General features: G+C 68.7%; 55 protein-coding genes, 4 tRNA genes and 1 riboswitch (1 of these 60 running past the window's edge). Of the genes, 29 read left to right on the forward strand and 30 right to left on the reverse strand.

Going from position 1 to position 55,121, the window contains the following annotated elements:
* Positions 1–129: 129 nt before the first annotated feature.
* On the reverse strand, positions 130–723 hold the full coding sequence (locus V3W47_RS00005) for a TetR/AcrR family transcriptional regulator (protein ID WP_331823095.1): 594 nt from the start codon (positions 721–723) through the stop codon (positions 130–132).
* Positions 724–832: 109 nt separating this feature from the next.
* Positions 833–1,852 carry a D-alanine--D-alanine ligase family protein gene (locus V3W47_RS00010; protein WP_331823096.1) on the reverse strand — a complete coding sequence of 340 codons (1,020 nt, stop codon included), beginning with the start codon at positions 1,850–1,852 and terminating at the stop codon, positions 833–835.
* A 232-nt stretch (positions 1,853–2,084) separates the two neighbouring features.
* Between V3W47_RS00010 and V3W47_RS00015 the strand changes: the two genes are divergently transcribed.
* From V3W47_RS00015 to V3W47_RS00025, 3 genes are all read left to right on the forward strand, one after another.
* The gene (locus V3W47_RS00015) at positions 2,085–3,803 is read left to right on the forward strand and encodes an ABC transporter substrate-binding protein (RefSeq protein WP_331823097.1); all 1,719 of its coding nucleotides are present in this window, start codon (positions 2,085–2,087) and stop codon (positions 3,801–3,803) included.
* Between the two features lie 238 nt (positions 3,804–4,041).
* Positions 4,042–5,064: an ABC transporter permease gene (locus tag V3W47_RS00020; protein ID WP_331823098.1), complete on the forward strand. Its 1,023-nt coding sequence runs from the start codon at positions 4,042–4,044 to the stop codon at positions 5,062–5,064.
* Positions 5,065–5,104: 40 nt separating this feature from the next.
* Positions 5,105–6,136 carry an ABC transporter permease gene (locus V3W47_RS00025; protein ID WP_331823099.1) on the forward strand — a complete coding sequence of 344 codons (1,032 nt, stop codon included), beginning with the start codon at positions 5,105–5,107 and terminating at the stop codon, positions 6,134–6,136.
* 104 nt (positions 6,137–6,240) lie between these two features.
* On the opposite strand, the gene V3W47_RS00030 is transcribed toward V3W47_RS00025, so the two are convergent.
* From V3W47_RS00030 to V3W47_RS00055, 6 genes are all read right to left on the reverse strand, one after another.
* Positions 6,241–6,684 (reverse strand): hypothetical protein, encoded by a 444-nt coding sequence (locus V3W47_RS00030; RefSeq protein ID WP_331823100.1) that lies wholly within the window; start codon positions 6,682–6,684, stop codon positions 6,241–6,243.
* On the reverse strand, positions 6,677–7,555 hold the full coding sequence (ygfZ, locus tag V3W47_RS00035; RefSeq protein WP_331823101.1) for a CAF17-like 4Fe-4S cluster assembly/insertion protein YgfZ: 879 nt from the start codon (positions 7,553–7,555) through the stop codon (positions 6,677–6,679). Before ygfZ ends, V3W47_RS00030 begins: the two co-directional genes overlap by 8 nt.
* Positions 7,556–7,638: 83 nt before the next feature.
* The gene (gene hemA, locus V3W47_RS00040; RefSeq protein WP_331823102.1) at positions 7,639–8,742 is read right to left on the reverse strand and encodes a glutamyl-tRNA reductase; all 1,104 of its coding nucleotides are present in this window, start codon (positions 8,740–8,742) and stop codon (positions 7,639–7,641) included.
* Positions 8,739–9,308, reverse strand: a complete 570-nt coding sequence (locus tag V3W47_RS00045) for a precorrin-2 dehydrogenase/sirohydrochlorin ferrochelatase family protein (protein WP_331823103.1) — start codon at positions 9,306–9,308, stop codon at positions 8,739–8,741. The genes hemA and V3W47_RS00045 overlap by 4 nt, the downstream gene beginning before the upstream one ends.
* 192 nt (positions 9,309–9,500) lie before the next feature.
* Positions 9,501–11,036, reverse strand: coding sequence for a uroporphyrinogen-III C-methyltransferase (gene cobA / locus V3W47_RS00050; RefSeq protein WP_331823104.1), 1,536 nt, complete (start codon positions 11,034–11,036; stop codon positions 9,501–9,503).
* A 557-nt stretch (positions 11,037–11,593) separates the two neighbouring features.
* Positions 11,594–11,947 (reverse strand): hypothetical protein, encoded by a 354-nt coding sequence (locus V3W47_RS00055; protein ID WP_331823105.1) that lies wholly within the window; start codon positions 11,945–11,947, stop codon positions 11,594–11,596.
* A 45-nt stretch (positions 11,948–11,992) separates the two neighbouring features.
* On the opposite strand from V3W47_RS00055, the gene V3W47_RS00060 reads away from it, so the two are divergent.
* Entirely contained in the window at positions 11,993–12,739 is a 747-nt protein-coding gene (locus tag V3W47_RS00060) for a GNAT family N-acetyltransferase (protein WP_331823106.1), read from the forward strand.
* Positions 12,740–12,790: 51 nt separating this feature from the next.
* On the opposite strand, the gene V3W47_RS00065 is transcribed toward V3W47_RS00060, so the two are convergent.
* The 4 genes from V3W47_RS00065 to V3W47_RS00080 form a co-directional block, all read right to left on the reverse strand.
* A complete protein-coding gene (locus tag V3W47_RS00065) occupies positions 12,791–13,018 on the reverse strand; it encodes a DUF4287 domain-containing protein (RefSeq protein WP_331823107.1) in 228 nt (75 codons plus the stop codon).
* A 74-nt stretch (positions 13,019–13,092) separates the two neighbouring features.
* A complete protein-coding gene (locus V3W47_RS00070) occupies positions 13,093–13,986 on the reverse strand; it encodes a P1 family peptidase (protein WP_331823108.1) in 894 nt (297 codons plus the stop codon).
* 50 nt (positions 13,987–14,036) lie between these two features.
* Positions 14,037–14,627 (reverse strand): hypothetical protein, encoded by a 591-nt coding sequence (locus V3W47_RS00075; RefSeq protein ID WP_331823109.1) that lies wholly within the window; start codon positions 14,625–14,627, stop codon positions 14,037–14,039.
* A gap of 102 nt (positions 14,628–14,729) precedes the next feature.
* Positions 14,730–16,811 (reverse strand): zinc metalloprotease, encoded by a 2,082-nt coding sequence (locus tag V3W47_RS00080; RefSeq protein WP_331823110.1) that lies wholly within the window; start codon positions 16,809–16,811, stop codon positions 14,730–14,732.
* 214 nt (positions 16,812–17,025) lie between these two features.
* A riboswitch (SAM riboswitch) is annotated at positions 17,026–17,132 on the forward strand.
* 191 nt (positions 17,133–17,323) lie between these two features.
* Here V3W47_RS00080 and V3W47_RS00085 point away from each other — a divergent pair.
* The 3 genes from V3W47_RS00085 to V3W47_RS00095 all read left to right on the forward strand — a co-directional run bounded on the left by V3W47_RS00085 (position 17,324) and on the right by V3W47_RS00095 (position 20,360).
* Positions 17,324–18,331, forward strand: a complete 1,008-nt coding sequence (locus V3W47_RS00085) for a homoserine O-acetyltransferase family protein (RefSeq protein WP_442877191.1) — start codon at positions 17,324–17,326, stop codon at positions 18,329–18,331.
* 114 nt (positions 18,332–18,445) lie between these two features.
* The gene (locus tag V3W47_RS00090; protein ID WP_331823111.1) at positions 18,446–19,774 is read left to right on the forward strand and encodes a glycosyltransferase family 2 protein; all 1,329 of its coding nucleotides are present in this window, start codon (positions 18,446–18,448) and stop codon (positions 19,772–19,774) included.
* 37 nt (positions 19,775–19,811) lie between these two features.
* Complete coding sequence (locus V3W47_RS00095; protein ID WP_331823112.1) at positions 19,812–20,360, forward strand: nucleotidyltransferase family protein; 549 nt, start codon at positions 19,812–19,814, stop codon at positions 20,358–20,360.
* A gap of 375 nt (positions 20,361–20,735) precedes the next feature.
* On the opposite strand, the gene V3W47_RS00100 is transcribed toward V3W47_RS00095, so the two are convergent.
* Together V3W47_RS00100 and V3W47_RS00105 are read right to left on the reverse strand one after the other, a co-directional pair.
* The gene (locus tag V3W47_RS00100; RefSeq protein ID WP_331823113.1) at positions 20,736–21,122 is read right to left on the reverse strand and encodes a hypothetical protein; all 387 of its coding nucleotides are present in this window, start codon (positions 21,120–21,122) and stop codon (positions 20,736–20,738) included.
* Positions 21,123–21,127: 5 nt separating this feature from the next.
* Positions 21,128–21,628, reverse strand: a complete 501-nt coding sequence (locus V3W47_RS00105) for a hypothetical protein (RefSeq protein WP_331823114.1) — start codon at positions 21,626–21,628, stop codon at positions 21,128–21,130.
* Positions 21,629–21,770: 142 nt separating this feature from the next.
* Between V3W47_RS00105 and V3W47_RS00110 the strand changes: the two genes are divergently transcribed.
* From V3W47_RS00110 to glmU, 5 genes are all read left to right on the forward strand, one after another.
* Complete coding sequence (locus tag V3W47_RS00110) at positions 21,771–22,508, forward strand: SDR family oxidoreductase (protein WP_331823115.1); 738 nt, start codon at positions 21,771–21,773, stop codon at positions 22,506–22,508.
* A gap of 235 nt (positions 22,509–22,743) precedes the next feature.
* Entirely contained in the window at positions 22,744–23,004 is a 261-nt protein-coding gene (locus tag V3W47_RS00115) for a twin-arginine translocase TatA/TatE family subunit (protein WP_331823116.1), read from the forward strand.
* Positions 23,005–23,022: 18 nt separating this feature from the next.
* Entirely contained in the window at positions 23,023–23,811 is a 789-nt protein-coding gene (gene tatC, locus V3W47_RS00120) for a twin-arginine translocase subunit TatC (RefSeq protein ID WP_331823117.1), read from the forward strand.
* 206 nt (positions 23,812–24,017) lie between these two features.
* Positions 24,018–24,911, forward strand: a complete 894-nt coding sequence (gene lgt, locus V3W47_RS00125) for a prolipoprotein diacylglyceryl transferase (protein WP_331823118.1) — start codon at positions 24,018–24,020, stop codon at positions 24,909–24,911.
* Between the two features lie 170 nt (positions 24,912–25,081).
* The gene (glmU, locus tag V3W47_RS00130) at positions 25,082–26,536 is read left to right on the forward strand and encodes a bifunctional UDP-N-acetylglucosamine diphosphorylase/glucosamine-1-phosphate N-acetyltransferase GlmU (RefSeq protein ID WP_331823119.1); all 1,455 of its coding nucleotides are present in this window, start codon (positions 25,082–25,084) and stop codon (positions 26,534–26,536) included.
* 53 nt (positions 26,537–26,589) lie between these two features.
* On the opposite strand, the gene V3W47_RS00135 is transcribed toward glmU, so the two are convergent.
* From V3W47_RS00135 to rnhA, 3 genes are all read right to left on the reverse strand, one after another.
* Entirely contained in the window at positions 26,590–27,051 is a 462-nt protein-coding gene (locus V3W47_RS00135) for a hypothetical protein (RefSeq protein WP_331823120.1), read from the reverse strand.
* A gap of 75 nt (positions 27,052–27,126) precedes the next feature.
* Positions 27,127–28,500 carry an MFS transporter gene (locus tag V3W47_RS00140; protein ID WP_331823121.1) on the reverse strand — a complete coding sequence of 458 codons (1,374 nt, stop codon included), beginning with the start codon at positions 28,498–28,500 and terminating at the stop codon, positions 27,127–27,129.
* A 258-nt stretch (positions 28,501–28,758) separates the two neighbouring features.
* Positions 28,759–29,319 (reverse strand): ribonuclease HI, encoded by a 561-nt coding sequence (rnhA, locus tag V3W47_RS00145; protein WP_331823122.1) that lies wholly within the window; start codon positions 29,317–29,319, stop codon positions 28,759–28,761.
* A 297-nt stretch (positions 29,320–29,616) separates the two neighbouring features.
* On the opposite strand from rnhA, the gene V3W47_RS00150 reads away from it, so the two are divergent.
* The 12 genes from V3W47_RS00150 (at position 29,617) to V3W47_RS00205 (ending at position 42,701) form a co-directional block, all read left to right on the forward strand.
* Positions 29,617–30,072, forward strand: a complete 456-nt coding sequence (locus tag V3W47_RS00150; RefSeq protein WP_331823123.1) for a DUF4870 domain-containing protein — start codon at positions 29,617–29,619, stop codon at positions 30,070–30,072.
* 97 nt (positions 30,073–30,169) lie between these two features.
* The gene (locus V3W47_RS00155) at positions 30,170–30,925 is read left to right on the forward strand and encodes a PIG-L deacetylase family protein (protein ID WP_331823124.1); all 756 of its coding nucleotides are present in this window, start codon (positions 30,170–30,172) and stop codon (positions 30,923–30,925) included.
* Positions 30,926–31,013: 88 nt separating this feature from the next.
* Positions 31,014–31,565: an SRPBCC family protein gene (locus tag V3W47_RS00160; protein WP_331823125.1), complete on the forward strand. Its 552-nt coding sequence runs from the start codon at positions 31,014–31,016 to the stop codon at positions 31,563–31,565.
* A 13-nt stretch (positions 31,566–31,578) separates the two neighbouring features.
* Complete coding sequence (locus tag V3W47_RS00165) at positions 31,579–31,824, forward strand: hypothetical protein (RefSeq protein ID WP_331823126.1); 246 nt, start codon at positions 31,579–31,581, stop codon at positions 31,822–31,824.
* Between the two features lie 128 nt (positions 31,825–31,952).
* A complete protein-coding gene (gene gnd / locus V3W47_RS00170; protein ID WP_331823127.1) occupies positions 31,953–33,029 on the forward strand; it encodes a phosphogluconate dehydrogenase (NAD(+)-dependent, decarboxylating) in 1,077 nt (358 codons plus the stop codon).
* Entirely contained in the window at positions 33,026–34,699 is a 1,674-nt protein-coding gene (gene zwf / locus V3W47_RS00175) for a glucose-6-phosphate dehydrogenase (protein ID WP_331823128.1), read from the forward strand. Before gnd ends, zwf begins: the two co-directional genes overlap by 4 nt.
* A 94-nt stretch (positions 34,700–34,793) precedes the next feature.
* Positions 34,794–35,741, forward strand: coding sequence for a glucose-6-phosphate dehydrogenase assembly protein OpcA (locus tag V3W47_RS00180; RefSeq protein ID WP_331823129.1), 948 nt, complete (start codon positions 34,794–34,796; stop codon positions 35,739–35,741).
* 94 nt (positions 35,742–35,835) lie between these two features.
* Complete coding sequence (gene pgl / locus V3W47_RS00185; protein ID WP_331823130.1) at positions 35,836–36,510, forward strand: 6-phosphogluconolactonase; 675 nt, start codon at positions 35,836–35,838, stop codon at positions 36,508–36,510.
* Between the two features lie 588 nt (positions 36,511–37,098).
* The gene (locus V3W47_RS00190) at positions 37,099–39,885 is read left to right on the forward strand and encodes a M16 family metallopeptidase (RefSeq protein WP_331823131.1); all 2,787 of its coding nucleotides are present in this window, start codon (positions 37,099–37,101) and stop codon (positions 39,883–39,885) included.
* A gap of 196 nt (positions 39,886–40,081) precedes the next feature.
* Positions 40,082–41,185 carry a tRNA epoxyqueuosine(34) reductase QueG gene (gene queG / locus V3W47_RS00195; RefSeq protein WP_331823132.1) on the forward strand — a complete coding sequence of 368 codons (1,104 nt, stop codon included), beginning with the start codon at positions 40,082–40,084 and terminating at the stop codon, positions 41,183–41,185.
* 60 nt (positions 41,186–41,245) lie between these two features.
* A complete protein-coding gene (locus V3W47_RS00200) occupies positions 41,246–41,623 on the forward strand; it encodes a nuclear transport factor 2 family protein (protein ID WP_331823133.1) in 378 nt (125 codons plus the stop codon).
* 193 nt (positions 41,624–41,816) lie between these two features.
* Entirely contained in the window at positions 41,817–42,701 is an 885-nt protein-coding gene (locus V3W47_RS00205) for a glutaminyl-peptide cyclotransferase (RefSeq protein ID WP_331823570.1), read from the forward strand.
* Between the two features lie 9 nt (positions 42,702–42,710).
* On the opposite strand, the gene tmk is transcribed toward V3W47_RS00205, so the two are convergent.
* From tmk to V3W47_RS00235, 6 genes are all read right to left on the reverse strand, one after another.
* On the reverse strand, positions 42,711–43,346 hold the full coding sequence (tmk, locus tag V3W47_RS00210) for a dTMP kinase (RefSeq protein ID WP_331823134.1): 636 nt from the start codon (positions 43,344–43,346) through the stop codon (positions 42,711–42,713).
* Between the two features lie 61 nt (positions 43,347–43,407).
* Positions 43,408–44,190: a Nif3-like dinuclear metal center hexameric protein gene (locus V3W47_RS00215; RefSeq protein WP_331823135.1), complete on the reverse strand. Its 783-nt coding sequence runs from the start codon at positions 44,188–44,190 to the stop codon at positions 43,408–43,410.
* A 22-nt stretch (positions 44,191–44,212) separates the two neighbouring features.
* The gene (locus V3W47_RS00220) at positions 44,213–44,611 is read right to left on the reverse strand and encodes a VOC family protein (protein ID WP_331823136.1); all 399 of its coding nucleotides are present in this window, start codon (positions 44,609–44,611) and stop codon (positions 44,213–44,215) included.
* Positions 44,612–44,698: 87 nt separating this feature from the next.
* Positions 44,699–44,775, reverse strand: a tRNA-Met gene (locus V3W47_RS00225).
* 36 nt (positions 44,776–44,811) lie between these two features.
* Positions 44,812–44,887: transfer RNA gene (locus V3W47_RS00230), tRNA-Ala, on the reverse strand.
* Positions 44,888–44,936: 49 nt separating this feature from the next.
* Positions 44,937–45,611 (reverse strand): TrmB family transcriptional regulator, encoded by a 675-nt coding sequence (locus V3W47_RS00235; protein ID WP_331823137.1) that lies wholly within the window; start codon positions 45,609–45,611, stop codon positions 44,937–44,939.
* Positions 45,612–46,280: 669 nt separating this feature from the next.
* On the opposite strand from V3W47_RS00235, the gene V3W47_RS00240 reads away from it, so the two are divergent.
* Entirely contained in the window at positions 46,281–47,546 is a 1,266-nt protein-coding gene (locus V3W47_RS00240; protein ID WP_331823138.1) for a hypothetical protein, read from the forward strand.
* A 230-nt stretch (positions 47,547–47,776) separates the two neighbouring features.
* On the opposite strand, the gene V3W47_RS00245 is transcribed toward V3W47_RS00240, so the two are convergent.
* Together V3W47_RS00245 and V3W47_RS00250 are read right to left on the reverse strand one after the other, a co-directional pair.
* A tRNA-Val gene (locus tag V3W47_RS00245) sits at positions 47,777–47,851 on the reverse strand.
* A gap of 17 nt (positions 47,852–47,868) precedes the next feature.
* A tRNA-Ile gene (locus tag V3W47_RS00250) sits at positions 47,869–47,944 on the reverse strand.
* 163 nt (positions 47,945–48,107) lie between these two features.
* On the opposite strand from V3W47_RS00250, the gene V3W47_RS00255 reads away from it, so the two are divergent.
* Entirely contained in the window at positions 48,108–49,496 is a 1,389-nt protein-coding gene (locus tag V3W47_RS00255; protein ID WP_331823140.1) for a glycogen synthase, read from the forward strand.
* A 9-nt stretch (positions 49,497–49,505) separates the two neighbouring features.
* Here V3W47_RS00255 and V3W47_RS00260 read toward each other — a convergent pair whose 3' ends face one another.
* Positions 49,506–50,213, reverse strand: coding sequence for an alpha/beta fold hydrolase (locus V3W47_RS00260; protein WP_331823141.1), 708 nt, complete (start codon positions 50,211–50,213; stop codon positions 49,506–49,508).
* A 74-nt stretch (positions 50,214–50,287) separates the two neighbouring features.
* Here V3W47_RS00260 and V3W47_RS00265 point away from each other — a divergent pair, with 74 nt between their 5' ends.
* Positions 50,288–51,106 carry a hypothetical protein gene (locus tag V3W47_RS00265; RefSeq protein WP_331823142.1) on the forward strand — a complete coding sequence of 273 codons (819 nt, stop codon included), beginning with the start codon at positions 50,288–50,290 and terminating at the stop codon, positions 51,104–51,106.
* Here the strand turns inward: V3W47_RS00265 and V3W47_RS00270 are convergent.
* Positions 51,103–51,441: a DinB family protein gene (locus tag V3W47_RS00270; RefSeq protein WP_331823143.1), complete on the reverse strand. Its 339-nt coding sequence runs from the start codon at positions 51,439–51,441 to the stop codon at positions 51,103–51,105. The genes V3W47_RS00265 and V3W47_RS00270 overlap by 4 nt on opposite strands.
* 211 nt (positions 51,442–51,652) lie before the next feature.
* On the opposite strand from V3W47_RS00270, the gene V3W47_RS00275 reads away from it, so the two are divergent.
* Positions 51,653–52,435: an RNA methyltransferase gene (locus tag V3W47_RS00275; RefSeq protein ID WP_331823144.1), complete on the forward strand. Its 783-nt coding sequence runs from the start codon at positions 51,653–51,655 to the stop codon at positions 52,433–52,435.
* 21 nt (positions 52,436–52,456) lie between these two features.
* On the opposite strand, the gene V3W47_RS00280 is transcribed toward V3W47_RS00275, so the two are convergent.
* Positions 52,457–52,795 (reverse strand): cupin domain-containing protein, encoded by a 339-nt coding sequence (locus tag V3W47_RS00280; RefSeq protein ID WP_331823145.1) that lies wholly within the window; start codon positions 52,793–52,795, stop codon positions 52,457–52,459.
* Positions 52,796–52,947: 152 nt separating this feature from the next.
* Here V3W47_RS00280 and V3W47_RS00285 point away from each other — a divergent pair, with 152 nt between their 5' ends.
* Positions 52,948–54,681 carry a sensor histidine kinase gene (locus V3W47_RS00285; RefSeq protein ID WP_331823146.1) on the forward strand — a complete coding sequence of 578 codons (1,734 nt, stop codon included), beginning with the start codon at positions 52,948–52,950 and terminating at the stop codon, positions 54,679–54,681.
* A 24-nt stretch (positions 54,682–54,705) separates the two neighbouring features.
* Here V3W47_RS00285 and V3W47_RS00290 read toward each other — a convergent pair whose 3' ends face one another.
* Positions 54,706–55,023 (reverse strand): hypothetical protein, encoded by a 318-nt coding sequence (locus V3W47_RS00290; RefSeq protein ID WP_331823147.1) that lies wholly within the window; start codon positions 55,021–55,023, stop codon positions 54,706–54,708.
* A gap of 58 nt (positions 55,024–55,081) precedes the next feature.
* Positions 55,082–55,121, reverse strand: partial view of a Co2+/Mg2+ efflux facilitator ApaG/CorD gene (gene apaG, locus V3W47_RS00295; RefSeq protein WP_331823148.1) — the final stretch only. It continues 347 nt past the right edge of the window; 40 of the gene's 387 nt are visible here — the last part of the coding sequence; its start codon lies beyond the right edge, outside the window; its stop codon occupies positions 55,082–55,084.

The following is a 55,121-nucleotide window of genomic DNA, read 5'->3' on the forward strand; positions in this document are numbered from 1 at the left end:
ATCTGGGTGGGTGGGGAACGCATGGTGGGACCTCTGGAATCGGGCGGGGAATGAGTGAGTGAGAACTTGCTTACGGGCAGGGCAGCTTACGAGGAGTGCATACGCCCCCAGGCGGGCTGGGGTTCCGGTTCAGGGTTCCAGCCCCGGCCACAGCAGGTCGAGGAGACCGCGCACGTAGCGTCCGGCGTCCAGCGTCTCCGGGTTGCCCCGGTGGGTCATCAGCCAGAAGTGGACGAAGTGCAGCAGGGCACCCAGCAGCGCGAGGGCCGTCATCTCGGCGTCCACGGGGCGGATGCGGCCCCGCGCCACCTCCGCGCGCAGGTAGGAGGCGAGGGCCTGGGTGTCCTCACGCATGGGGTTGTCGAGGCGTTCGAGCAGGGGATTGTGGGCCGGGGCATAGCCCCGTGAGAAGACGAGAAGCAGGTTGGGCACAATCTGCCGTGCCGAGTCGAGATACAGCAGGAAGGCCCGTTCCAGGTTGCGGCGCACGTCGCCCTCTCCCACCCGCGCACTCAGCTCCGCGTGCCAGGCGGGTGACTCGCGCAGCCCCATGACCTCCTCGAACAGGTCCTCCTTCGTGGCGAAGCGTTTGAACAGCGTCCCCTCGGACACTCCCGCCCGCCGCGCGATTTCGGCGGTCGTCGCGGAAAAGCCCTGCTCCAGAAAGGCCGCACGCGCCGCCACCACAATCTGCTCGTCGGTGATCGTTCGGGGGCGGGGCATTGGGTGAGTATCCACTCACTAACCGTCGGCGGAGGGTGAGGTGGGACACAAGGGGCGGTCAGCCGTCAGCTTTCAGCGGTCAGACTTGAGGCTTTTGCTCCCGCGTCCCCTACCGCTTCTCCAGTGCCAGGTCCACCAAGCGCGTCACGAGGTCGCTGTAGCTCAGACCCGCCGCCTCAAAGAGTTTGGGATACATGCTCGTGGTGGTGAAGCCGGGCATGGTGTTCAGCTCGTTGAGGAAGAGGTCGCCCGTCTCCTCCACGTAGAAGAAGTCCACGCGGGCGAGGCCAGCACAGTCGAGCGCGCGGAAGGCCGTCAGCGCCAGCGTGCGGACGCGCTCGGCGACCTCGGCGGGCAGCGGCGCGGGAATGTGCATCGTCGCGCGGCCCTCGGTGTACTTCGTCTCGTAGTCGTAGAAGTCGGCGTCGAAACGCAACTCACCGACCGGGCTGGCGATGGGCGCGTCGTTGCCGAGGATGCCGACCTCCACCTCACGCGGCTTGTGGCCCGTCATTGCCTCCAGAATCACCCGACGGTCGAGGCTGAAGGCGAGGTCGAGGGCGGCATCCAATTCCTCCGGGCGGCTCACCTTGCTGATGCCGACGCTCGACCCCAGGTTGGCGGGCTTCACGAACACAGGGAGGCCGAGTTCGGCGGCCCTGGCCCTCACTTCCTCCGGACGGTCCTGCCACTCGCGGCGCACGGCGAGCCTCCACGCGACCTGCGGCACGCCCACCGAGGCGAGCACCTGCTTCGTCATCACCTTGTCCATGCCCACCGCCGACCCCAGCACGCCCGACCCGACGAAGGGAATTCCGGCGAGCGTCAGCAGCCCCTGAATCGTGCCGTCCTCGCCCATCGGGCCGTGGAGGAGGGGAAACACGGCGTCGTAGCCCTCGGCGCTCGCCGCGCGGTGCAGCACGAGGTCGCCGCCGCGCACCGCCTGGCCCGTCTCCAGCGCCCGCTGGGTGTCGGTGGGCGGGAGCCAGCGGCCCTGGGGGCTGATGACCACGGGCGTCACGTCGAAGCGGTCGCGGGGCAGGGCCGCGAGGACGCTGCGGGCGCTCATCAGGCTGACCTCGTGTTCGCCGGACTGACCGCCCGCCAGCAGCAGGATGCGTTTCTTCACGCGCGGCAGTATCGCACTCCCGGTGTGCAGGCGACTCAAGACGCTCAGACTGAGTACAGAACGGTGGAAAAACTGTGACTCAATCCGCGTTTTCGACCTTCCAACGTTCTTTGAAAACTCTCACATCTCCTGCTCAGGCTACGCTATATTGCTGAGCGAAGAACCACGACAAGGCACCGGACCCCAACATCCCAGGCTGTAGGCGGACGGTGCCCCTTTCACGGGAGGCTCAATGAAGAAATTTGCCTTGCTCAGCTCCTTGCTCCTCGTCGGCTCGGCCCTTGCGGCGGCCCCCAGGGACACCCTCGTCGAGCAGACGGCGGCGGACATCCCCACGATGGACCCCGGCGTGACGTATGACACGGCCTCGGGCGCGGTCGTGGAGAACATGTACGAGACGCTGCTGACCTACCGGGGCGCGAGCCTCACCCAGCTTGAGCCGCTGCTCTCGACCAAGTGGACGATCAGCAACGGCGGGCGCACCTACACCTTCGACCTGCGCCGCAACGTCAAGTTCCACTCGGGCAACACCATGGCCTGCGCCGACGCCGAGTACACCTTCGAGCGCAACCTCGTGACGAACTCCGCCGAGAGCGGCAACTGGTTCATCAGCGAGTCGCTGCTGGGCACCGGCAGCAACGCCAACGACGACAAGACGATCACCTGGGCCAGGATCGACCGCGCGGTGGAGTGCAACAACGCCGGGCAGCTCGTCTTCACGCTGCCGAAGGTGGACCCCGCGTTCCTCGCCAAGCTCGCCTACACGGGCCAGAGCATCGTGGACCGCCGCCACGCCATCGCCATCGGTGAGTGGAAGGGCACCCAGGCCGACATGATGAACTGGGTCGGCAAGGACCTGACGAATTCCAAGCTCAGCCAGCAGCCGAGCGGCACGGGTGCGTACCGCTTCGTTCGCAAGGACGCCAACGCCTTCCTGGCGACCGCGTTCGACGGCTACTGGGGCAAGAAGCCCGCGATCAAGAACGTGATCATCCAGAAGGTGCCCGAGCTGGCGGCGCGTCAGCAGGCCTTCTTGCGCGGTGACGCGGACATCATCGAGGGCGGCGGGCGCGCGGTGGACGAGGAGCAGATCAAGGGCAAGCCCGGCGTGACCTGGATCGACGACCTGCCCAACACCACGGCCACGGCCATCTTCATGAACCAGAACATCAAGGCGACCGGGCTGCTGGGCAGCGGCAAGCTCGACGGGCGCGGCATTCCCGCCAACTTCTTCACGGACGTGAACGTGCGCCGGGGCTTCAGCAACGCCTTCAACTACGGCCAGTACATTCAGGACGTGCAGAACGGCAAGGGCAAGCAGCGCACCGTGCTGCTCCCCGACTCCTTCCCCGGCTACGACGCGGAGGTCAAGACCTACCGCTTCAACGCCGCGCAGGCCCGCACGTACTTCCAGCGCGCGTGGGGCGGCAACGTCTGGAAGAACGGCTTCGTGCTGACGGCGAACTACCGCCAGGGCAGCGTGGCCTCGCAGACGGCGATGGAGATCTTGAAGCGCAACATCGAGTCGCTGAACCCCAAGTTCAAGGTGAACATCCAGGCCAAGCAGTGGAGCGAGATGCTGGAGTCCTCCAAGAAGGGCGAGGAGGCGATGATCGTCATCGGCTGGGCACCCGACTACGCGGACCCGGACAACTTCATGTACACCTTCTACTCCAGTAACGGCTACTACTTCCCGCGCAGCAACTTCAAGGACGCGCAGGTGGACAAGTGGCTGGATCAGGCCCGTCAGACGGTCAACGCCCAGCAGCGCAACCGCCTGTACAGCCTGGTGGGCAACCGCGCCTACGAGCAGGCCCCGTACATCCTGGTGCCCGCCGGCATCGGCTACAGCTTCGTGCGCGACAACCTCGTGGGCGCGGGCAAGACCAACTTCAACCCCATGATCTCGTTCGCCACCGGCACCTTCTGGAAGGAACTCAGCAAGCGATAAGCGCCTGAGCCGGTCGAAGAAGCGCAGCAGGGCGGGGCAGTTCCCACGGTGGGCTGCCCCGCCCTTCCTTCGTTCCCCCGACCTCGCTCCGGGCTGGCGGCGCGCGCCCCTTTGATTTACCCTGACTTGTTCACCCTACCCGGACGCCCGGCGTCCTTCGTTCGACCCCCCGGCCCCCGCCTCTTTCCTTCAAGGTCCGTGTGTCGGTGTCTCTTGAAGCGCCCCTCCCGAGGCCCCCATGCTCAACTTCATCGTGCGGCGGCTGATCCAGATTCCGCTGGTGATGCTCGTCCTCTCCCTGCTGATCGTCGGCCTGACGCAGCTTCTGACGCCCGAACAGCGCGCCGCGCCCTACATCCGCAGCGAGCAACAGGCGGCCCGCCTCGAGCAGATCATCGAGGAACGCGGACTGCGGGACCCCTTCATCGCGCAGTACGGCAACTGGGCGACCAAGACCTTGCAGGGCGACCTGGGCTACTCGCGCGCCAGCGGCAAGGACGTGTGGCCTACCATCCGGGAGCGGCTGCCCGCCACCGTCGAGCTGACGATCCTGACGGCCATCCCCATCCTGCTGCTGGGGGTGTGGCTGGGCACGCTGAGCGCCCTGCACAAGGACAAGCTCATCGACCAGATTCTGCGTGTGCTGGTGGTGCTGGGCTACAGCCTGCCGAGCTTCGTGGTGGGCATCGTGCTGCTGGCGACCTTCTACGAGCGGCTCCAGATTCTGCCCGGCGCGGGGCAGGTCAGCGTGATCAACCAGTTCACCATCGGCGACCTGCGGCGTCCCACCGGGATGCTCTCCATCGACGCCATGCTCAACGGGCGCTGGGACGTGGCGTGGGACGTGATCCAGCACATGATCCTGCCCGCGCTGACGCTGGTGATCGTGCTGTCGGCGAACATCATCAAGGTGATGCGGAACAACATGCTGGAGGCCCTCACGAGCGACTACGTGCGGACCGCCCGCGCGAAGGGCCTGTCGAGCCGCGTGGTGAACAACAAGCACGCCCGGCGCAACGCCCTGCTGAGCATCGTGACGCTGGCGGGCTTCCTGATCATCGGGCTGCTGGGCGGCTCGCTCATCACTGAGACGATCTTCGCGTACCCCGGCGTGGGGCAGTGGGTGGTGCTGGCGGCGCAGCAGACCGACCTCGCCGCCGTGCTGGGCTTCGCGCTGATGTCCGCCGTGATCGTGGTGGTGGTGAGCACCATCGTGGACATCCTGTACGGCGTGATCGACCCGCGCGTGAGGTTCGACTGATGCCCGCCCAACGCCCGCTCTCCCATTTCAAGGAGGCCCGATGACCACCGTCTCGACCGCCCCGCAGCCGAAGGCGCAGGCCCGCAGCCGCTGGCAGCTCTTCTGGACGAGTCCCGCCGTCCGCAAGCTGCGGCGCAATCCGCTCGCCATCACCGGGCTGGTAATCACGCTGCTGTTCTGTCTGCTGGCCCTGTTCGCCCCCCTGATCGCCAAACCCAGCGGCAACTGCCTGCGCGACCTCAACCTCACGAGTCCCAATCAGGTGTACAACCCGCTGGGCGCGGGCTTCTGGCGGGCGACCCTCGCGCCCCCCGCGAGCTGCTACGCGACCGAGCGCCTGAGCTTCGAGCAGCGCCCCCGCAAACCCAGCGCGCAGGCCCCCTTCGGCACGGTGAACGGCTACAACATCTTCTACGGCCTCGTGTGGGGCACCCGCACCGCGCTGAAGATGTCGTTCATCATCGTGGCGATCACGCTGGTGATCGGGGTCATCGTCGGGGCCGTCAGCGGGTACTACGGCGGCTGGATCGACAACCTGATCCAGCGGTTCATCGACGTGCTGCTCGCGCTGCCGCCCCTGATCCTGACGGTCGTGATCCTGACCATCCTGCGCGCCCGGTTCCAGAGCGGCGCGGGCAGTTACGACCCGACCATCCCGATCATCGTGGCGTCGTGTATCGCCGGCTGGGCGGGGTACGCGCGCATCATTCGCGGCGAGGTGCTGAGGACCCGGCGGCTGGAGTACGTGGACGCCGCCCGCAGCCTCGGGGCGCGCGACTGGCGGCTGATCATGAAGCACGTCGTCCCCAACAGTGTGGCCGCCGTCTTCACCATCGCGGTGCTGGACCTCGCCACCGTGCCGCTGAGCGTGGCGGGGCTGTCGTTCCTCGGCCTGGGCTTCGAGTCGGGCTACTCGGAGTGGGGACAGATGGTGGACTTCGCCCGCGCGTGGCTCAAGCCCGAATACTGGTACGTGCTGGTCTACCCGGCGGTGTTCATCGTGCTGTTCAGCCTCGCCTTCAACCTGTTCGGTGACGGCCTGCGCGACGCGCTCGATCCCAAGAGCCGTTGAGCGTCGGAGAGTCGGAGAGAAAAGAGAAAACCGCCCCCTGGTGTGGAAGCCGGGGGGCGGTTTCGGTTGTGGGCTGTGGTTGTGGGTTATGGAAAAGGTGGGGATTAACGGGAACGTTCGCTCGCCGCGCGGAGGAGGGCGGGAAGGCTCATCCACGCGGCGAGGAAGGCCAGCGCCGACACGAGCCACAGCGCGAGGAAGGCGGCGGGCTGGTGGAGACACGCGCAGCCGAGCAGGAAGGGCACGGCGGGCGCGGTCCCGGACTGGAAGGCGGCGGTGAGGGCGGCCCCGGCGGGCGGTCCCTTCGGGTCGCGGGCGGCGAGGCGGGCGAGGGACAGGGCGGCGGCGGCGAGGACGGCGGCGAGCAGGGCGAGGGCCGCCACCCACCCGGCGGGCAGGGGCGCGGGCCGGGTCAGGAGGTACAGCCCACCGAGCGGTAGCCCCGGCAGCGCGAGCAGGAGGAAGGCGGCGACGAACGCCCGGCGCGCGGCGCGGTTCAGGTCGGCGGGCGTTCCGGCGCGCAGGTCGCGGGCGAGGGCCTCAAACATCGGCGGGCGTGGGCGTCAGGCTCCCCACGGTCGCGGGCACGCCGCCCACCTCCACCCGGTCGCCGGGGGCGAGTTCCTTCCGCAGCCGCGCGAGGCTCAGGCCCCCCGCGTGTGCCCCCGCCTGCCCAACCGTTTTGCCCTCACGGATGACTTCGGCGTGGGCGGGCAGCCCGTCCCCCTCCAGCCCCGCGAGGTGGTAGCGGGCATTTCCCCGTGCCTCCAGCCGCGCCATGATCTCCTGCCCGACGTAACAGCCCTTGCGGTAGCTCATGACCGGGAGGAGACCGCCCACGTCCAGCCCCACCTCCTGCGGCAGCGTGCCCACGAAGCCGTCGCGCACCACGTCGGGGATGCCCGCCCGGACGCGCAACTCTTCCAACTCGTCCAGGGGCGTTTCCCCTCCCCCGAGTGCCTCCCGTACCCCCTCCCCATACCGGGTGAGGAAGTGGAGGTCCACGCCGGGCGTTCCCGTGCGGTTTATACGACCGGCGAGGACCGTCCCCCCGCTCAGCTCGAAGGTCTGCGCGTCGGGGCCGTCCGGGTTCCAGCCGGATACATCCTGCCCCCAGACGTGAACTGTGCCCAGCTCCTCGGTCACATCACCAATCTCGACCTGATCGAAGATAATATAGCGCCGAAGCCGAGCGGCGAGGCCTACCGACTGCCCGGCGTCGAGGTGAAGGTACACGTCGTCCTTCCGTTTGTACGCCCGCGCGAAGAACTCGATCTGGCCGCGCACGTTGAGGAAACAGCAGGCAACCATGCCGGGAGTCGGGGCACCGCGCAGGTCGTTCGTCATCTGCCCCTGCACGAAGTCCACCCGGTCGGTGCCCGTCAGGCGCAGGGCGCTGGAGGGGAGGAGGGTCCACATGGGGGCAGGGTACGGGAAATGGGGGAGGCGGTTCGTGGTGCGCGGTACGCGGGAAAGACTCAGGAACCGCGTCCCGCGTCCCCTCAGGCGCTCGCCACCGCCAGCTCCCGCCGCTGCCGCCCAAGCTGCGCCTCTCGCGTCAGATGCCAGCGGCTGAGGTCGGCGACGGCCTCTCGGATAATGGCCTCGGCGTGGGGGAGGGCGGCGCGGCGGCTTTGCAGGTTGCGGCTCACGATGGCGGTGAGATCGTCGAGGTTGTAGAGGTGCGCGCCCGCCACGTCCGCGATATTCGGGTCGAGGATGCGCGGCACGCTGATGTCGATGAGGAACATGTCCCGCTCGGGCCGCCGCCCCAGCGCCGCACGCACGCCCTCGCCGTGCAGGACGTAGTGGGGGGCCGCACTCGATGCGATCACCACGTCGGCCTCTGGCAGGACCTCGTGCAGATACTCGGCGGCGCAGACCCGGCCCCCCACCTTCTCGGCGAGCTGGCGGGCACGGGCCTCGGTTCGGTTGACCACCACCACGTCGCGCACGCCCGCCGCCCGCAGGTGGGTGAGGGTGAGTTCGGCGGTCTCGCCCGCACCGAGGATGAGCGCCGTGCGGCTGGCGAGGTCGCCCAGCGCCGCCTGCGCGAGTTCGACGGCGGCCCCCGACACGCTGACCACCCTGTCGCTCAGGCCCGTCTCCGAGCGCACGCGCTTCCCGGCGGCCAGCGCCCCCTGCGCGACCTTGTTCAACAGCCGCCCACCGGGGTTGTGCTCGTGGGCCGCCTGCCACGCCCGCTTGACCTGCCCCTGAATCTGCGTCTCGCCCACCACGAGGCTGTCGAGGCCCGCCGCCACCCGGTACAGGTGCGTGACGGCGGCGTCCCCCCGGTAGACGTACAGGTAGTCGTCGAGGGCGTCGCCCCACGCGTCCTCGAAGGCGCGCACCGGGTCGCCCCGCAGCCCCGCAAGGTAGACCTCCGTGCGGTTGCAGGTGGAGAGCAGCATGACCTCGGCGGCGTGGCGCGAGAGGTGGGCGAGGATCGCGGCCTCGTCGCTCGCGCGGACGGCGGCCCGCTCCCGCACCTCCACGGGGGCGGTCTGGTGGTTGAGGCCCACCACGGCGAAGTCGAGGGGCGCGGGGTGCGCCGAGCAGGGCCGGGCGAGAAAGGCGCGGGCGGTCGGGCAGGCGAGCGTCACGCGGCTCCCCCGGCGGAGAGGCCCATCGCCGCGCGGATGTCGGCGCGCAATCCGGCGAGGGCACGCTCACGGGCGGGACCGGACAGCCCCAGCGCCTGTTCCCGCCGTGCTACCCAAACGTCCACCTCTTCGGACGAGGGCAGCAATCCCATAATGCGCTCGCGCACCGCCTGGGCCAGCATGGGCAACTCCCGCCCGGTGCTCACGGCCACACGAACGCCGCCGCGCTCCGCCACGGCGGGAAAACGCAGGGTGCCCCGCGCCGCGTCGCCCGCGTGGTTGACAGGTAGACCCGCCGCCCGCGCGTCCCCGGCCACGGCGTCGTTCACGTCCTCGCGGTTCGTGGCGGCCACGACCACGCGCTGCCCCTCCACGTCGGCGGGGCGGTAGGCGCGGCGCTCCACCCGCACGGGCAGGGTGCCGAACTCCGGCAGGAGGTCCGGCGCGACGACTGTGACCCGCAACCCGGCGTCCAGCAGCGTCCGCGCACGGCGCAGGGCCACCGGGCCACCCCCGACCACCAGGGCCGGTTCGCCACGCCATTCGAGGAAGACGGCCAGACTCACGAGGCGCAGCATAGCGTCTGAGGCCGGGGCGCGCGTCCCCGACCGAACGGTAAGAAATGCGGTAGGGACGGCATTCTTGAGCTTGCTTCGTGCTTGGCTGGGGGGACAGCAGGAGGGATCAGGAATGAGAGATGAGGGGATGGAAGCGAGGGCGAAAATGAGAGGCTTTCCCTCCCGGCGAGCCTCCGACGGTCAGCCTTCCCTCTCCCCCAACCCCTCTCCCCTTCCGGCAACGGCCCACGCGGCGGCGTCCGCCAGGGCCTCCAGGGTGGCGGTCTCGGCGACGGTGACGCGGGTGAATCCGGCACGGCGGGCGGCGTCGGCGGTCTGGGGACCCATCGCGGCGACAGTGAGATCGATTCCGGCGAGGGCGGCGAGGTGGCGGGCCGCGCTTCCCGAGGCGAGCGTCACCACGTCGGCGGCCCGCAGGCGATTCAGGGCGTGTTCGCCGGGCCGGGCGGGTTCGGTGCGGTACAGCTCCGCGCGCTCGTAGCGCAGGCCGCGCGCCTCCAGCTCACGCGCGAGGTCGTCCTCGGCCACCTGACTCGTGAGGTGCAGGGCCACGTCGCCGGGCCGGGCGGGAAGTTCTGCGCCGAGGTGAACGGCACCTGGGGTGGACGGCACGAAGTCGGCGCGGAGGCCACGCTCCGCCAGAGACCGGGCCGTGCTCGGCCCGACGGCGGCGATCTTCATACGGGCGAGCGCGCGGGCGTCCAGACCACGGCGCTCCAGAAAGGAGAACAGCGATTTGACCGCCTGATTGCTCGTCAACAGCAGCCAGCCGCCAAAGTCGTGCAGGGCGTCTTCCACGGGTGAATCGTCGGGAACCTCCGCGAACCGGATGAGGGGCACCTCCAGCACGTTCGCGCCGCGTGCCCGCAGCACCTCCGAGAGCGCACTCGCCCCGTCCCGCGTGCGGGTGACGGCGACGCTGCGGCCCGCGAGGGGTCCGCCGAAGCCCGACCCCGCGTCGAACCAGCGTAGGGTGTCGCGCAACCGGGCGACCTCGCCCACCACGGTCACGGCGGGGGCCTCCAGCCCGGCCTCACGCACGGCCCGCGCGATGGTTGCCAGCGTGCCCGTCGCCACCCGCTGCTGCGGCGTGGTGCCCCATTGCACGGTGGCGGCGGGGGTATCGGGCGAGCGGCCCGAGGCGATGAGGTCGGCGGCGATCCCGTCGAGGTTCCGCACCCCCATCAGCAGCACGAGGGTGTCCACGCCGGACAGCCGCTCGTAGTGCGCGCCCCCCTCCTTCGTGTTGCCGGTCAGGACGGCGAAGGAGCGGGCCGACTCGCGGTGGGTGACGGGAATCCCGGCGTAGGCGGGCGCGGCGATGGCGCTCGTCACCCCCGGCACGACCTCGAAGGGCACCCCGGCGGCCACACACGCCTCGGCCTCCTCGCCGCCGCGCCCGAACACGAACACGTCCCCGCCCTTGAGCCGCGCCACCCGCCGCCCACCGCCCTCCCGCGCCTTCGCCACGATCAGGGCGTTGATCTGCTCCTGCGAGATGTACTCGGAAAAGCCCTTCTTGCCCACATAGATCGTCTCGGCGTCCGGGCAGTGGCGCAGCAGCTCGGGGTTGGCGAGGTAGTCGAACAGCACCACGTCCGCCCGCGAGAGCGCCTCCACGCCGCGCACGGTGATCAGCCCCGGATCGCCCGGCCCCGCCCCGATCAGGGACACGAACGCGCGGGAGGCCGGGGCAGAGGGGTCGGGAAAGCTCATGCCGACAGGCTAGCGGCCCATGCGGGGGACAAATGCGGGGAAGGGGCAATAAAAAAGCCGCCTCTTCGGCGGTGATAGGAAAAAGATAGCGTGATATGCATGGGAAGTCAACTCGTGCAGCCGGGAGGAGGGGGGAGCGTACTAGGATGCGTCTGGAACGGCGTTTTCTTCTGCCCTTCCAGGGAGGGCAAGAGTGAGGCGGGTGAATAGGGTGGCGCTCGCAGAGGCGGCGGATGATTCGTTGACCTTCCAGGGACGCCAGGCCCGCCCCCCCCACCTTCCCCCTCAAGACGCCTGATATGAATTGCAGATTGGGCAATGAAGGCGTTTTCGTCGTCCAGCAAGAGGAGGAGCGTCGCTCGTCACCCCTCTCCCCGACCCTCTCCCGCAGGGGGAGGGGGAGCAGAAAGCACATCCGGTACGCCTATTTTCTCATTCACATCAGGCGTTCAAGGGGGAGGAGCAAAAGAGAAAGTCCCGCGCCTCCCTGTGGTCATCCGTTTAGGGCCGCTTTCCAATGCGGTGCTGGCGGCTGGAAGCTGGCCGCTGGCAACTCCTTATCCCGTCTGCACGCACCCGCTCAGCGCGAGCCTGCCGCTGACGTTCTCGCGCATGGCAGCACCCGCGCCCTGCTTGACCCAGGCGAAATCGGTATTGCGGTACAGCACGTCTCCCGCGTTCTGCGCGAGGTTGAGAATGTGCGTGCGGCCCGCGAACTCCACGCGCGCCCGGCCCGGATACAGGGTCACGTTGACGCGGATACCCCCCTGACAGCGGAAGACGGCCCGTCCGACGACCCCATCGCTCGCCGCTCCAGCAGTGGCGGGGCCTCCGTCGGCGAGGGCCGGGGTGCCCGCCAGCAGCACCACCGGGAAGAGGGCGACACGGAAGGAGGCAGCGGGTCGTCTCATGTGGCGAGTATTTCACATTCCGGGGAGGGTGGGTACGCTGAGACCGTGGCCGACCCCTTCTCGCCCGACCCTCTGCCCCGCCTCGCCCGCGTGGAGGCGGTGGGGCACCTCGCTTATGGAGTGTTCGGGGCGGCGGCGCGCTTCGGCCCCCTGACCGCCGTCCATACCGGACCGGGGGTACCCGTGAACACGGGATGGCACGACGGCGGCGACCCACCGACCGAGACCGACCTCGCGGCCTTCGAGGGCTTCTGCGCGGGGCACGGGCAGCCCGCCATCCTCCATCTCCTCTCGCACGCAGCGCCGCCCCTACTTGCGCTCCTCTCTTCTCGCGGCTACGGGTTGACGGGGGTGCTGCACGCCTACACTCGTCCTCTGACGGACCTGCCCACCCCGCCCACGTTGGACGTGCGGGAGGAGGCGGGCGCGGAGACGTGGGCCGACCTCGCCTCACTCGCCTTCGGGCCGGGAAGTGGGGCGATCATGGGCTTGAACGCGCGCCTGCCCGGCACCCACCGCCTCGTGGCGCGGGTGGACGGGACGCCCGCCGGAGTCGCGGCCCTGAGCGTGCGGGAGGGGGTCGCCGCCCTCTACAGCGCCGCCACCCTGCCCGAGTTCCGGGGCCGGGGCGTCCAGACGGCCCTCCTCGCCGCCCGGTTGCACCTCGCCGCCGAACTGGGGGCCGACCTCGCCAGCGTGGTCGTGACGCCGGGAAGCGGCAGTGAACGCAACGTGCGCCGGGCCGGGTTCGGGGTGGCGGGGGCGCGGCTGACGTTCACGCGGGAGAGGTGAGGTCGGGAAGTTCACCCGGCCCGGTCGCCGCAACGTCCCCGTGGGGCCGGGTCAGTTCTCCTGCCGTGCGCCCTCTCTGAGCTTGAGTGCGTCGTGCGCCAGCAGGCTCGCGTGCCCGTGCCCGAAGCCGTGTTCGGCCTTGAGCCAGTTCACGATCTCCATGAATCTTGTGAAGTCACGCTCCCTAATCCGGCCCATCCACTCGTCGATAGGCACCCCCGTCTTCTGCTCGATGTTGCGGTAGTAACTCTGCTTCACCTTGTCGGGCGTCTCACTCATAGGTCTTTCCTTCCGTGAGGTGGTCGCCGGGGCGTCTCCACGTCCGTTCCGTCTCTGGAGGATGTTGACCCATTTTACCTTCCCGCCATCCGCACCCCGTCCCGCACCGCCGCGCATACGGCCTCCTGCACGAGCGCCCCCAGGAGGAGGGGGTCGGCGGGGGGCAGGGCACACGAACTCAGCACGAAGGCGCTGTCGCCGTCCCAGAACGTGTGGCTGGGGTGGATGACCCGGCCCAGCGCGGCCTGAGCGGCGTCGGCGAGGCGGCGGGCGTCGTTCTTCGTCAGCGTGTGTTCGGTGACGACGGCGAGAAGGGTCGTGCTCTCCACGTCCCCCGGCGTGAAGGCCACCGCCCCCGGTCCCACCCCCGGCCCGGCCAGCACGCCGCCGCGCTCATCCAACACGTCCCCGATGGGATTGACGACGGCGAGCGCCCCGACCCGGACCCCGTGCCGCTCCACGCACACGCTCCCGAGGCCGCCCGGCACCGCGCCCACCCCCAGATACTTGCCCGCCGTCGTGCCCGTGCCCGCGCCGACGCGCCCGCGCTTCACCGGGTCCGCCGAGGCCGCCCGCGCCGTCAGCTCGCCCTCCCGCTCACCGGGCCTGGCCCCCGGATCGCCCACACCGAGGTCGTACACCACCGCCGCCGGGACGATGGGCACACGCGCCCACGGCGTCTCGTGGCCGACCCCGCGTTCCTCTAGCACGCGCACCACGCCCGCCGCCGCCGCCAGCCCGAAGGCGCTCCCGCCCGTCAGGAGCAGGGCGTGGACGCGCTCGACCTTCTTGTCCGGGGCGAGCAAAATCCCCTCGCGCGTGCCGGGACTCGGCCCCAGGAAGGACGCCGAGGCCACCGCGCCCGCATCCGGGCACAGGATCACCGTGCAGCCCGTGAGACCCACGGGGTCGGTCCAGTGGCCGACGCGGAAGCCGGGCACGGCGGTCAGGGTGGGGTTGGGGGACATGGCCGCTAGTCTGGCAGGTCACCCGCTGGCACAGGGCCAACGACCGCCGCTTATGCCCCCAGCAGCGCCAGCACCCGCCGCAACGCCTCCGCGCTCGGGCCGCCTTCCGCGTAGGGGTTGCGTTCGGGGTCCGCCGCGACCGCGCGGGCGAGGGCGAGGCCGCCGGGCAGCATGAAGCCGTAGCGGGCCAGGGGCACACTCGCCGGGCCGTCCTGCATGGCGAGGCGCACGCGGCTGAGGTTCAGGTTGGCGCGGCGTTCGAGGTCGGCGCGGGCGGCGTCCAGCGTGCCCCGCTCCGTGTCCGTCAGCGCCCCGCGTACCCGCTCCAGCGTGCGTTCGGCGGCGAGCGGGCCGAGGGTGGGCTGGTCGGGCAACCCCTCCAACGCGGCCCTGAGTTCGGCGCGGGCCTGTGCCCCCGGCGCTAGCGTGCCGCGCTCCAGCAGCCCGGCGAGGAGCCGCACGGTCACGAGCAGGTCGAGGGTGGGCCTCGCCTGCCTCAACTGCGCGACCGCCGTGAAGGATGAGGGGGGCTGTTCACTCTTGCGGCTGGGATCACTCATACGGGCGGGGTCACTCGTGCGCGGGGGGGCCGCCAGCGCCGGGCCGAGGCACAGGGCGGCGAGGAGCAGGGCACGCTTCATGCCCCCAGCCTAGCCGCGCCGGGTGATAGGCGGCTGACGGGGGGACATGGGAAGGGGCGGCTTTCCTGCCCGCCGCCCCCTTCCGCCTCTCCCCCGTTCCGCTCAGGGCGCGAGGCGCTTGCGCCGCTGCTCCGCCGTCTCCTCGGGGAAGATGACGGCACCGTTCTGCGGCAGGAACGTCTTGCTCACGCGCGGCTTCCTGCCGGAGGTCGAGAGGCCGTTCAGGTTCTCGTACCACTTGTACGCCTGCACGTCCACGCCAGCCGTCAGCGCGGCGTTCAGCACGGCGCGGTAGCCGCTGTGGGCGAGCTGCGCGGCCTCGAAGTAGGACATGCCGGCGTAGCGTGCTTTGGCCTGCACGAACTGGCTGTCCGCGCTCACGGCGGCGCTCGACACCGCGCTCGCCTTCCCGGCGCGGCGGGTGAGTTCGAGGATGGCGTTGGTGTTGTTCAGGTACGCGGCGGTCAGGTAGCGGTACTGGGCGTCGAGGTTGAACTGCCCGAAGGTGACGGCGAGGCTGTTGTACGTCATCACCGTCTCGCTCTGGTCGCCCGTGAAGACGTAGTAGAACTCGCCGTCCGGCCCGTAGGAGAGGTCCTGCTCGCTGTCGTAGCCGTCGTGCGGGTGCGAGAGGCTGAGGTGGTGCCCGATCTCGTGGACGGTCGTGTCCGTGAAGCCGAAGCCCGCGTCGATCAGGTCGGGCGTCAGGAACGAATACACGAAGGCCTGGGTGCCCGTCTCGTTGTCGTCGTAGGCGACGCCGAGCAGGCCATCTTGCCCGTTCGCCGCGTCGTTGAAGACCCGCACGGGCAGCAGGTAGCGGTTGTCGGGCACCGACTGGTACAGCCCGCGCAGCTCGTTCACGCCGTACTGGAACAGCAACTCGCCGCTGTAGTCCGCGTACTGGGGCGTGCAACTGTCCTCCGGCTCCACGAAAAAGCAGCGGTACGCCTCGGCGAGGTCGCCGCTCAGGGGCGTCTGGCGCACCACGTTGGAGAAGGTGGCGAAGGGCTGGAGCGTGGAGATGCGCTGCTGCGTGAGGGGCACGTTGAACAGCGTGGCGGGATCGGCGGCCCCGGCCCCCTGCGCCACGGTCACGTCGAGCTGAATCTCCTCCGGCTGGCGCGGCGGCGTCAGGGCCACCCGGTAGATCGGGCTGGGCGTGAACAGCAGGTTGACGCCGATGTAGCGCACCACCCGCGCGAGGTCGGGGCTGACCTTGCGCCCGTAGCCGACGCTGTACTTGCGGGTGCCGTACTCCCAGATCGGCGGCATCCGGTAGTCGGTCACTTCGTCGTTCGTCAGGTCGAGGTTGGTCACGTCGTAGGCGTCCGTCCAGTAGTCGGGGTTGGCCGACAGGTCGTAGAACCACACCCGCTGCGCCGCCCCCGCCGTCTCCCGCACGTTCCCGCCCCACGCGATCAGGCGGCGGCTGCCGCGCTTGCCGAACTGCCCCGCCGTCGTTCCCGCCCGGTCGGTGTCCACCCCGTCCGCCCGCGTGTACGAGTGGAACTCGAAGTCCGGGCGGTCGTACCAGTTCACGAGGAAGATGGTGTACTCGCTCCGGTTCACGCCGAGGCGGCCCGCGTTGTCGGCCAGCCAGTTCTCGGTGGACCGCCCGTCGATCTCCAGGTTCGAGGTAATTTCCTGATTGATGTTCGCGGCGGGCGTGGGGCAGACGTACCCCGCCGTCAGCGTCGTGGGGTCGGCGGGGGCCACGGCCTCCACCTCGTCACTCTGGCAGTTGTACAGCGCCGCCGGGAGGGTGAGGGACTGCTGCTTGCCGCTCCCCTTCAGGTACGCGAAGAAGTCGTCCTCGAACGTCTGGTCCGCGAAGACGTAGTTGTACGAGTAGTCGAAGGCGTTGCCCGTGCGCTCGGTCGTGCCGTAGGCGCTGGGAATGCGGGCAATGGTGTCATACGTCTTCGGCAAAATCCCGGCGAAGTCGGCGGTGTTCACGTCCCGCGCCGTCGCCACCTGGCCCGGTGCAGTTTGGCGGTAGCCCACGAAGACGACGTTCACCTTCAGCGTGGTGCGGATCGTGGCCTCCTGGCCGGGAGTGAGGGCCGACAGGTTTCCAAAGTCCGTCTGGGTGCCGCCCGACGTTTGCCCGCCGCACGCCGCGAGGAGCGAGAGGCTGAGGAGGGACAGGGCGGCGACGCGCAGGGTGTGGCGACGGTTCATAAGCCTCCTGTGGAAAGAAAGAGGTGTGAGGGGGAGGTGACGGAACGATGACGTGACGCTGTGGAGTTTACGACTTTCCCAAAGCCTTCCCATGAGCCGGTCGAGGGCAAAGAAACGCTCAAGGAAGTGGGACGCGGCTGGGACGCGGCCCCCTGCCCGCCTTGACCCCCCAGGGCGGCCCCTGCTACCTTGGGCGCAGCTCCCGCGTGGAGCGACCCTATCCAGAGCGCCCGAGAGACCTGGCTCGCAGACGGCGCGGCAACCGGACCCCATAGCGTCACGGTGCCAAGGCCAGCCCGATTGCGGCGTCAACGATGACGCGGCACGGGACCGATCAGGGAAGGTCACGCGGAGGAAGTTTCCACCCCGTCCCTTCTCCTCCCCGAGAGGGGGCTTGCCGTCACGGCGTCCCCCATGTTCTCCCCGCCCCCCGGCCCCCGAGGAGGCCCGCCGCACATGGCCGACCCCGATTCCTGTTGTCCCTGTTCTTCGTCCCCCACCCGGAGAGGCGCGTGACGGCCCTGACACGTCCTGCCGCCGTCCTCCCGCTCGCCGCGCCTGCGGACCCGACCCCGGTTCGGCGGACCGTGCGCCTGTTTCGTCACGAGCCGTTGCTGTTGGACTGCGGGCGACCGGTGAACGATGTGCGGCTGACGTACCACACCTACGGAACGCCGGGGGACCACGCCATTCTCGTGCTGCACGCGCTGACAGGCACGAGCGCCGTGCATGAGTGGTGGCCGGACTTTCTGGGCGAGGGCCGTCCGCTCGACCCCACCCGCGACTACGTGGTGTGCGCGAACGTCATCGGCGGCTGCGCGGGGAGCAGTGGGCCGGGGGAGCTGGGCGACGGCGCGGACGTGCCCCTCAGCCTGCGCGACATGGCGCGGGCGGGCCGGGCGCTGCTGGAGCATCTGGGCGTGCGGCGGGTGACGGTGGTGGGGGCCAGCATGGGCGGGATGCTCGCCTACGCGTGGCTGCTGGAGTGCCCCGACCTCGTGGAGCGGGCGGTGATCGTCGGGGCACCCGCCCGCCACTCGCCGTGGGCAGTCGGGCTGAACACCGCCGCCCGGAGCGCCATCCGCGCCGCGCCGGGGGGCGAGGGCCTCAAGGTCGCGCGCCAGATCGCCATGTTGAGCTACCGCAGCCCGCAGAGTCTCGCGCTGACGCAATCGGGGCCGAGTGCGCGGCGGCCCGGCACGCCCGCGATCACGACCTACCTGGAGCATCAGGGCGAGAAGCTGTGTGCCCGCTTCTGCGAGCGCACCTACCTCACGCTGACGGAGGCGATGGACCGCTTCCAGCCCACCGACGCGGAATTACGGGCCATCCGCACGCCCACGCTCGTGGTCGGCATCTCCAGCGACGTGCTTTACCCACCCGCCGAGGTGCAAGCCCACGCCGCCCTCCTGCGAACCTCGGAGTACTGGGAGCTGGAGAGCGTCCACGGGCACGACGCCTTCCTGATGGACCCCGGCGAGTTGCCCCGGCGGGTGCGGGCCTTCCTGCATTCGGAGTGACCCCGGCGGCGACAGGGTGAGCGCGGGAAGTGGCGAACTCGGACAGTCTTGCGGGGGCGGGCCGTGCATGGTGGGGGGAATGCTCCCGACCCCGCGCGCGGCCCGAGGCACCCCTTGAAGACCCTGCTCACCGCACTGGATGTGGTAGGGCTGGTGCTGCTCAGCCTGTACCTCGTGCAGTCGCTGTTCGCCGCGCTGCTGCCGCGCCCACGCCGACGGACCCCACCCGACGCCAGCCTGCGCTTCACCGTGCTCATTCCCGCGCTCAACGAGGCGCAGGTCATCGAGGCGACGGTGCGGAGTGTCCTGACGCTGGCCCCCGAGGTCCGGGTCGCCGTCATCGACGACGGGAGCGAGGACGCGACCGCCGCCCTCGTGGAGGGGCTGGCCGACGACGACGGGCGGGTGAGCCTGCTGCGCCGCGCCCGGCCCCACGCGCGGGAGGGCAAGGGCCGGGCGCTGAACTGGGCGGCCCAGCACCTTGTCACGGGCCTGCGCGCCGAGGGCCGGAACCTGACGCGCGAGGTGGTCGTGGTGCTCGACGCGGACGGGCGGCTCACCCCCGACCTGATCCCCGAGGCGCGGGCGGCCTTTGCGGACCCGGACGTGATGGGCGCGCAGGCCCACGTGCGCGTCCGCATGTCCGGCACGCCCAATACTCTGCACGGCTGGATCGGGCGGCTGCTGGAACTGGAGCAGGACATCGAGTTCTTCATCGTGCGCCATACCCAGCAGCTCCGCACCCGCTGGCACAGCGTCGCGCTGTTCGGCAACGGGCAGTTCATGCGCGCCTCGTACCTTGCCGGGCAGCTCGACCGGGGACGGGACCCCTGGCCCGACTGCCTCTCGGAGGACCTCGCCAGCGGCCTGGAGATGCGCCTCGCCGACCCCCGGCACCGCCTGGCCTTTCTCCAGAGTCCCGTCACCCAGCAGGGCCTCCCGGACCTGCGCCGCTTCTCCCGGCAGCGGGCACGCTGGGCGCAGGGAACGATGCAGTGTGCGCGGTACGTGCCCCGGCTGTGGCGCTCGCGGGTCAGGCCGGTGGCGCGGCTGGACCTCACCTACTTCCTCTCGCACCCGTGGACGGTCGGCCTCGTCCTCACGTCGCTGCTGAGCCAGCCCGTGCGGCTGCTGTTGGGTGAGCGCGGGCTGGTCCTCGATCCGGCGGTCGTCACGACGTTCACCGCGCTCAACCTCGCCTTTCAGATCAACTGGGTGGCCCGTTACCGGCGGCAAAATCCCCTGTCACCCGGCATGGTGCTCTTCGCCTTCGGGGGCCTGTTCGTCTACGGCTTCGCCCTGTTCCTGAGCCTGCCGATGGCGTACAGGCACTACCTCACCGGACGCCGCGTCTGGGACAAGAGCACCCGCCACGCCGAGGCACCCATGCCCCACTCCCCCGAAGCCGACGCTCAGGACGCCCGCCGCTCGAAGTGGGCCTGAACCTGCCGGTGCAGTTTCGGGGGCAGACTGTGGGGGCATGACCGAGGCCAGCTTCCTCTCCACCGTCCGGCTCAACCCGGTCAACGCCGCCCTCCTCGCCCGCCTGCCCAGCCTCGGTGCACCGCAGGCCCACCTCGTCGCCGGGGCGCTCTTCCAGACGGTGTGGAACGTCCTGAGCGGTCAGCCGCCGGGTGCCCACATCCGCGACTACGACCTGTTCTACTGGGACGCCGACACGAGCTACGAGGCCGAGGACGCCGTGATCCGCCGCGCCGCCGCCCTCTTCGCCGACCTGGGTGCCCGCGTGGAGGTTCGCAACCAGGCCCGCGTCCACCTGTGGTTCGCCGAGAAATACGGCCTCTCCCGCCCACCCCTGTGCAGCGCCCGCGAGGGCATCGATCAATTCCTGGTCGAATGCACCTGCGTCGGCGTGAGCGCGGCGGGCGAGGTGTACGCCCCGCGCGGATTGGACGACCTCACGGCGGGCCGCCTGCGCCACAACCCCCTCAACCACACGCCCACCCTGTACGCCGCGAAGGTGGCCGACTACCGGGCGCGGTGGCCGTGGCTGGTGGAGGTGGAGTGAGGGAAGTTGGGCGGTCAGGTCGTCCCGTCGCCCCCTCACCCCGGCCCTCTCCCACGAGGGGAGAGGGAGAAGAACAGCAAAAGCTCCTGCCCTTCAAAAACCGTCACTCTCGATGACCAATCCTTGCCCTTAGGCCCGACGCCCCAGACCACCACCACGCCTTGCTCGCGCAGCTCCCTGGGTGGGCCTTCCAAACAGCACGCAACAAGATCAAACGTTGCCACGCTGAGAACTTGACCACGGGCGCGGCCAACAAGCCCTTGCCTAGCGCAGCGCCACTCCCCCTGCCCCCTCTGCTTCGCAGCTTTGCAAGTCTGGGGGAGGGGGCTGGGGGGTGAGGGCAAACCGTGGCAAGACGCCCTGCCCCACCACCCCTCACGCCATCCGTACCCGCTCCCCGTAAACGGCGATCATCCCCGCCGTCCACACGACCTCGCGGGCGTGGTCGAGCAACACTTGTTCTATCGTCCGCCCGTGGGTAACCCACAGCCCCAACTGCTCTGGCGTAAGTTTCAGAACAGCCTCTCCTTCCCACTCCGAGAGTCGTGTGAGGCCCGCATCGTCCGGCGGCGGAAGTGTGCCTGTCGCGTGCGCTACCCGGTGCCACACCTCACGCTTGCTCGCCGTAAGCCGCGAGACCAGCCCCGCCACACGGGGCGACGGCTGCCCGTCCACGAGCGCCAGCGCCGCCCGCAGACTGTGGTTCGGTCCACCGTGAGCGCCTTCAAGCAACCGCGCCAGATCAGTGGGAGATAGAACCACGCCGCTCACCGGACCAGCCGGAAGGTTTCGCCGTCCCGCGTCAGCCGCCCCGCCTCCTGCATCCGCCGGGTGACGGTCCGCGCCTGCTCCTCGCTCAGCGGCGAGGACACGGTGAGGTCCCCCAGCGTGAAGCGCCCGCCCTTACGGTAGGCGAGCCGCAGGACCATCCGCTCCTGCACGTCGCCGCGCCCGGCGCTCCCCGCCCGCGACCCGAACGCCCGCCACACCAGCCATCCGACAAGAAGGCCGACGAGCAGGGCCACGGGCAGCATCCGCAGCGCCAAGTCCGGCGCGGCGATCTGTGCGGCGAGGGCGGCGAGGTCCCGCTGCGCCGCCTCCACCTCGGCGGCCCCGGCTCCACTCGCCACGAGGTCGCGCACGTCTCCGCGCTCACGCAGGAAGCGCATCACGCCTCCCGTATCCCCCCGCACGTAAAAGGCGCTGTAGGCGATCAGCGCGGCACTCATCCCCGCCAGCACGGTCACGGCGACACGCGGCACGTTCATGGGGACATGCTAGCGGGCAGGAGTGCAGGCCGGGCGCATGGGGTCACGGTGGGGAGTACTCTTGAGAGCCGAACATCTCCCGAGCTTTCTCGCTGACCGCTGACGGCTCCCTCACCACAAGCCGGTGAAGTACGGTGTGCCCATGACCCTCTTCAGGCTGGAAGGACGGCACGCCCTCGTCACAGGGGGCAGCCGGGGCATCGGGCTGGCGGCGGCACACGCCCTGGTGCGGCTGGGTGCCCACGTCACCATCGCGGCGCGTGGGGAGGACGCGCTCAAGGCGGCGGCAGCCACCATCGGCGCGCGGTGGGTGGTGGCTGACGTGGGCACGCCGGAGGGAGTAAGGGCGGCGGTGGAGGCGGCGAACGCGGCGGGTCCGCTCGACATCCTCGTGAGCAACGCGGGCGGCCCACCCCCGGCCCTCCCCAGCGGCGTGACCGAGGAGGCGTGGCAGCGGGGCTTCGAGACGACGTTCCTCTCCACCGTGCGCCTCGCGGAAGCCGTGCTGCCGGAGATGCGCGAGCGCCGCTGGGGCCGCATCATCGCCGTGACGAGCCTGAGCGTCGGGCGGCCCGTCGTGAATCTGCCCGTCAGCAACGCCATGCGCGCCGCCGTCACCAACCACCTGCGGACGCTCGCGCTGGAGGTGGCCGCCGACGGCGTGACGTGCAACACGGTGGCCCCCGGCTACACCGCCACCGACCGCCTCAAGGCCCTGCACACCGACCCCGCCGAGGCCGAGCGCCTCCAGTCCCGCATCCCCGCCCGCCGCTTTGGTCAACCGGGCGAGGTCGGGGCCGCCGTCGCCTTCCTCGCCACCCATGAGGCCGGGTACATCACGGGGCAGGAGATTCTGGTGGACGGGGGGTGGAGCATCTGAGGGGGAAGGGGTGAGGGGTGAGGCGTCAGGGAGAGGGGCGACCCCACGGCTCCACCGCCCGTTCATGAAGAAACGCGCACCTCATCCGTCCACCCGGCGCGGGCATACACACGGGTAAGCCACCCCCAGGGTGTCCGGCTTCTGCACAGCCCCTTCACGCGCAGGCGCTAGGCTGACCTCACGCCGCCCATGCGCGGGACTTCCCCTCACTCTTCCTCTCTCAAGGAGACCCCCTATGTCGTTCGGACCGCTGGAAATCATCCTGATCGTGGTGGTCATCGCCCTGATCTTCGGGGCGCGCAAGCTGCCGGAACTCGGCAAGGGCCTCGGGCAGGGCATCAAGGAGTTCAAGAAGGAGACGCACACGCCCGACCCGGCCTCCACCCCCACCGTGACAGACGTGCCCTCCCGCCCGCTGGACCCCGTGACTCAGGACCGGGTGGTGACGGACGCGACCCGCACGGAGACGGTGGGCGAGCGCGACCACCGCGCGTAGGGTCGGGGGCAAGGGCGCATGACGAAGCCTTCTTCCGCCGACCTCAAAAGCGCGCCGCTGTTCGACCACCTCGACGAGCTGCGGCTGCGGCTGATCTACAGCGTGGTGTTCCTCGCGGTAGGGCTGGTCGTGGCGTTCCAGTTCCGCATCCGCCTGATCGAGTGGCTCAAGGGACCGCTAAGTGCCTCCGAGCAGTACCAGGCGGGCCGGGTGGACGTGGTGACGCTCAACCTCACCGACCAGTTCATGCTCAGCCTCAACCTGTCGTTCTGGTCGGGGCTGGCGCTGGCGCTCCCCTTCATCCTGTGGCAGGTCTGGGCCTTTATCGCGCCGGGCCTGTACCCCACCGAGCGGCGCTGGGCCGTGCCCTTCATCGTCGGGGCGGGGCTGTCGTTTCTGCTGGGCGGCGTCTTCGGCTACCTGTTCGTGCTGCCCACGATGGTCGGCTTCCTGCTGGACTTCCTCGACGGTGCCGTCAAACCCATCCTCAACCTCGCCAATTATATCGGCACGGTCACGACCTTCCTGATCTCCTTCGGCCTCGCCTTCGAGCTGCCCATCGTGGCGGTGATCCTCACGCGCATCGGGCTGGTCAACCACACCATGTTGAGGCGGGCGTGGCGCTTCGCGCTGATCATCATCCTGCTCTTCGCCGCCATCATCACGCCGACGCCGGACCCGGCGAGCATGCTCCTCGTCGCCGTGCCGCTGTATGCGCTGTACGAACTCGGCGTCATCCTCTCGCGCGTGTTCCGCGTGCGCCCGGTGGAGGACACGGGGGACGACGGGGCGCAGTTGGGGACGTAGAAGATAGCCAACCTGACTCTCTTCCCGGCTGATCTGGCCGGGTTTCTTCTTGGGAAGGGTGAGGTTCGCCACGTCACCCCCCCTCCCAGCCTCCCCCACGAGGGGGGAGGAGCAGGAAACGGCGTTCTATCCGTATTTTTTGATGTTTTGCCTCTTCTTGCCTGTAGCGCCTGACAACACCTTTTGAACTACACTGCGCCTGACTTATGGACCCCGTATTCCTTCAGATCGGCAGTTTCACGATTGCCTGGTATGGCGTGCTGATCACGCTGGGCATCGTCGCGGGCGTGTGGGTGGGCACGCGCATGGCCCGGCAGCGCGGCCTGAACGTGGACCTCTTCAACGACATGATCCTGTGGATGATCGTCTGGGGCCTCGTCGGTGCCCGCATCGTCTTCGTGGCGACCTCGTGGGACCAGTTCGCGGGCACGCCCTTTCCGCGCATCCTCCTCGACATCATCAACCTGCGGCAGGGCGGCATCTCCATCCACGGCGGCCTGATCGGCGGGATTCTGGTGCTGATCTACTACACGCGGCGCTACAAGCTCAACTTCTACGAGTACGCCGACCTGTGCGTGCCCGGCGTGGCGTTCGGCATCATCGGCGGGCGCATCGGCAACATCATGAACGGCACGGACACGGTGGGCCGCGTGACAGGCTGGGCGGTGGGCTACCGCTGGCCGAACTCGGCGCGCGCTTTCCACGACGGCGTGTGCATCCGCAATCCCAACCCCGACATGGACCTCTCGCGCTACTGCCAGGAGATCGGCGGGCAGCTCGTGATGACGGCCCCCGTCCACTTCACCCAGCTCTACGGCGTGTTCATCGGAGTCGCGCTCGCCGTCGCCTCGTACTTCTGGCTGCGGTCGCGCCGGGCGGGCTGGGCCTTCTGGCAGTTCTGGCTGTGGTATTCCATCCTGCGCGCCGGGCTGGAGGAGACCTTCCGCCTCAACCCCCTCGCTCTCAAGAGCTATCTCAGCCAGGGCCTCAACGAACCCGGCATCGGCCTGTGGACCGACACGCACCTCATCAGCTTCCCGCTGATCGTGGCGAGCGTGGTGCTGCTGCTGAGGCTGCGGAAGGAGCCGGAGACGAGGTAGCGGTCAGCCGTCAGCGGTCAGCTTTCAGCAAAAGACGAGGGAGGGGACGGGGGCGCAGGTGGCTCACCGTCCCTTCCCACTTCTGGCTGACGGCTGAGAGCTGAGAGCTGAAAGCTGATAGCTCAATCCTGGCCGCTTCCCGTACACTGCCCCCACAGGAGAACAGGCTGATGAACAACGACAACCGTCCGCTGGACGTGATCATTCTTGCGGCGGGGCAGGGCACCCGGATGCAATCGGCGCTTCCGAAGGTGCTGCACCCGGTCGCCGGACGCCCGATGGTGGCATGGTCGGTGAAGGTCGCGCGGGAGCTGGGGGCGCGCCACGTGGTCGTGGTGACGGGCCACGGGGCCGGGCAGGTGGAGGCGGCACTGGCGGGCACGGGTGCCCGGTTCGCCCGGCAGGAGCGGCAACTCGGCACCGGGCACGCCTTCCTCTGCGGGGCCGCCGCGCTGCCCGCCGGGGAGGACGACGCGGACATCCTCGTGCTGTACGGGGACACGCCCCTGCTGCGGCTGGAGACGCTGCGCGAACTGATCGCCGAGCACCATCGTCAGGCGTCGGCCTTCACGATCCTGACGGGCCGGGTGCCCGACGCGACGGGCTACGGGCGGATCATCCGGGACGCGGACGGCAACGTGATGCGTATCGTGGAGGAGAAGGCGGCGACCCCCGAGGAGCGGGCCGTGCGCGAGTTCAATTCCGGCGTGTATGTGATGGATGGCCGCGCGCCGAGTCTCGCCCAGCGCATCGGGAACGAGAACCCGGCGGGCGAGTATTACCTCACCGACCTGCTCGCCCTGTACCGGGGGGAGGGGGCGCGGGTGCGCGCCTACGTCATCGACGAGGTGGACGAGGTGCTGGGGGCCAACGACCGCCTCGGCCTCGCGCAGGCGGAGGTCAGCCTCCGGCACCGCATCAACACCGCCCACATGCGGGCGGGCGTCACCCTGCACGACCCCGACACCACCCGCATCGAGGACACTGTGACCCTCGGGCGCGACGTGACGCTGGAGCCGGGCGTCATCCTGCGCGGGGAGACGCGCCTCGCCGACGGGGTGACGGTCGGGGCCTACTCGGTCCTCACCGACGCCGTACTGGAGACGGGCGTGGTCGTCAAGGCCCACAGCGTCGTGGAGGGCGCGCATGTCGGCGCGGGTAGCGACGTGGGGCCGTTCGCGCGGCTGCGGCCCGGCACGGTGCTGGGCACGGGCGTCCACATCGGCAACTTCGTGGAGACGAAGAACGCGCGGCTCTCGGCGGATGTGAAGGCCGGGCACCTCGCCTACCTCGGCGACGTGGAGATCGGCGCGGAGACGAACGTGGGGGCCGGAACCATCGTCGCCAACTTCGACGGGGTGAACAAGCACCCCACCCGCATCGGCGCGGGCGTCTTCATCGGCTCCAACGCCACCCTCATCGCCCCGCGCGTGGTCGGGGACGCCGCCTTCGTCGCGGCGGGCAGCGCCGTTCACGAGGACGTTCCCGAGGGTGCCCTGGCCGTCGCGCGGGGCAAGCAGCGCACGCTGGAGGGCTGGTCGCGCCGCTACTGGGGCGGCATGAGGGACAAGGTGAGGGAGAAGCTGCCGTGGCTGGCGGGGTGGCTGGAACGGCAGAGAGGGTGAGTGGGAAGTGGTCAGTGGCGGAGGGTTCGCCGCTGGCCGCTTCACCGTTCCACTCAACGGATTGTTATCTGGACTCTCTGACTCTTTAGGAGAAAGTTAACTGTCGAGTCATCCGAATGCAGACGTGATTCGACCGTATAGGTTCCCGGAGCCAATCTCTCACCTTCGTTCGAGAGCACACGCCATTGACAGGCAAACATCTTCTGCTCACGCCTCCCTAGCTCGTACGGCGCTGCAATGGTCCTTATAGGCTCGCCATTCAAACAATTCCACACAGGTACTCCCTTTTCGTCGAATACGATGACATCAGGAGTAAAGGGCTTGCTCAAATACAACATCGTCGGCGTATCGGCTTTATTACTTAGCTTCATTATGAAGACGGCGGGAGAGTGGAAGGTCGCCACGGCGGGAGCCGTCAACACAAGGTCTATGGGATGCTTCCCCACCTGCGAAGGTACCACCGCCGGAGCGAAATGATTTTCTGCACCTCCGGCCAGGGCGGGCAGCGGGGTCATCCACAGGCAACAAGACAGGATTCTGCGCGTCAACACGGTTCGTAGTTCTCCTTCATGCAGTTCGATCCGTCTCTCTCAGTCCCCCGCCCGCATCTCCGCCAGCCCCTCCAGATACGCCCTATCCTCCACGCGGCGCACGCCGGGGTTGAGGAGTTGCACGGCGGCGAGCAGGGCGACGAAGACGCCGAAGACGGCGATGACGGGCGCGGGCGGCAGCGCGGTGGCGAGGGCGCTGATGGCGGCCATGCCGAGCGGGGCGGTGAAGCGGGCGATGAGGCGGCGGACGGCGAAGACGCGGCCCTGCATCTCGCGCGGGACCTGCGCCTGCCAGATGCCGTTGCTGTGGGCGCTCGCCACGGGCATCAGGAAGACGGTGAGGGCGAAGAACGCCGCCGTCACGTACAGATTGCCCGACAGCCCCAGCCCGACCAGCCCCAGCCCCATGAGCAGGATGGGGACGAAGATGCCGAGAACCTTGTGCCGCTTCAACCCGCCCCACGCCGAGATCGTCAGGCCGCCGAGGAACATGCCCGCGCTCGTCACCGTCTGGATGAGGGCCAGCCCGGCGGCGAAACTCACCCCGCGTGCCTGAAGGTCGGGCGCGAGGGTGAAGCGGGTCAGGAGGACCTGATAGCTCGGCACGGCGGCGAGCGCGAGGTTCAGGACCGCGAAGGTGACGAGCAGGTGCAGCAGGGGCGGACGCTGGAGGAGGTAGGTCCAGCCGAGGCGGGTGTCGGCCTTCACGTTGGCGACGGCCCCCCCGTGGTTCTCGGCGAGCGGCGGGCTGGGGATGCTCAGGCGCGCGAGGACGGCGGCGGCGACGAGGAAGCTCACCCCGTCCACGAGCAGGGCGAAGGGCACTCCGTCGCGCAGGGAGGCGAGCCAGCCACCGCCCCCCCCACGGGCGAGCAGCGCGGGCAGGCCGATGAGGAGCGTGGCGAGCGTCGGCCCGACGAGGCCGCTGAAGGTGCGGGTGGTCTGCATCATCCCGTTGGCGCGGGTCAGGGCGTCGTCGGGCAACAGCATCGCGTAGCTCGTCTCGAAGGCCGCCTCGTGCGTGATGTCCAGCGCCTGCGTGACGACCACGTACAGCAGCAGCGCCCACAGCGGGAGGGTCGTGGTGAGCATGAGGGCAGCCACACCCAGCGTCACGAGGCCGGAGAGCACGTCGCACAGCAGCATCACGCGGCGGCGGTCATGGCGGTCGGCGATGGACCCCGTGATCGGCGCGAGGATCACGGCGAGGGACGTGGCGATGATGAACACCGCGCCCGTCGCCAGCGCGAGTTGCGGCTTCTGGCTCTCGGCGGGATAGAGCGTCTGCGCGAGGTAGATGATCAGCGCGAAGTACGCGACCGCGCCGCCCACCCGGCTCACCGACTGCGAGGCCCACAACGCGAAAAACGTCTTCCAGCCGGAGGAGGAAGGAGAGGAGGACGGGAGGGACATCGCCGGGCAGTGTAGGACGGGCGCTGTGAGGAGTCGCACAGATGTGCGCTTCTCTCAGGAGAGGTGGGCAGGATACAAAAACAAATGTTCCTGCCGGATTCTTCCATGAACAGGGAATGAGCAATTCGGGAGAAGGGCCACCGGGCATCGGATCAGGCGATCACCCGGTCACAGCAGGGGTGGGCCGTCCATCCTCGATCCCGTTTGACGGTGGGCAGAGGGACGCGGCAGGTTGTGGAGAGAAGGGACGCCCCCGTCCTACCCGCTCCTGAGCTTCTTGCGCTCCTGCACGGCGAGCTTGTCCACCCGCTCGTTCTCCTCGTGCCCGTCGTGGCCGCGCACCCAGACGAAGGTGAGGGCATGGGCCTTCGCCTGCGCGATCAGTTCCTCCCACAGCTCGCGGTTCTTGACGGGTTCGCCGCCCGCCGTCTTCCAGCCGTTGCGCTGCCACTTCAGAATCCAGCCGTCGGTGAACGCCTTGCGGAGGTACTGGCTGTCGGTCACGACCCGCACCTGACACGGGCGCTTGAGCGTCTTCAGGCCCTCCAGCAGGCCGCGCAATTCCATGCGGTTGTTGGTGGTGCCCTCCTCGTGGCCGCTGAGGACGAGTTCCTGGCCCCGGTACTTGAGGATGGTCGCCCAGCCGCCGTGCCCCGCCCCTGTGTCGCACGCGCCGTCGCTGTACAGGTCCACGAGTTCCCCGGCGACGGGCCGCTCCGGCTGGATCCCCGCCTTGATGGGCAGCAGGTCACGGGCCGCGTCCTGCGCCTTTTGCGCGGCGGACTTGCGAAAGGGCGGTCTGCCGCCGGGCCGGGTCATAACCCCGGAACTGTAGGCAGCCGTGCCCCGTAGTGTCAAGCACATGACTCAGCGTGCGTTCGGTTCCGTCTCTGCCGGAGGTGCGTCGGGGAGTGTTCGTCTGCACGACTTGGCGTGTCGCACAGAGGATGGCCCTACGTTCTGGACTCATGTTCTGGGGACGCCAGGCCCGCTCACCCCCTCCCGGCCTCCCCCCTCAAGGGGGAGGGGCAAAAGAAGCCCCCCTGATTTGTGGAAGCGTTCCCTGGAAAGAATCGTCTTTCCCTCCCACTCAACCCACGACCGCCCGGAGTCCCCATGAACCTCCCCGCCATCCCCGAACCCGAGCGGACGCCCGCGCTGCTCATCCACCTGTCGCCGCTGCTGGGGTTCGTGCTGCCCGTGCTGGGGAACGTGCTGGGGCCGCTCGCCGCGTGGCTGGCCTTCCGCGACCGCAGCCGGGGGCTGGACGCGCAGGGCAAGGAGGCGCTGAACTTCCAGCTCAGCGTGTGGCTGTACTCGCTCCTCTTCGGGCTGCTCTCCCTCGCCCTGTTCAGCCTCGGGCTGCTCGGCGGGGCCTTCGGGGCGGCGGCGGGGGCCTCCGACCTCGGTGCCTTCGCCCTCTTCGGCTCGCTGGCGGCCCTGTTCGCCTTCGTCATCCCGGCGAGCGTGGTGCTGTGGGCCTTTCCCCTCGTGGTGATGGTGCTGGCCGTGATCCGGGTGACTCAGGGGCGGGCGTACCGGTATCCGGGGCGAATACGGTTTTTGCGGTGAGTGGAGAAAAGGCGAGGGGCGGACGGGTGGTGCCCCTCTCTTTTCTCGTTCTTTCCACTGACCACTGACCACGAACCACTGACCTATCCTGTCCCCCATGCGAATCATGGCCGTCTTTGCCCACCCCGACGACGAGATCGGCTGCATCGGCACGCTGGCGAAACACGCGGCGCGCGGCGACGAGGTGATGCTGGTGTGGACGACGATGGGGGAACTCGCCTCGCAGTTCGGGGACGCGCCCCACGAGGAGGTGACGCGGGTGCGGCGCGAGCATGGCGCGTGGGTGGCCGGGCGCATCGGGGCACGGCACCACTTCTTCGACATGGGCGACAGCCGAATGACGGGGGGCCGCGCCGAGGCGCTGCAACTTGCCCGGCTGTACGCGCAGTTCCGCCCCAACGCGGTCATCACGTGGAGCGACGACCACCCCCACCCCGACCACCGGATGACGGCCAGGATCGCCTTCGACGCGATCACGCTCGCCCGCATCCCCAAGATCGTCAACGAGTCGGGCGGGGGGGCCGCCATGCCCCCGGCCCCCGACCTCAGCGGCGACGAGGCGGTAGAGAGCGGCGAGGACATGACCCGGCTCGCCGCGTGGCGCGACCCCGTGCGCTTCTATCAGTACTACGCGCCCGCCAGCCCCTACCCCGAGGTCCTCGTGGACATCTCCGACACGCTGGAGGTGGGGGCCGAGGTCATGGCCTACTACCAGGACTTCTACAAGTGGACCTGGACCGCCGACCAGTACCGCGAGGGCCGCGCACAACTGGGCCGCCTGTGCGGGGCCAAGCACGCCGAGCGCTTCAACCTGCGGGCCTCTCACCTGCGGGCGCGGGAGTATCTGGACTGAGAGGCCTGTCGCCCGTGGCGCGTCGCTTGTAGAAGGCGACCTCCACAAGCGACGGGCCACACGCCACACGCTACAGTGACTCCCAACCATGTCCGAACCCATCCACATCAGGCAGAGCATCGTGGTCCGGTCGCGCCCGGACGTGCTGTACCGGCTGGCGCTGGAGCCGAAACGGCGGGCCAGGTGGGACCCCAACCTGACGCGGGCGGAGTACGAGGGTGGGGACGGGCGGCTGGCGAACAATGCGCGGGTGCGCTTCAAGTTCTCGCGGCGGCTGCTGGGCCTCGCGTTCACGGCGAAGTACGGCCAGCTTCAGGCTCCGCTACGCGGCGGCTGGGAGAGCGTGCGGCACGTCGGCCCGCTGGAGCGGCTGACGCAGGGCTGGACGTTCAAGGCGATTCCGGGCGGCACCGAGGTCACGCTGACCGTGAATGGCCGGGTGCGCTACAAGTGGGTCCGCAGGCCCGTGGAGCGCGTTTTGCAGAACATGGTCGGCACCACCCTGCTGGAGTTGCAGCGGCAGGTGGACGCCCAGGGCGCGCAACTGATAGAGGACATGGGACGCGAGATGCAGAAGCGGCAGCAGGAGGAGAAGAAGGCCGCACGGGAGGCGGCGAAGGCGGCGCGGCGCAAGCGGTAGTCAGGGGGTCGGCGTGCGCTTGAACGACGAGACGATCTACCGCGACCTGCGCTTCTCGCTGGGGCGGCATCCGCAGACGGGCCAACCCTGCCTCCTCTTCCCGGTGGAGTGCGGCTTCCTGGGCTATATGGCCTGCCTCCAGATCAGCGAGGAGACGTTCGAGGAGTACCGCCGCGACCCTTACTCCGCCCTGCCCTTCATCGAGCGGCAGCAGGGGCGGTCGCCGCAGGAGTTGCGCGAGCTGGGCTTCGAGGTCTGATCTCCCGCCCATTCCCGGCTCCCCTCCCTTAAGAAAGTCCAACCCTGCCCCGCGCGTATGATGCCCCTCAGTCAGGGTGGAGGTTGGAAGCCTTTCCACGGCCCTCCTTCACCCAGGGGAGGACGCGCATGAAGATGGGCATGGTCGGGCTGGGCAAGATGGGCGGCAACATGGTGCTGCGGCTGACGCAGGGCGGGCAGCAGGTGGTGGGCTACGACCGCAGCGAGGAGAGCGTGGCGCTCATTGAGTCCCAGGGGGCGCAGGGGGCGCGCACGGTAGACGAGTTGATCGCGGCGCTCGGCGAGCCGGGCACGCGGGCGGTGTGGGTCATGGTGCCGTCGGGGGCCATCACGCAGGCGGTGATCGATGATCTCGCGGAGCGGCTCTCACCCGGTGACATCATCATCGACGGGGGCAACTCCAACTACAAGGACACCATGCGCCGGGGCGAGGAGCTGGGGCGGCGGGGCATTCATTTCGTGGACGTGGGCACGTCGGGCGGCGTCTGGGGGCTGACCGAGGGCTACGCGATGATGGTGGGCGGCAGCGTGGAGGCCGTCGAGCGGCTGCGCCCCATTCTGGAGGTGCTGGCCCCCGCGCCGGGGCGGGGCTGGGGCCGCATGGGGCCGACGGGATCGGGCCACTACGTCAAGATGGTCCACAACGGCATCGAGTACGGGATGATGCAGGCCTACGCCGAGGGCTTCGAGCTGCTGCACGCGCGCGAGGACTTCGGGCTGGACATGGCCCAGATCGCGGAGTTGTGGCGTCACGGCTCGGTGATCCGCTCGTGGCTGCTCGACCTCACCGCCGAGGCGCTCTCCAACGCCGCCGACTTCTCGTCGCTCTCGGATTACGTGGCCGACTCGGGCGAGGGCCGCTGGACGGTCATCGACTCCATCGAGCTGGGAGTGCCCGCGCCGGTCATCACCCTCGCCACCCAGATGCGCTTCCGCTCGCAGCAGGAGGTCAGCTACGCCGGGCAGATGCTCTCGGCGATGCGGCGGGCCTTCGGCGGCCACGCGGTCAAGGTGCTGGACGTGGCCCGGCAGGATACGGTCGTGCCCGAGGTCCAGCCGGGCGACCATCCCAAAGCCGCCGCCCCCGAGAACATCTCCGCCTCCACCACGACCGACACGGGCAGCCAGGGGCAGGCCGAGCAGCTCGGGGAGACCGGGCAGCAGCGGGTCCTGGGGGACACGTGACCCGGAGGCGCAACCAGGCTGTGGAGGCATCGGCCACCGGTGGCGTCGGCGAGGCCGTGACGAGGAAGGAGGCCGCGCAGGACGTGGACGTGGCCCAGCCCGCACCTCCAGCCAAGCCCAGGCGGACCCGCAAGCGCACTCCCGGCGCAAAGGCGGGCGAGGACGGGCAGAATCCCTTCCGAGCCATGATGCGCCGCAGCCGCGCGCCGGAACCCGCGACGCTGGTGATTTTCGGCGTGACGGGCGACCTCGCGCGGCGCAAGCTGCTGCCCGCCGTGTTCGGGCTATGGCAGGACGGCCTGCTGGGCAGTGCCTTCAACATCGTCGGCGTCGGGCGGCAGGACATGACGGACGAGGCGTTCAAGGACTTCGCGGTGGAAGCCTTGAAATCCAGCAAGGAGACCGACGCCATCTTGCCCGGCAGCCTGGAGAAGTTCCGCGAGCTGCTGTACTACGAGTTCGGCGACTTCGGCGGCGACGACGTGTACGACCTCGTGGGCCGGGAACTCGACCGGGCGCAGGACGCGCACGGCGGGCGCAAGAACGCCCTGTTCTACCTCTCCACCCCACCCAGCCTCTTCGAGCCGATCTCGGCGGGGCTGGGAAGGCTGGGACTGGCCGACCAGTCGGAGGGCTGGCGCAGGCTCGTGATCGAGAAGCCGTTCGGGCGCGACCTCCAGAGCGCGCGGGAACTCAACGACGCCATCCACCGCGTCTGGGACGAGTCGCAGGTCTACCGCATCGACCACTACCTCGGCAAGGAGACGGTGCAGAACCTGATGGCGATCCGCTTCGGCAACGCCATCTTCGAGCCGCTGTGGAACCGGGGCTACGTGGACCACGTGCAGATCACCGCCGCCGAGGACCTGGGGCTGGAGGGCCGCGCCGGGTACTACGAGGAGGCCGGGGTGGTGCGCGACATGCTGCAAAACCACCTCATGCAGCTCTTCACCCTCACGGCGATGGAACCGCCCGCCGCCTTCGAGGCCGACGCCATCCGCGACGAGAAGGTGAAGGTGCTGCGCGCGGTCAAGCCCATTCCACGGGGCCGCGTGAAGGAGGTCGCCGTGCGCGGGCAGTACGGCCCCGGCACCCTCTACGGCGAGACGGTGCCCGGCTACCGCGAGGAGCCGAACGTCAAGGAAGGTAGCTCCACCCCCACCTACGTCGCCGCGCGGCTGGAGGTGGACAACTGGCGCTGGCAGGGCGTCCCCTTCTTCCTGCGGACGGGCAAGCGGCTCCCGAAAAAGGTGACGGAAATCGCCGTGGTCTTCAAGCGCCCGCCGCTCGGCATCTTTCCCGGCGGGCTGGAGCGCAACGTGCTGGCCTTCCGCATCCAGCCCGACGAGGGGGTGAGCCTCAAGTTCTCCTCCAAGTCGCCGGGGCAGGAGATGGTGCTGCGCGAGGTCGTCATGGACTTCCGCTACGACGCCTTCGGGGCACAGCTCGAAAGCCCCTACTCCCGCCTGCTGCTCGACGCCCTGATCGGCGACGCCACCCTTTTCCCGCGCGAGGACGAGGTGGACCACGCCTGGCAGATCGTCTCGGGCATTCTGGAGGCGTGGGACGGCGCGGCGGCCCCCGAGTTCCCCAACTACCCCTCCGGCACCTGGGGACCCGACGCGGCGGATAGGCTGATCGGGCCGGATCGGCGCTGGAGGAGGCTGTGAGGGGCGCTTCCAGCCGCCAGCCACCAGCGGCCAGCTCAAACTTCTCTGCTGGCGGCTGGAAGCTGGCCGCTGGTCGCTCCAGAGGAGGTCCCCTATGACGACGGCAACGGACCTTCGCCCCCTCGGTCCCGTCGAGACCACCGTGCGGCGGGCGCAGGCCACATTGGACGAGCTGTGGGCGCAGACGGACGTGGAGACGCGGGCGTATACGGGGAATATCGTGGCGCTGACGGTGAAAAAGCACCGCGAGCGGGTGGCCGAGGCGCTGGCGGGGCTGGAGGGGCGCTACGCGGGGCGGCAGATCATCGGGGTGATGGACGGCTCGGGCGATGTGATCGTCCACGCGAGCCTCGTGCCGCAGCGGGGCGGGCTGTACATCGAGCGGCTGACGCTGGGGGCGAGTCCCGAGCAGCTTCAGGGGGCGATCCTGCCGCTGCTGCGCCCGGCCACCGTCAACCACGTGTGGTGGGGGGCCGACACCAAGCCGGAGGGGGTGCTGCTCTCCGAACTCACCGATATCGCCGATCAGGTCATCGCGGACAGCCTGACGCTGAACATTCCCCCGGCGCGGCACTACGCGCTGGCGGACCTGGGCTGGAGCCGCAGCGCGGGCTGGCGCGAGGCGCTGGCGCAACTGTTCGACTCGCCCGACGCGGCGCGGCAGTTGCCGGGGGTGGACCGCCTCACCGTACGCTACGCGGGGAGGAACGACCTGCCCGCCCGCCTCTTCGCCGGGTGGGTGGCGAGCACGCTGGGCTGGCGCGACCTGGGCACCGTGGAGTTCCGCCCCGCCCGCTGCGGGCGCGAGAACGGCGACCTGTGCGGTGTGGAGCTGTCGGGCGAGGGGGTGCGCTTCACCCTGAGCGCCGCCGACGACGACATCGCCCGCACCCACTGCCACTGGCCGGGGATAGACCGGCACACCGAGATCAACGTGCCCGCCATGAGCCTCGCCGAGGGTCTGGCCCGCGTGATGGCCCGCCCGGAGCGCCGCGAAATCTTCGAGCGGGCGTGGACGCTGGCGAAGGGAAGTCTGGGATGAGGGGTCAGGGGTCAGGGGTTAGTGGTCAGTGGGAGGGGCGGGACGCCTTCTGCCTTTCGCCTTCCGCCTTCTGCCCCTTCAGCGGGGGCCGCCCATGAACCTCCGCGTCTTCCCCACCCCGGAGGCCACGGCGCGGGCGGGGGCGGAGGCGTTCGTGCGGGCGGCGCGGGAGGCGGTCACGGCACGGGGGGCCTTCCACGTCGCGCTGGCGGGGGGCAACACGCCCCGGCTGATGTACCGCACGCTTCGGGGGATGGCTGGCGTGCCCTGGCCCGCCGTCCACGTCTATTTCAGCGACGAGCGGAGCGTGGGACCGGACAGCCCGGAGAGCAATTACGGGGCCGCACGGGACGAACTGCTCGCCCACGTCCCCATTCCGGCGGGCCAGATTCACCGCATGGAGGGAGAACGCCGCCCGCTGGAGGAGGCCGCGAGCACATACGAAGGAGTGCTGCCCGCCAAGATGGACCTTGTGCTTCTCGGCATGGGCGACGACGGCCACACGGCGAGCCTCTTCCCCGGTACGGCGGCATTGACGGCGGGGGGACGGGTGGCGGCGAACTGGGTTCCAAAGCTGGACACCGGGCGGCTGACCTTCACCTACCCTGAGATCAACGCGGCCCGCGAACGCTGGCTCCTCGTCACCGGGGCGGGCAAGTCGGGCATCCTGCGCGAGGTGCAGGCCGGGGAGGGGAACTACCCGGTAGCGGGCGTGCAGGACCCGGTGTGGTTTCTGGATGAGGCGGCGGCAGGGCAGTTGAGTCGGTAGGATTTTGGGGAGGAGTCGCGTCAGGATGGCGCGGCTTTCTTTTTGGGGAGGTGCGGGGTGAGGGGCGCGGCCCGGTCGCCTCGTTTCCCCCCTCCCAGCCTCCCTCACGAGGGCCGAGGGGCAAAAGTGCTGTTCGTGAGTGTTGAGTGGTGGGGTCGTCACGTCGCCCCCTCACCCCGGCCCTCTCCCACGAGGGGAGAGGGAGAAAAGATGCCTGTGCTTTTGCCCTCTAACAACCGTCACTCTCGATGACCAATCCTTGCCCGTGAACCGACAGCCCAGGCCACCACCACGCCTTGCTCGCGCAGCTCCCTGGGTGGGCTAGAGCGCACCAAGATCAGACCTTGCCACGCCGAGGACTCGATCACGGGCGCGGTCAACAGGCCCTTGCCCAGCGCAGCGCCCCCAGCCCCCTCTGGGGGTAGGGGGCTGGGGGGTGGGGGCAAACCGAAGCAAGATGCCCTGCTCCAAGACATGTGGACAACCCCACCCCGGCGAACGTGCCCTGTTCCGCTTAACACCACCCGCCAAAGCATTAGGCTCAGGACCAGCACCCCATCCCAAGCCATCCCACGCCCCGGAGGAACCATGCGACCCACTGGACCCAACCCCCTGCGCCGAAGCCTGCTCCTCACCCTTGCCCTCCTGACGGGGGCGGCCTCCGCTCAGACAGCGCCCGCACCACAAGCCGCACCCGCGCCGACCGCCACTCCCCAGGCAGCCCTCCCCGCCGGCGTGACCCTGATCTCCGAGGTGGAGGGCATCCGCGAGTACCGCCTTCGCAACGGCCTGCGGGTGCTGCTCTTCCCCGACACGTCGAAGACGACCTTCACCCTCAACGTGACGTACCTGGTGGGCAGCCGCCACGAGGGCTACGGCGAGACGGGCATGGCGCACCTGCTGGAACACATGGTCTTCAAGGGCACGCCGACGAGCGGCAACATTCTGGAGAGCCTGGGCAAGCGCGGGGCCGACTTCAACGGCACGACGAGTCAGGACCGCACGAACTACTTCGAGACGCTGACGAACACCGGGGACAACCTCGCGTGGGCGGTGGGGATGGAGGCCGACCGCATGGTCAACTCCAGGATCAGCGCGGAAGACCTCAAGACCGAGATGACGGTCGTTCGCAACGAGTTCGAGTCGGGCGAGAACAGCCCCTTCGGGCTGCTGTACAAGCAGACGCAATCGGTCGCCTACGACTGGCACAACTACGGCAACGCCACCATAGGCAACCGCTCGGACGTGGAGAACGTGCCCGTGTCGCGCCTGCGGGCCTTCTACCAGCGGTACTACCAGCCCGACAACGCGGTGGTGACGCTCGCCGGAAACTTCGAGCCGGGCGCGGCGCTGAACCTGCTCGCCACCGAGTTCGGCAAGATTCGGCGGCCCTTCCGCACCCTGCCGCCGCTGTACACCGCCGAACCCGCGCAGGACGGCGAGCGCAGCCTGACCGTGCGCCGGGTGGGCGACGAGCAGATCGTCCTCGCGGCGTACCACATGCCGAGCGTGCGCCACCCCGACATGCCCGCGCTGATGGTGCTGGACCAGATTCTCGCGGACGAACCCGCCGGGCGGCTGTACAAGGCCCTGGTGCAGAGCAAGCAGGCGACGGCCATCGGCAGCCTCACGAACAGCGCGACCGATCCCGGCCTGATGATGTACGCCGCCGTCCTCGGCAAGGACGACAACCTCGCGCCCGCGCAGGCGACCCTGCTCTCCACGCTGGAGGGGGCGGGCAAGGTGCCCTTCACCGAGGAGGACGTGGCCCGCGTCCGTACCCGCGTAGTGAGCGGCTACGAGCAACTGCTGACCAAGCCCGAGGAGGTCGGCGTCACCCTCTCCGAGTACATCGCGGCGGGCGACTGGCGGCTGCTGTTCAAGCTGCGCGACGACATCGACAAGGTGACGCCCGCCGACGTGGCGCGGGTGGCGGCGGCGTACCTCAAGCCGAGCAACCGCACGCTGGGCACCTTCGTCCCGACCGCCCAGCCCGACCGGGTGGCGATCACGCCCGCGCCGAGCGCCGCCGAGCTGCTGAAGGGGTATCAGGGGCGGGCGGGCCTCGCGGCGGGGGAGACCATCGCGCCCGAACCCGCCGCGCTCGAAGCCCGCGTCACCCGCGAGAAGGTGGCGGGGGCGGACGTAGCCCTGCTGCCCAAGCGGACGCGCGGCGAGCGGGTCGAGATGACCCTGAGCCTCAACTTCGGCAACCCCGACACGGCACGCACGGGCAAGGACGCGGCGGACTTCATCGCGCCCCTCCTGACGCGCGGAAGCACGGGCCTGACGCGCCAGCAGCTCGCCGACCGATTGGAGACGCTGCGGACCCGCCTCACCGTGACAGGAAGCGCGACGGGCGCGACCGTGCGCCTGAGCACCGACCGCAAGAACCTCCCGGAGGCGCTGACCCTCGTTCGCAAGGTCCTCCGCGAGCCGACCTTCCCCGAGGCCGACTTCGAGGAGATCAGGAAGTCGAGCCTCGACGGGCTGGAGGCCGGACGCAGCGACCCGGAGACCGTCGCCAGCCAGGCGCTCGGGCGGGCGTTCATGCCGGCGGGCGCGAAGCGCGGCGACCTCACCTACGTCCCCACCCTCGACGAGGAGATCGCGGACACGCGGGCCGTGACGCTCGCGCAGGTGCGCGACTACTACCGCAACGTGTGGGGCGCGGCGAAGGCGCAGGTCTCGGTCGTCGGCGACTTCGATCCGGCGACGATCCGGGCGGCCATCCCGGAGATTCTGAACGGCTTCACGAGCGGCGTGCCCTACCAGCGGGTGATCCTGCCGCTCACCACCCCGCAGACGCAGGACCTGGTGCTCAACGTGCCCGACAAGGCGAACGCGATCTACCTCGCGCGGCTGAACTTCCCGCTGCGCGACGACAACCCCGACTACGCGGCCCTCGCCGTCGCCATGCGTGTCTTCGGCTCGGGCACCGACTCGCGGCTGTTCAACCGACTGCGGCAACGTGACGGTCTGAGCTACGGGGCGGGCGGCGGCGTGAACGTCTCCAGCGAGGACGAGAAGGGGTCCTTCACCTCCTACGCGATCTTCAACCCGAACGTGACCTCCCAGGTCGCCACGGCGATGCGCGAGGAACTCGACCGCGCCCGGCAGGAGGGCTTCACCGCGCAGGAGATCGAGGCCGCCAAATCCGCCATCCTTCAGGAGACGCGTGTCTCCCGCAGCGAGGACGCCAACCTCGCCTCGGGCCTCACGCGCCAGCTCTACCTGGGCCGCACCTACGCCTTCAGCGCCGACCTGGAGACGAAGATCAAGGCCGTCACGCCGGAGGTGGCGCGGGACGCCCTGCGGAAGTACGTGAACCCGGCGAGTCTGGTCGTGGTGCGGGCGGGGACGTTCCCGAAGTAGGGCTTGTGGCGGGTGGCTTGTAGCTTGTGGAGGGAAGCCGCCGTGCGAGTTGAGGCAGCTTTGACACTCTGAATGGCTCTGGGACGCTACGCCCGTTCACCCCCTCCTGACCTCCCCTCAAGGGGGAGGGACTTTTTTACCCCTTCTGTTCCCTACACGCCATAAGCCACCCGTCACAAGCTCCATACTCCCTGCCGTGAACGCCGCCGAACTCCTCTCCGACCTCGCCGTGTCGCTCGGTGCGGACGCGGTGGGGTGGGCACCCGCGCACGTCCCGGCGGCGACGGTGGCCGAGTACGCGGCGTGGCTGGGGGCGGGACGGCACGCGGGGATGGGCTACCTGGAGCGGCAGCTTCCGGCCCGTTCGGACCCGGCCTCCCGGTTGGAGGGGGCGGGGAGCGTCCTCGTGCTGGGGGTCTCGCACGCCTTCGGGGAGCCGCCTGTTCCAGCGGGGGGCATCCGGGTGGGCCGCGTCGCCCGCTACGCCTGGACGCCCGATTACCACGACCAGCTTCAACCCGTGCTCACTCGGCTGGAGGAGGAAGCCGCGCGGCTGGGCGTGCGGGCGCGCGGCTATGTGGATCACGGCCCGGTGATGGAGCGCCTGTTCGCGGCGGGCGCTTTTCTGGGCTGGCGCGGCAGGTCGGGGATGAACGTGAGCACGCGGCTGGGCGCTTTCGTGACGCTGGCGGTGCTGCTCACCGACCTTCCCTTCGAGGGCACGCACGCGGCCCACCCCGACCGCTGCGGGCGCTGCCTGCGCTGCGTGGCCTCCTGCCCGACGAACGCCATCGGCACAGACCGGGCCATCGACGCGCGGCGCTGCGTCTCGTACCTCACCATCGAGCACCGGGGGCCGCTGCCGCACAGCCTCCGCGCCGGGGTGGGCGACTGGCTCTTCGGCTGCGACGTGTGTTCCGAGGTCTGCCCGTGGTCGGTGCGAGCAGGGCCGCTCGCCCGGCTGCTGGAGCCTCGGCCCGAGTTGGCGCACCCGGACCTGAGCGCCTTTTTCGGCCTCAGCGAGCGGGAGTTCGAGCGGCGCTTCGCGGGCACGGCCTTCCTGCGCCCCCGTCGCAAGGGAATGGCCCGGAACGCGCTGACCGTGCTGGGCAACACCCGCGCCCCCGAAGGCTGGACGCTCCTTCTCGCAGGCACGCGGGACCCCGCCTGGGAGGTCCGCGAGGCCGCCGCCTGGGCGCTGGGCCAGTGGGGGGAAACGCGGCATGTCGAAGCCCTCCTCACCGACCCGCACGAGGGCGTCCGTACCACCGTCCACCGCGTCTTGACCCAGGCTTCATGAGGAAAACGCCGCCCAATTCCCCCCTCGCATTTGTCCCGTGAACGTGGTCACGTGAAGGGTATGGCGAACCTGACCGAGACGTTCATGCAAACCCTCCAGACCATCGAGGCGAGCGGCGATCCCATGCCCCTGGTCGAACTGTTCGCGGACGAGACGAGCCTGCGGAACATGACCACCCAGGAGTGGCACGGCAAGGAGGGCGCTCAGGACTTCTGGACGCGCTACCTGGAGAACTTCCAGACCATCCGCAGCGAGTTTTTCCACCACGCCGACGACGGCCACACCGGCTCGATGGAGTGGGAGGCGACGGGACAGCTGGGGGACGGGGCCGACATCGCCTACCGGGGCATCAGCGTCATCGAGCACGACGGGCAGAAGGTCAGCGCTTTCCGCACGTACTACGATTCCGCCGCGTTCGTGAAGCCTGCGGCGCAGTAGGGCGTCGGAGGTCCGACGGTCGAACAGTCAAACGGTCTAACCGTCTAACGGCGAAAGCTGTTTCAGGCGGTCAGACGGTTCTACCTTTAGACGGTTTGACGCTCCCTCCAGGGAGACACGCCGTCCCGCTCAGCCAAACACCCGCCGCCCGTGAACGCAGCCGCAACACTGCCTCATGGGCGGCTCGCCTAGCATGGGGAGGATGCGCGCCCGCTCCTCTCTCCCGCTCCGCCTGACCCTGATGGGGATGGCCCTGAGCCTCGTGCCTCCCTTCACCGGGTCGACCCTCGCCCAGACGACGGCGACGGCACCCGCCGTGCTGACCCCAAACGTGACGGCCCGCTACCGACATGACCGCGCGGCCTTCACCCAGGGGCTGCAATACGTGGGGAATGGGAACCTGGTCGAGAGCACCGGGCAGGTCGGGGAGTCGGGCGTGCGGCAGGTGGAATTGCGGAGCGGGCGGGTGTTGAAGAGCACGCCGACGCCGATAGCCAGCGCGTTCGGCGAGGGCGTGAGCGTACTGAACGGCGTGGCCTACCACATCACCTGGCAGACGGGAGTAGCCTTCGCGCTCGACGCGGCGACCCTACGAGAGGTCGGGCGCTACCGCTACGAGGGCGAGGGCTGGGGCCTGACCCACGACGGCAGGAACCTGATCATGAGCGACGGCTCGGACCGCCTGTTCTGGCGCGACCCGAAGACCTTCGCCGTCACCCGGACGCTGCGCGTGACCGACGGCGGCCAGCCCGTCCGCCATCTCAACGAACTGGAATACGTGCAGGGCAGCGTCTACGCGAACGTGTGGCTCACCAACCGCATCGCCCGCATCGACCCGAGGACGGGCCGGGTGACGGCGTGGCTCGACGTGACGGCCCTGACGCAGGAGGCGAGCGCCACCGCCCGCCGCGCGGGGCAGCCCCTCACCTTCGACGACGTGCCCAACGGTATCGCCTATGTTCCCGAACGCGGCACCCTGCTGCTGACGGGCAAGCGGTGGCCCACCGTCTTCGAGGTCAGGGTGCCGGGCGTGCGGGTGGAGACGGGGACGACGGGACGGACGCAGCCCCGGCGCTGAGCGGAGCGGTCACGGGGACGGGGCAACCGCCCGGCCCAGCCTCTCCCCCACCACCGCCCAGATGTCACGTTCCAGCGCGTCCGGGTCGCGGGTGGCATCCAGCGTGAGGAAGCGCCCCGGCTCGCGGGCGGCGAGGGCCAGGAACCCCGCCCGGACACGGGTGTGGAAGGCGAGGTCGGCCCGCTCCAGGCGGTCGGGCTGCCCCCGCGAGGCGGCGCGGGCGAGACCCATGGCGGGGTCGAGGTCGAGCAGGACGGTGAGGTCGGGCGTGAGTCCCGCCGTCGCCTCCCGCGTGACCGTCTCCAGCAGCTCCGCGTCCAGCCCCCGCCCCGCCCCCTGATACGCGCGGCTGGAGTCGGCGTAGCGGTCACAGACGACGACCTCGCCGCGAGCGAGAGCCGGGCGGATGACCTCCTGCACGAGTTGCGCCCGGCTCGCCGAGTACAGCAGGAACTCCGGCAGCGGGTCGATGGCGAGGTCGGGGTCGAGCAGGACCTCCCGCACCCGCGCCCCCAGCTCCGTCCCCCCCGGCTCCCGCGTGACGACGTGCGGCACGCCCGCCCCCACCAGCCGAGAGGCGAGCCGCGCGAGCTGCGTGCTTTTGCCCGCGCCCTCCGGTCCCTCGAAGGTGATCAGGAGGGTCATGCGGTGGCCCCCAGTTGTGGAAGGATTCCCCCTACAACCCACAGCCCACGACCTACAACCCTCACAACCCCGTCGGGTGATGCAGGAACTGCCACGGCAGCCCGAACTCGTCCTCCAGCCGGGCGGCGAGCGCCCGCACCCCGAAGACCTCCGTCTCGTAGTGCCCGGCGAAGATGACGTTCACCCCGTACTCGAAGGCGTCGTGGAAGTGCTTGTGCTCCGGCTCACCCGTGAGCAGGGTGTCGAGACCTGCCGCCGCCGCCTCGGCGACCGCGCCCGCGCCCCCACCGCTGAGGACCCCCAGTCGGCTCACGTTCGGCCCGCCGCCCCCGTGGACGAGGCAGATTTCGCCCGTGAGCTTCTGCACCCGGTCGGCGAAGTCTTGCAGGCTCTGGGAGAAGGGCAGCTCGCCCGCCAGCCCGATCTGCTGGCCGTTCGCCTCCCCGAAGGGCCGCGCGTTCTGGAGGCTCAGCGCGCGGGCGATCATCGCGTTGTTGCCGACCTCGGGGTGGGCGTCGAGGGGCAGGTGGGCGGCATAGAGGTTGAGGTCCGCCATGATGGCCGTGCGGACGCGCGCCCTGTGCGGCCCGGTGACGGCCAGCGGCTGCCCCCAGAATAGCCCGTGGTGGACGAGCAGGAGGTCGGCCCCGCTGTCCGCCGCGTCCTGAAGAGTCTTCACACTGGTGTCCACGCTCGCCGCGACCCGCCGGACGACGGACGTGCCCTCGATCTGGAGGCCGTTCATGCTCGCGTCGGGGTAGGCGTCGATCTTCAGGTACTCGTTGAGCCAGCGCACGAGCGTGTCACGTTCGACCTCGGCGCGGCGGGGAGTGGTGTCCGTCATGCGGCCATTGTAGGCACCGGCTTCAGGAGGCAGCGTCGGCGGGGACGCTTTCGTATCCGCCCCCCACGACCTCCAGCCGATTGCCGAAGGGATCGCGCAGGAAGACGCGCGCCACACCTGCCTCGTCGTCTGCGTGGTAGGGAATGCCGTGTGCCTGACAGTGGGCGCAAAAGGCCGCGAGGTTCGCACACCGCAGCGCCGGGTGCCCCTTCTCGCGCGGCACGAAGTCCGGCGTCACACCCACGTGGAGTTGCCGCCCGTCCGGCAGACCGAACCACACGCCGCCCCTGGAGCGGAGCGCCTCCGGCTTGGCAAGTTCGGGCAGGCCGAGGAAGTCGCCGAAAAAGGCCCACGCCTGCGCCTCGCACCCGGCGGGGGCCTCGACTTGCACGTGGTCCAGCCCGGAGATCAGGGTGGTCATGGGGTCAGGATAGGTGCACCCATACGTCGAACGGCGTCCCTTCTTCGGGAACAAACGAAAGAACCCCGCACGTGGCAGGGTTCCCGTTGGTGGCGATGCCCGGACTTGAACCGGGGACCTAACGATTATGAGTCGTTCGCTCTAACCAGCTGAGCTACATCGCCTAGAAGTTTGCCCCGCGTAGGTTGCGGGGCGTCCTCTGGTGGAGCTGAGGGGATTCGAACCCCTGACCTTCTGAATGCCATTCAGACGCGCTCCCAACTGCGCCACAGCCCCGAAGGCTCAGCAAGATTAGCAGTGCCCTGCTGCCTTGTCAACGGTCGGCCTATGCCCCGGCGAGAGCGCGCTGGGCGGCAAGATGCACGTACCCCTCGATGAGGTGGACCACCACCGGGTTATGGGTGTGAACCCCGTGAGCCTCGCCCGTGCCCCCCTCCTCGATGAAGTGGGCGATGAGGGCCGCCTCGCCGTCGCGGGCGAGCAGGAAGGCCCGCTGGCCCTCGGCGGCGACGGCGGGCAGCCCGGCCAGCCCCGCGCGGTGCAACTCCACCCCGCGCGGCGTGAGGCGCTCCAGACGGTCGGCGAGAGTGGGTTCGCCCGCCAGGTAGACGCTGCGGCGGGCATTCAGGGTCAGGTCCTCGCACAGGCTGCGAATGGCCGCCTCGCCGTAGAGGTGATACACGGCCTCCGGCGCGGGGTCGGGGGCCAGCCGCGAGAGGTCGCGGTCCAGGGCACCGAGGCGGTCGTCGAAGGCCCGCCGTGCCCGTGCCAGGTACTCGCGGGCGCTCAGGGGCGCGTATTCCAACGGATTTTGCCCCACGCGCGCCGCGAGGCCCCGGCCCTCCAGCCGCTCCAGCGTCTCGTAGATTTTGGGGCGCGGAATGCCCGCCTGCCGCGCCACACGGGCGGGCACCGCGCGCCCCAGGGCCAGCAGGGCGGTGTAAGCGCGGGCCTCGTACTCGGTCAGCCCCATCGCCTGCAGGTGAATCACGGCGCTCATGTGGGCATAGCATACGTGAAAAGCCTCGGTCGCCCGCGCCGCATGTCTCCGTCATACTCGGACCATGCCTCCCCAGGACGATGTGTTGGAGCTGTACTGCCCCCGTTGTGCCCACGTGACCGGACTGCGCTTCGAGCAGTCGTTTCAGGACCGGGCGGTGGGCTGTGTATCGTGCGGGAACGTCTTTTATTGGCGTTCCTGCTCCACCTGTGAGACGGGATGGGTGGCCGAGCGCCCCGGCGCGCCGTGTCCAGAATGTGGAACGGTTTAGAGCAGTTGTTCAGATGACACCGCTTACGGCCTCGTCCTCCCGCTCCGCTTGGCCGGGAGCAAGTCTGGGCGTAGCAACTGCTGTCAATAGGCCAGCACCCTGCTTTCACTGCAAAGAAAAGGAAAAACCCCGGCTGAGCCGAGGCTTTCTGCATGGTGGGCGGTATTGGGTTTGAACATACAACCCTTCGCGTATGAAGCGACCCAGAAAGAAGCATGGCGGTTTTTAGCGTGCTGGACGGCTTCAGATCAACGCAACTGCCTGACCCTGCCAGCTTACGACCTCTCGCGTGGGTGTGTCAATCAGAGTAGAATAGTTTACCCTTGCCGCTTGACAGAAGGTGCTATTTGGGTGACAACCTCGCCTTTGTTAATGGGTTGAGGACGTATAATACATTTATGAGTAGTAGTGATACAGGAGCAAGTAAGAAGAGTGGATTGCCAAGCTTTGCTACTTCATTAGCAATATTTCTATGGACTTATCCTATGCTAAACACTTTTATTGTGAATGTCGATAACATTGTTTTAGATTTATTCGGATTAGACAGGGGCTATTCAAATTTTAAATATGTTTTGTTCTTCCTATTCGTTATATTCTTACTCTATAAATATAAAGCGAGAAGCTTGCTGTGGTTATTGTTGTATGTGTCATTCTTCCCTCTTATTCTGTTTCTGCTTATCGTTCCCGCGTTTTTCCTATACAAAAGTAAAATTACTCTTCTCCTAATATATGCGTGGTCGGTGTTAGATTTTGTCTTCTCTTTTAAGAAGAGAGTTGTAGGGCTGATGTCGTTTATTGTAGGTATAACGTGCTGCTTAGTGAATGTAGATTTCTTCAATAATATTGGCATAGTATTGATGCTGTACTTTGTATACAATCATATAATGGAGAGGGTGCGTAGTTCTTTAGATTCTAGTTGGCTGCCTACAGGAGAGGTGAGTAGTTTAGTCGGTCAAATTCAGAAACAGCGTGGTTTTGAAACCGAACTTCAATCTTTTAATGATCTTGATGAAAATAAGAGGCAATCTACTTTAAGCCAAGCAGTATTCTACTCTAGCTTAATGAGCTACATAACAAGAAATACGATAAGATTTAATAAGTCCGGTGTGTATGTATGGCTTTCATACTCCAAAATAGCTTTTACCGTTACAGTTATAATAGTTTGCTTTACGTTTATCAACTATTCCATCTATAATATAAATTCTATAAATTTTAGGACTATTAAAGATGTTACATTATTTGATTTTTTCTATTACACATTATTCAACTCTGCTTACGCACAGGTAGACGACGTTAAGGCGTCGTCCGATTTGGCTCAATTGTTTAGTGCTTTACAAATTGTGTCTATGGCATCTCTATTACCTCCAATAATAACATTCTTTAGTACATATTTCTCCTCAAGCCTCAGTAAGGACTTAGAAACAATATCCGAAACAGCGAGGAAACGGGATCAAGAATTCAGCGACAATTTAAAACATTCTATAGCTATTTCTCTTAACGATGCGAAGGAAGATTTATATAGAAAGGGTGACTTATTCGCAGTGATAGCGATAATTATGGACGGCAACACAAAAGTTAAATTGGAGGATGTGCTTAAGAAACTTGAACAAGACCGGGAAAAGGCTTTGCCAACTACCATTGACTCCTCAGACAACACTTCGTAGGTTTATGAGGTAGGTCCTCGTCAACCTGCTTTGATCAAACACACCTTATTGCCGCTAATAAAAGTAGGCGGCGATGTGCAATATACTGCCTTACAGAGCTGGAAAAACCGCCTCTACTCCTCCACCGATCCTCATAACTTCCCCTCCGAGGGTATGACCGTCAGAGTAGGTGCGCCAATCAGAAAACGTCCCAGACAGCCTAACACCGTCTGGGACGCATTCTTTTTGTCTGGTGGGCGGTATAGGATTTGAACCTACGACCCTTCGCGTGTGAAGCGAATGCTCTACCGCTGAGCTAACCGCCCGTGCCGCCGCCGATCTGTGGTGGGCCCTGCCGGATTTGAACCGGCAACCAATCGGTTATGAGCCGACTGCTCTGACCGTTGAGCTAAGAGCCCGGTTCCAGAAGGCACCCGGTCCAGCGAGCGAGAGGAAGTGTAGCAATGGGGTGGGGGGTTGTCAAACCGGGGAGGGCAAAGGGGTGAGTCGTTAGGAAAGGCTCTTCCCTAAAACCTAACTCCTAACGCCCAACACCTCCTTCCGCCGGGTACGATGCACAGCATGCGGGTCGTGCATGTGGGGTCGGAAGTGTTCCCGTTCTCGCGGACGGGCGGGCTGGGAGACGTGCTGGCGGCGCTGCCCGCCGTGCAAGCGAGGCTGGGGGCGGAGGTCACGGTCGTCTCGCCGTGGTACGCGCAGCTCGCGGGCACGCCGGACGAGGTGTGGCACGGCGACGTGCCCGGCGTCGGCGAGGTGCGCGTCGGCGAATTGCGGGAGGGCGAGGTGCGCTTCCTCTTCGTGGGTCTGGCCGAGTTCGAGCGGCCCGGCCTGTACCACACGGACGACGTGTGGCGCTTCTGCGCCTTCGGGCGGGCGGTGCTGCCCGTCTTGCAGGCGCTGGAGATCACGCCCGACGTGCTGCACGGGCACGACTGGCAGGCGGGGCTGGTGGTCGCGCACGCGCACCTCACGGGCTGGCGCACGGCCTTCACCATCCATAACCTCCAGTACCAGGGGCGCTGGACGATGGGCGAGGCGTGGGGATGGACGGGGCTGCCGGAGGGTGCCCTCGGCTCGGAGGGCGTGGAGTTCTACGGCGACCTCAACCTGATGAAGGCGGGCCTCACCTTCGCCGACCGGGTGACGACCGTCAGCCCCACCTACGCGCAGGAGATCACCACGCCCCAGTACGGGGAGGGGCTGGACGGCCTGCTCGTGCGCCTCTCACTGGAGGGGCGGCTGAGCGGCATCATCAACGGGCTGGACCAGGACCGCTGGGACCCCCGCACGGACCCCGACATCCTGCCCTTCGGGGACGCCGCCGGGAAGGCCGCGAACACGGCGGCGCTGCGGGCGGAGTTCGGGCTGGACGACCAGCCGATCCTCGGTGTCGTGAGCCGCCTCGCCGACCAGAAGGGCATGGACCTCCTGATCGCGGCGCTGCCGGACCTCACGCAGGCGTGGAACGTGGTCGTGCTGGGGGGCGGCGACCCGTTCCTGACCGCCGCGCTGCGGGGCTGGGCACAGCATCCGCGCGTCGCCTTCGCGCAGGGCATGAACGAGGCGCTCGCGCACCGCATCTACGCGGGGTCGGACGCCTTCGCCATGCCGAGCCGCTTCGAGCCGTGCGGCCTGTCGCAGATGATCTCCATGCGCTACGGCACCCTCCCTGTCGTCCGCGAGACGGGCGGCCTCGCCGACACCGTGCCGCACGACGTGGGCTTCCGCTTCGTGGACGCGACCCCGGAGGCGCTGGCGGCGGCCTGCCGGGAGACGAGGCAGGCTTACGACGACCCGGCGAACTGGCAGGAACGGATGGCGCGCGGCATGGAGCTGGACTTCAGTTGGGATGGCCCGGCGCGGCACTATCTGGCGCTGTACGCGGAATTGGGGGAGGAGCGGCCAGAGGAGCAACCAGCGGCCAGCGACCAGCCACCAGCGAAGGTCTGAAGGCGGGTTCTACTTCAAGAACTCCAGCAGCGCCGCGTTGAAGGCGTCCGGTGCATCCAGGTTGGAGAGGTGGCCCGCACCGGGGAGGATGTGCCGTTCGCCCCGCGCGAGGTCGGCGGTCTCCTGCGCCCGTTCGGGAGGGGTAAGGGTATCTTCCTCCCCGACGAGGGCGAGGAGGGGCACGTCCAGCCGCCGCAGCGTCTCCCGGTGGTCGGGGCGGGCGGCCATTGCGCGCAGGGCACCGGCGATGCCCTCCGGGGTGGCGGCCTCGATCATGGGGAGCACGTGCCCGAAGGTGGCGGGAGCGTGTTCCTCACGGGCGGCAGCGATGAGGAAGTCCTTCCCCTCGGTCAGCACGCGCCCCGCCTGGGCGTGGCGGTCGGCCCGCTTCTCCTCGCCGTCGGGGCGGGCGGTCGTGTCGGCGAGGACGACCCGTGTGAAGTGCCCCGGCGACTGCGCGAGCAGTTCCAGCGCGAGGTAGCCGCCCATGCTCAGGCCGACGAGCGCGAGCGGCCCCTCCGGCAACTCGGCCAGCAGATCGCGTGCCGTGTCCGCCAGCGAGGCCATCGCCCCCCGGCGTCCGCCGAAGCCGGGCAGGTGCGGGGCGAGGACGTTGACGCCCACGCCCTCCAGCGCGGCCCGCTGCCCCTGCCACATCGCGGCGGAGAGGGGGTAGGCGTGCAGGAACAGGACGGTGTGGGGGACTGGGAAGGTCATGCGTTCAGGCTAGGCCCGCCGAAGGTGGAGGACCTTGAGCCTCGCTTGAGCGGTCCCCGCGTTACCCTCCCCCCATGTCCGTCACCATCTCGCCTGCCCAGCCCGCCGAACTGACGCCCGTACTTGCCGCGCTGTACGGCGCTCCCGAAGACGTGGTGGCGTGGATGGCGAGCGGACCGGGGGCCTGGCTCGCGCGGGACGAGGCCGGAGAGGTTCTTGGCGCGGTCGGCCTGCGACCCAGCCCGGCGCACGGGGCCGAACTGATGGGTGGAGCGCGACCGGGATTGAGACAGGCCGAGGTGGCGACGGCCCTCGCCCGCGTGGCACGGGAAGCGGCGGGGCGGGTTTACGCCTTTGCCGAGACGCATCTCTTCCCCCTGACTGCTCTGAAGGCGGCAGGCTACCGCGAGGTGGGCGCTTACCGTGTACTCGTCGGTCCCACACCGACCGCCAGCGTGCCACTCCCCGAGGGGGTTCGGCTCCTGCCCATCGTGGACGGCCTCAACCTCTCCACACACGTTGCTGCCATCGCCACTTATGAGGACCGAATTGGACACCACGCCGCCACGCCCGAACATACGGCCCCCGAGGTGGGCGGCTTCGACCCCGAGTTAAGCCTCATCGCCGTGGACACCGAGGGGCGGGCCGCAGGTATCTGCTCGGCCAGCACGCGGGAGGGCCACGCCCATATCGGCGCGCCCGGCGTACGCCCCGACCTCCGTCAGACAAACCTTCGCGCCGCCCTGCTGCTCGGCGTATGCGCCCTTGTCCGGGCGCGCGGACTGGGAGAGGTTTGGATCGAGAGTTGGGGCGATACGCCCGAGGAGGTATCGCAGGACTTGAGCCTGGGCCTGGGGGTAGAGGTCGAGGAACCAATTCTGGCGGCAGGTTAAACAGTTCTCTGCGCCTCCTCCCAGCTCAGCGCGTCCCCCTCGATCACGTCCGGCACGCCCAGCCGCTTGAGCATGTGGATGAGCTGCGCCCGGTGGTGCATGGAGTGGGTGAGGACGTGGACGAGGGTGCCGCCGTAAGTAAGGTGGTTGGGCGGGTCGTTCAGGGAGTTCGTCCAGCAATCGTCCCACCGTCCCTCGGCCTGCACCCGGCGGGCCAGTTCGCCCAGTTGGGGCGCGACGGTATCCAGCCGCCGTTCCAGCCCGCCGAGGGTGAGCCACTGCCCGGCGGGTTCGGGCAGGGTCCGCACCGGCCCCCGTTCATCAGATCGGTCCACGCCTCCATGTTGTCGATGATGTGGTCGAGGGTCGCCCGCACCGTGCGCCAGCCGAGGTCGAACTCGTGGTCGAGCTGCGCGTCCGTTAGGCCCCGGCTCTGCTCGATGAGGCGGGCCGTGGTCCAGGCGTCGTGACCGAGGAGGCGGTCGAGGAGGTCCATAGGTCACTCTACCCGCCGCGTTTGGTACAGCCCGCGCTAGCATTCCGGGTGTGACTCTCGCCGTCGTCCTCGTCTCACCCAAGACGCCCGGCAACATCGGCTCGGCGGCCCGCGCGATGCTGAATATGGGGGCCAGCGAATTGCGGCTCGTCGCGCCGCGCTGCGACCACCTGGACTCCCAGGCCGTGGCGATGGCCGTCCACGCCGCCGACCTGCTGCGTTCTGCACGGGTGTACCCGACATTGCGCGAGGCGCTGGCCGACCGGGACGTGAGCGTGGGCACCTCCGCCCGCCTCCGTGCCGACCTCGCCCCGCCCCGGCATCCCGCCCAGGTGCGGCCCCTCGTGCGCGCCGCCGCCGCCCCCGCGCTCGTTTTCGGGCCGGAGGAGACGGGCCTCGTCAACTCCGACCTGGAGCAGTGTCAGGTGACGGTGCGCGTGCCGACGGGCGAGTACGCGAGCCTGAACCTCGCACAGGCCGTCCTCCTCGTCTGCTACGAGTTCTTGCAGGCGCAGGACGTGGCACCCGCTGGGGTGATGGAAGTGCCTGCGAGCCGCAAGACCGCCACCCGCGAGGAGATGGAGGCGATGTACGGCCACCTCCAGGGGACGATGCACCTGATCGGCTACACGGACGCCGTGCGCGCCCGCCACACGCTGCGGCTGTGGCGCACGATGCTCGACCGCGCGCTGATGAGCAGCGCCGAGAGCCGCCTCTTCCGGGGCCTGCTGCGTCAGGTGGAGTGGAAGGTGCGGGACGCGGCGCGGAGGGGGACGGTGGAGGGGCGGGGTGGAGACGTGAAAGCGGGGGACGCTCCACCCGAGCAGGATTAAGCGGTCAGAGACAGAGCGCCGTCACTCGTCGCGGCCATGTACCTGGGCGGGCGGATGGGTGGCCTCGACGGCGGTGAACGGTTCCAGAATCTTGTAGCTGTGCTGCGCGCCCTCGGGGACCACCCACGAGTTGCCGGGTTCGAGGAGGAGCATCGAGCCTTCGATGTGCAGCTCGGCGCGCCCGGAGATGACGTAGCCGACCGTCTCGTAGGGGCGGGCGTGGGGCTGGTCCTCCTCGCCGGGCTGCTGCTCCTCCCACAGCCGCATGCCCATGCTCTTGCCGCTCACCAGATACTTCTGGCCGAGCTTGCCTCTGGGAGAGGAACGGGAATCCACTTTCTGCGCGGTGGTGTCTGCCATAGCCGTTCCAGTATCCCCAGACATGGCCCCGACCGGGAAAGAGCAAACGGTCATGAATGAAGCCCCGGCCAAGACGGGGAAGCCGCCACCCCCGGCGGCGTTCCCCTCCCCGAACACGGTCCCCGCCCCGCCCCCTCCCTACACTGTCCCCCATGACGGAGTTGCCCGCCTCCCTGCCCGCGTCACAGCCGCCCGCCCCGCGCGAGGTGCCGCTGTCGAACCGGGTGCGGCTGGTGCGGAACGTGCTGCCGCCCCTCATCGTGCTGGTGGTAGCGGTGGTGGAGTTCGCCATCTCGCGGCTGCCCACCGCGCAGGCGCAGGTGTGGGCGCACCTGCTGTTCTACGGGCTGGTGGGTCCGGCGGTGACGTTCTTCTCCGTGGAGTGGATCGCCGAGGGCACGCGGGCGCGCGAGCGGGCCGAGCGCGAGTTGCGCGACCTGTACGGGCAGCTCAGCGCGTCGCACGGGCGGCTGCGGGCGGTGCAGGAACTCATGCGCGACCTCGGCGGCGCTCCCGACATGGGGGCCGTGGTGGAGGTCGCCGCGCGGGGGGCGGTGCGGGCGACCGGGGCGACCCAGGCCGTCCTCACCGTGCCCGGCGGCCTGAGCAGCACGGCGCGCGGGGACGTGCCCGCCACCTCCCTCCCCGCTCCCGAACGTTCCTCGCTCAAGGTCGGGATTCCGGGCGGCGGGGCGCTGGCGCTGCAATTCGACACGCCGCCCGGCCCGGAGACGGAGGCGCTGGCGCAGGCCCTCGCGGCGGAGGTGGCGACGGGGGTGGAGGCGGCCCGGCAGCGCACGCTCGACCTGATGACCCTGTACTCGGTGGACCAGAGCATCCGCGCCGAGCGCAACCTGCGGCGGCTGCTCGCCCGCGTGACCCGTAATATGGCCGAGCGGGCGCGGGCGGGCGCGCGGGCCGCCTACCTCACCGATCAGGACGGCGTGCTGCGGCTGGAGTACCTTCAGGACGCGCAGGGCGAGGGCATGGGCGGCGGCACCCTCGCGCCCCCCTTCGCCCTGCGCGTGGCCGAGGCCGGCACGCCGCTGACCGCCACACCCGCCGAGGCCGCCGAGGTCTTCGCCGGGGGAGTCAGCGCCCTGGGCTTCCCCATGCGCGACGAGGAGGGGCTGGTGGGCGTCCTCGTCCTCGGCGACGTGCGGCAGGGTGCCTTCGCGGACGCGCGGGTGCCCCTGCTCGCGCTGCTGGGGGCGCAGGCGGCCCTCGGGGTACGCAATGCCCGCGCCTACCTCTACTCCGAGGAACTGGCGATCAGCGACGAACGCGCCCGCATCGCCCGCGAGATTCACGACGGGGTGGCGCAGTCGCTGGCGTTTTGCGCCCTGAAGCTCGACCTCGTGGCCCGGCAACTGCACGCCGACCCCGACAAGGCCGAGGCCGAGGTCCGCGCCGCCACCGCCCTCCTCCGCGAGCAGATTCGGGAGGTCCGGCGCTCCATCTTCGCCCTGCGGCCCATCGACCTCGAACGCTACGGGCTGCTCGAAACCGTGCGGCGCTACGTGGAGGACTTCGGGCAGCAGAACAACGTCCGCACCACCCTGAACGTGACGGGCGACATCCACCTCGCGCCGGGGGACGAGGCGGTCGTCTTCCGCCTCCTGCAAGAGAGCCTGAACAACGTCGCCAAGCACGCCCGCGCCCGCGAAGTGACCGTGACCCTGCACGGCGGCGGGCACGTCACGTTGCGCGTGCAAGACGACGGCGCGGGCTTCGATCTCGCCCAGGCCACGGGCCGCGTGAGCAGCGCCGGGGGCCTCGGCCTGATGCAGATGCGCGAGCGCGTGGAGAGCCGGGGCGGGAAATACCGCGTGCTGAGCGAGCCGGGGCATGGAACGCTGGTGGAGGCGGAGGTACCGCAGGCATAAAAACAATAATCAGAGGTCTGTTCCTCACGGGAAGGGGAACCTCTCTAACGGGACATCATCCTCGAAGGTGCTTCTTTCAGCCAGGCGGATGCCCTTCTCGGTTAAGTCGGCTGCAACCGTCCATCCAGCTACCATTAGATCGTCGATATAGAGCTTTACATAACCCAACTTCTCAAGTTCTCTCAGAGTTAGTACATCAGGATGAGACTCAAACGTCTCCGACTCCTCGCTGTCTAAGTCAAAAGCCGCCCCATTCTTGTAGCCTCTCCTCCACAGCTTGACCATCCACTTCAAATTCTCCAACGCACGACCCGATGCCGACTCATGTATGTCCTCATCCATAACGACCTTCTGTATGTAGCACCTCCTGGATGGAGGAGGTGGAAGAGTTGCTAAGGAACTAATTCAGCGTCCGCTCCCCCGGCACCTCCAGCACGAAG

This window comes from Deinococcus sp. YIM 134068 (assembly GCF_036543075.1).
GTDB lineage: Bacteria > Deinococcota > Deinococci > Deinococcales > Deinococcaceae > Deinococcus > Deinococcus lichenicola.

Coding starts and splice junctions, on each gene's coding strand:
- V3W47_RS00220 (WP_331823136.1), bottom strand. CDS start 44,611: ATGACCACCCTGATCTCCGGGCTGGACCACGTGCAAGTCGAGGCCCCC.
- V3W47_RS00075 (WP_331823109.1), bottom strand. CDS start 14,627: ATGAAGCGTGCCCTGCTCCTCGCCGCCCTGTGCCTCGGCCCGGCGCTG.
- glmU (WP_331823119.1), top strand. CDS start 25,082: ATGAACAACGACAACCGTCCGCTGGACGTGATCATTCTTGCGGCGGGG.
- V3W47_RS00200 (WP_331823133.1), top strand. CDS start 41,246: ATGGCGAACCTGACCGAGACGTTCATGCAAACCCTCCAGACCATCGAG.
- V3W47_RS00005 (WP_331823095.1), bottom strand. CDS start 723: ATGCCCCGCCCCCGAACGATCACCGACGAGCAGATTGTGGTGGCGGCG.
- V3W47_RS00025 (WP_331823099.1), top strand. CDS start 5,105: ATGACCACCGTCTCGACCGCCCCGCAGCCGAAGGCGCAGGCCCGCAGC.
- V3W47_RS00055 (WP_331823105.1), bottom strand. CDS start 11,947: ATGAGACGACCCGCTGCCTCCTTCCGTGTCGCCCTCTTCCCGGTGGTG.
- V3W47_RS00290 (WP_331823147.1), bottom strand. CDS start 55,023: ATGGATGAGGACATACATGAGTCGGCATCGGGTCGTGCGTTGGAGAAT.
- V3W47_RS00095 (WP_331823112.1), top strand. CDS start 19,812: ATGACCGAGGCCAGCTTCCTCTCCACCGTCCGGCTCAACCCGGTCAAC.
- rnhA (WP_331823122.1), bottom strand. CDS start 29,319: ATGACCCGGCCCGGCGGCAGACCGCCCTTTCGCAAGTCCGCCGCGCAA.
- V3W47_RS00150 (WP_331823123.1), top strand. CDS start 29,617: ATGAACCTCCCCGCCATCCCCGAACCCGAGCGGACGCCCGCGCTGCTC.
- gnd (WP_331823127.1), top strand. CDS start 31,953: ATGAAGATGGGCATGGTCGGGCTGGGCAAGATGGGCGGCAACATGGTG.
- V3W47_RS00140 (WP_331823121.1), bottom strand. CDS start 28,500: ATGTCCCTCCCGTCCTCCTCTCCTTCCTCCTCCGGCTGGAAGACGTTT.
- cobA (WP_331823104.1), bottom strand. CDS start 11,036: ATGAGCTTTCCCGACCCCTCTGCCCCGGCCTCCCGCGCGTTCGTGTCC.
- ygfZ (WP_331823101.1), bottom strand. CDS start 7,555: ATGTGGACCCTCCTCCCCTCCAGCGCCCTGCGCCTGACGGGCACCGAC.
- V3W47_RS00285 (WP_331823146.1), top strand. CDS start 52,948: ATGACGGAGTTGCCCGCCTCCCTGCCCGCGTCACAGCCGCCCGCCCCG.
- V3W47_RS00015 (WP_331823097.1), top strand. CDS start 2,085: ATGAAGAAATTTGCCTTGCTCAGCTCCTTGCTCCTCGTCGGCTCGGCC.
- V3W47_RS00265 (WP_331823142.1), top strand. CDS start 50,288: ATGTCCGTCACCATCTCGCCTGCCCAGCCCGCCGAACTGACGCCCGTA.
- V3W47_RS00115 (WP_331823116.1), top strand. CDS start 22,744: ATGTCGTTCGGACCGCTGGAAATCATCCTGATCGTGGTGGTCATCGCC.
- V3W47_RS00135 (WP_331823120.1), bottom strand. CDS start 27,051: ATGACCCCGCTGCCCGCCCTGGCCGGAGGTGCAGAAAATCATTTCGCT.
- pgl (WP_331823130.1), top strand. CDS start 35,836: ATGAACCTCCGCGTCTTCCCCACCCCGGAGGCCACGGCGCGGGCGGGG.
- V3W47_RS00065 (WP_331823107.1), bottom strand. CDS start 13,018: ATGAGTGAGACGCCCGACAAGGTGAAGCAGAGTTACTACCGCAACATC.
- V3W47_RS00110 (WP_331823115.1), top strand. CDS start 21,771: ATGACCCTCTTCAGGCTGGAAGGACGGCACGCCCTCGTCACAGGGGGC.
- V3W47_RS00190 (WP_331823131.1), top strand. CDS start 37,099: ATGCGACCCACTGGACCCAACCCCCTGCGCCGAAGCCTGCTCCTCACC.
- V3W47_RS00260 (WP_331823141.1), bottom strand. CDS start 50,213: ATGACCTTCCCAGTCCCCCACACCGTCCTGTTCCTGCACGCCTACCCC.
- tatC (WP_331823117.1), top strand. CDS start 23,023: ATGACGAAGCCTTCTTCCGCCGACCTCAAAAGCGCGCCGCTGTTCGAC.
- V3W47_RS00105 (WP_331823114.1), bottom strand. CDS start 21,628: ATGAACGTGCCGCGTGTCGCCGTGACCGTGCTGGCGGGGATGAGTGCC.
- V3W47_RS00020 (WP_331823098.1), top strand. CDS start 4,042: ATGCTCAACTTCATCGTGCGGCGGCTGATCCAGATTCCGCTGGTGATG.
- tmk (WP_331823134.1), bottom strand. CDS start 43,346: ATGACCCTCCTGATCACCTTCGAGGGACCGGAGGGCGCGGGCAAAAGC.
- V3W47_RS00280 (WP_331823145.1), bottom strand. CDS start 52,795: ATGGCAGACACCACCGCGCAGAAAGTGGATTCCCGTTCCTCTCCCAGA.
- lgt (WP_331823118.1), top strand. CDS start 24,018: ATGGACCCCGTATTCCTTCAGATCGGCAGTTTCACGATTGCCTGGTAT.
- V3W47_RS00180 (WP_331823129.1), top strand. CDS start 34,794: ATGACGACGGCAACGGACCTTCGCCCCCTCGGTCCCGTCGAGACCACC.
- V3W47_RS00080 (WP_331823110.1), bottom strand. CDS start 16,811: ATGAACCGTCGCCACACCCTGCGCGTCGCCGCCCTGTCCCTCCTCAGC.
- V3W47_RS00215 (WP_331823135.1), bottom strand. CDS start 44,190: ATGACGGACACCACTCCCCGCCGCGCCGAGGTCGAACGTGACACGCTC.
- V3W47_RS00205 (WP_331823570.1), top strand. CDS start 41,817: ATGGGGAGGATGCGCGCCCGCTCCTCTCTCCCGCTCCGCCTGACCCTG.
- V3W47_RS00240 (WP_331823138.1), top strand. CDS start 46,281: ATGAGTAGTAGTGATACAGGAGCAAGTAAGAAGAGTGGATTGCCAAGC.
- V3W47_RS00155 (WP_331823124.1), top strand. CDS start 30,170: ATGCGAATCATGGCCGTCTTTGCCCACCCCGACGACGAGATCGGCTGC.
- V3W47_RS00070 (WP_331823108.1), bottom strand. CDS start 13,986: ATGTCCCCCAACCCCACCCTGACCGCCGTGCCCGGCTTCCGCGTCGGC.
- V3W47_RS00160 (WP_331823125.1), top strand. CDS start 31,014: ATGTCCGAACCCATCCACATCAGGCAGAGCATCGTGGTCCGGTCGCGC.
- V3W47_RS00235 (WP_331823137.1), bottom strand. CDS start 45,611: ATGAGCGCCGTGATTCACCTGCAGGCGATGGGGCTGACCGAGTACGAG.
- V3W47_RS00255 (WP_331823140.1), top strand. CDS start 48,108: ATGCGGGTCGTGCATGTGGGGTCGGAAGTGTTCCCGTTCTCGCGGACG.
- V3W47_RS00030 (WP_331823100.1), bottom strand. CDS start 6,684: ATGTTTGAGGCCCTCGCCCGCGACCTGCGCGCCGGAACGCCCGCCGAC.